The following is a 57,671-nucleotide window of genomic DNA, read 5'->3' on the forward strand; positions in this document are numbered from 1 at the left end:
TTACGTTCCGAAAGCGAGAACAAGACAACCCTCTCTGTGCATTTATGAGGCTGCTGTGAACAGTGTGATTGATTTCGTCACCGACGACGATGTGATCATCAGTATCGAAACGACACCCGTGAGGCGGGACGGCGCCTCGGACGTCTCCCTGCAGGTCGACCCGGCGGAGAAGATTCCGCTGGAGAAACTGGTCCTGCGTATCGAGAAAGTGGCCGAGGCCGTTTCCGGCCAGCTCGCCAAGCTCTCCGCGTCGGGGCTGGGCCCCAGCGAGACGGAGATCGAGTTCGGGGTCAGCGTGAGCACGGAGGCCAACGTGATGGTGGCCAAGGGCAGTGGCCAGGCCACTTTCAAGGTACGGATGGTGTGGAACCGGGACAAGGGCTGAGCGCACACGGCGGTGGCCCGGGTCGCACGCCACGACCCGGGCCACCGTCGGCGGGAGGGGAGCCCTCCGGCTCTTCTAGTCCCAGTCCAGGCCGCCGCCGGTCTGGTACTCGATGACGCGGGTCTCGAAGAAGTTCTTCTCCTTCTGGAGGTCCATCATCTCGCTCATCCACGGGAACGGGTTCTCCGTCTCACCGAAGATGGGCGCCAGGCCGATCTGCTCGGCGCGACGGTCGGTGATGAAGTGCATGTACTTCTCGCACAGCTCGGCGTTGAGGCCGAGCACGCCGCGCGGCATGGTCTCGCGGCCGTAGGCCACCTCCAGCTCGCAGGCCTCGGTGAGCATCTGCCGGACCTCCGCCTGGAACTCCTCGCTCCACAGGTGCGGGTTCTCGATCTTGATCTGGTTGATCACGTCGATGCCGAAGTTCAGGTGGATCGACTCGTCGCGCAGGATGTACTGGTACTGCTCGGCGATGCCGACCATCTTGTTGCGGCGGCCCAGCGACAGGATCTGCGCGAAGCCGGTGTAGAACCACATGCCCTCGAAGATCACGTAGAAGGCCACGAGGTCGCGCAGGAAGGCCTGGTCGGCCTCCGGGGTGCCCGTGCGGAACTCCGGGTCCTCCAGGTTCTGCGTGTACTTGAGCGCCCAGGCGTCCTTGGCGGTGATCGAGGGGACCTCGCGGTACATGTTGAAGAGCTCGCCCTCGTCCAGGCCGAGGCTCTCGCAGATGTACTGGAAGGTGTGGGTGTGCACCGCCTCCTCGAAGGCCTGGCGCAGCAGGTACTGGCGGCACTCGGGGTTGGTGAGCTGCCGGTACACGGCCAGCACGATGTTGTTGGCCACCAGCGACTCGGCGGTGGCGAAGAAGCCGAGGTTGCGCTTGAGCATGAGGCGCTCGTCCTCGGTCAGCCCGTCCCTGGACTTCCACAGCGCGATGTCGGCCTGCATGGCGACCTCAGTGGGCATCCAGTGGTTGTTGCAGCCCGCGAGGTACTTCTCCCACGCCCACGTGTACTTGAGCGGGAGCAGCTGGTTGACGTCGGCGCGGGCGTTGATCATCGCCTTGTCGTCGACGTTGACGCGCTCGGCGTCGCGCTCGATCTCACCGAGGCCGCTGGTGGCGCTCGCGCTGTTCTCGGAAACTGCGGTCATGCTGGGGTTTTTCCGTTCTCCGGACGTACCGGAAGAGTCGTGGCTGGGTGGAGGGGACGGACGCCTGCGCGGCCCGGGGCCCGCCGGAGGGCGGGGGCGGCACGACGCCGCCCCCGCCCTCCGGCCGCCGCACGGGGCGCGCGGCCGCCGGTGCTACTGGCAGGCCTCGCACTCGGGGTCGTCGATCGAGCAGGCTTGGCCGTCGATGATCTCGAACTCGTCCTCGTCGGCCGCGCCGCCGGTGGCGGGACGCGGGCTCGGGGACGGGCTGGGCGCGGGGCTCGGCGTCGGAGCCGGGGCCGGGGCCGCCGGGGCCGGGCTCGGCGCGGGCGAGGCGGCCGGGGCGGCGGGGGTCGCGGCGACCGCGTTGAGGCGGCCGTCGGTGCCCTTGAGCGTGCTCTTCTCCACGTGGGTGGCGCTCTGCGAACGCAGGTAGTAGGTGGTCTTGAGACCGGAGCGCCACGCGCGGCGGTACAGCGAGTCCAGCTTCCTGCCGCTGGGGGCCGCCATGTACAGGTTCAGCGACTGGGCCTGGTCGATCCACTTCTGGCGGCGCGAACCGGCGTCCACCAGCCACTCGGGGTCGACCTCGAACGCGGTGGCGTAGAGGGCCTTGAGGTCGGCCGGGACGCGGTCGATGGCGCCCAGGCTGCCGTCGTGCATCTTCAGCGCGGAGACCATGTCGTCGTCCCACAGGCCGCGGGCCTTGAGGTCGCGCACCAGGTAGGGGTTGACCACGGTGAAGTCGCCGGACATGTTCGACTTGACGTACAGGTTGCGGTAGACCGGCTCGATCGACTGGCTCACGCCGGTGATGTTGGCGATGGTCGCGGTCGGGGCGATGGCCATGACGTTGGAGTTGCGCATGCCCGTGGTCTTGACGCGCTCGCGCAGCGAGTCCCAGTCCAGGGTCTCGCCCCGGTCCATGTCCAGGTCGCCGTCGCGCGACTCGGCCAGCAGGCGCAGCGAGTCGATCGGCAGCACGCCGCGGCTCCACAGGGAGCCCTCGAAGCTCTCGTAGGAGCCGCGCTCGGCGGCCAGCTCCATGGAGGCCTCGATGGCGTAGTAGCTGATCAGCTCCATGCTCTCGTCGGCGAAGGAGACCGCGCCGTCGGAGGCGAACGGGGTGCGCAGCTTGAACAGCGCGTCCTGGAAGCCCATGAGGCCCAGGCCCACGGGGCGGTGGCGCATGTTCGCGCGGCGCGCCTCGGGGATCGTGTAGAAGTTCACGTCGATGACGTTGTCGAGCATGCGCACGGCGGTGCGGACGGTGCGGCGCAGACGCTCGGCGTCCAGGCCGTCCGGGCCCGTGTGCTGGGCCAGGTTGACCGAGCCCAGGTTGCAGACCGCGACCTCGTCGGCGCTGGTGTTCAGCGTGATCTCAGTGCACAGGTTGGAGGAGTGCACCACGCCGACGTGCTGCTGCGGCGAGCGCAGGTTGGACGGGTCCTTGAAGGTGATCCACGGGTGCCCGGTCTCGAACAGCATGGTCAGCATGCGCCGCCACAGGTCGACGGCCGGGATGGTCTTGGAGACCTTGATCCGGCCCGCGGCGGCCTCGGCCTCGTAGTGGGCGTAGGCCTCGGCGAACTCGGGGCCGTACTTGTCGTGCAGGTCGGGGACCTCGTCCGGCGAGAACAGGGTCCAGCTGCCGCCCTGCTCCACGCGCTGCATGAACAGGTCCGGAACCCAGTTCGCGGTGTTCATGTCGTGGGTGCGGCGGCGCTCGTCACCGGTGTTCTTGCGGAGGTCGAGGAACTCCTCGATGTCGATGTGCCAGGTCTCCAGGTAGGCGCACACCGCGCCCTTGCGCTTGCCGCCCTGGTTGACCGCGACGGCGGTGTCGTTGGCGATCTTCAGGAACGGCACGACGCCCTGGCTCTTGCCGTTGGTGCCTCGGATGTGCGAGCCCAGGCCGCGCACCGGGGTCCAGTCGTTGCCGAGGCCGCCGGAGTACTTGGACAGCATCGCGTTGTTGCTGATGCCGTGGAAGATGGCCTGGAGGTCGTCGCCCACGGTGGTGAGGAAGCAGGAGGACAGCTGCGCCCGCACGGTGCCCGAGTTGAACAGGGTGGGTGTGGAGGCCATGAAGTCGAACGAGGACAGCAGCTCGTAGAACTCGATGGCGCGGGCCTCGCGGTCGTCCTCGTTGAGGGCCAGCCCCATGGCCACCCGCATGAAGAACGCCTGCGGCAGCTCGTAGCGCACCTCGTCGCTGTGCAGGAAGTAGCGGTCGTAGAGGGTCTGGATGCCCAGGAAGGTGAACTGCTCGTCGCGCTCGGGGCGCAGCGCGGCGCCCAGGCGGGCCAGGTCGAACTTGGCCAGGGCCGGGTCGAGCTGGCCGAGGTCGATGCCGCGGCCGACGTAGGCGGCGAGGTAGGCGGCGTAGCGCTCGCCCATCTCGGACTGCCCGGCGGCGTCGGGGGCGCCGCTGATGAAGGTGAGGGCCTCGCGGCGCAGCTTGTCCAGCAGCAGGCGGGCGGCCACGTAGGAGTAGTCCGGGTCGACCTCCACGAAGCTGCGGGCGGCCATGACCAGGGCGAGTTCCACCTCGGCGTCGGAGATGCCGGGGTAGAAGCCGCGACGGGCCTCGGTGAGGACCTTCTCCGCCGAAACACCGGTGAGCCGCGCACAGGCCTCGGCTACGACGTGCTCGATCCGGTCGACGGCGGCGGGGGGGTTGCCGTCCTTGCTGGACCGAACGGATGCGGGCACGGCCTCGACGTCAAGGGTCATACAGCGGCTCCAACCTCGATAGAAGAGTCCCGGCGGGGAGGGGACGAGAAGCGAGGGTCGCGCGGCGCTCCCGGCGGACCGGCGCACTGGGTGCGCTCGGTCGTCCGGTCGGCGGGCCGCGGCGGCTCGTTCTCGAAGCCCCGTCGTCGGCACACACTCAGGTGTGCATCACCGGTGGCGGGTGCGCGGGGACCACGGCACCGGGGGTTCCGCGGGGGTTCCCGGTACCTGTGACGGCCTCTTCGTCCGCTCACCGCTGCGGGGACGGCCCGACTCGCACCGGGTCCCCTCTGCCTCACCCCGAGGGGTGAACCACCAGCGGGAGAGATACTACATCTAGGGGATGGTGCGTTGGAACACCGCAAGATGATGGCGTGTCATCGGTTTCTCAGGTTCTTCGACGATTGTCGAACACACCCTGGAGGCGTGGTATGAGGGGCTCTGGGAGGCCCGTCTGCGCGGGGGCTGAGCGCCCCGCCGGGGCGGCCCTGAGGCGGCCCGACACAGCCTAGGTCGTCCCCGGGGCCGTCCGCACCCGGCCCCGCCCGTGCCGCCGCCCCAGTCGGCCCGCAACGCCCGCGCACGGGGGCCGCACGGCTTCGCGGAACCTGGCGTACCCGGTCGTGCGGCCGCGGCCCCGGGGCGCCGCGGAAAAGCGCTCCGGGCGGGGTCGTCCCGGGCGTGTCGCGACCCCCGGGAGGGGAAACGTCGGAAACCTCACTCGCCTCGGCCGGCGCCGGCCGAGGGGGCGGACGGAAGCGGCGCGGCCCTCACCCGGCGTCGAGCCGCCGGTCCAGGTCGTCCTCGTCCAGGCCCAGGTCGACGCGGACGCGGAACCGGATCCGCAGCAGCTCCAGCAGCAGGTCGTGGACGTAGGGCGAGGAGTCCAGCCCGAGGAAGCGGTGTGCGCCGACCGTGGCCCAGCGCTCGGCGCCCTCCAGGTCGTCGTGCGCGTACAGGGCCTCGGCGACGTGGATGTAGGTCTGGAGCCCCGGGGGCTCCTCGTTCTCCAGGCGTTTGAGGTGGGCGTAGGCCGACCCGACCTCGTTCAGCTGCAGCAGCGCACCGGCGCTGAGGGCCCGCGCGTCGATCACCGTGGGGCCGCCGTCGTCGATCGCCCTCTGGTAGGCCGAGCAGGCGCGCTCGAACTCCTGGGCGATCTCCCACTGCTCCCCCGCGCGCACGAACAGCTCCGCGCGGGAGATCTCGCTTCCGGCGTCGACCCGGTTGGCCAGGTCCATGAGCTGGGCGGCGACCCGTCCGTGCTCACCGGACCGGACGGCGTGGAATTCCAAACGGTCGAGTTCTGCCGTCGTCACGTGGGTCAACCGCATCGCCCCCATCACCTACTCGCACTCCCCGTGCAAGGATCTCAGGGCCTGGCACGCTCCAGTGCCTGCCAGAACCCCTGGCGCAGTCCGTCCCGGACCTCGTCACGCAACAGGTGGTCGATCGGCAGCGAGGAACCCTGGAGCAGACGCGCCTCCAGGTCGGAGGGCATCCGGGGCCTGCGGGCGAGGACGGCCTCGACCCACAGGGCGGGCGCCTCGCGGGCGATCGACTCCGCGAAGTCGTTCCCTTCTTTGTGCGCAACATGCACCGCTTCGTCAACGGTATGCGTGGCGGGACGCGTCTGCTGGGGATATCCAGGACTGGGACGCGGTTCCCGGTGGTCGCCGGTGGAGAACCGGCTGTCGTGTTCGGGACCAGTAGGCTGCGGTCCCCCGTAGGAGGGGGCCGCCACACCGCGTTGGGCGGTGTCAGTTTCCGTACTGGTCCCATAGGTAGGGTTTGCGTCGTTCGCACCCCCGAAGCCGGGGTTGTCCCCCGGACCGAACCTGGGGTCCTGGGGCGGCGCGCTCCTCTGCGGTGGCGCGTGCCCCGGTTGGCCGTGTCCCGGCTGGCCGTGCTGGCCCGGTTGGCCGTGCTGGCCCGGTTGCAGGGGCTGCCCCTCCTGGGAGAACGAGCGCTGCGGCCCTGTCCCGCCGGCGAAGGACTGCTGTGGCCCGGTTCCGCTGGCGAAGGACTGCTGCGGCCCCGTCATGTGCTGCTGCGGTGGCGGTGCCTGTCTCGCCGGCAGCCCGTAGCCCCCCTGGTCGGCCCCGCGCAGCGACTGGTGCCCCCCGGTGACGGGGTAGCCCCCCTGGCCGCCCGGCGCCGGGTGCCCCCCGGTCATCGAGGCGCCCGGATAGGCGCCGTTTCCGCCCACGTTCGGCGGGACCTGGCCGCCGGAGGGGAAGCCGTTGGCGTCGATCGGGCCGGACTGCTGGTTGTCCGTGTTCGGACCGGCCAGGTGGTCCCCGCCGCCGCGCTGCTGGGCGAGGGACCTGCGCATGGCGCGCAGCTGGTCCATGGCGCTGCCCTGGGGGACGGGCTGGCCGCCGGTTCCGGCGAACATCGCGTCCAGGCCGACGGCCGACGAGGAGGCCGCCTCCACCCGGCTGCCGCCGGGCTGCGCCGCCGCGACGGGCTGCCTCGGGGTCTCGGGCGCCGAGCGGGCGCGGCCGTTGGAGAACGGCGTGGTGGTCTTGGCCGCGGTCTCCTGGGTGGAGCCGCCGCTGGAGAGCAGGTTGACGTGCGGGCGCAGGTGGCCCGCGCCGATCTCGATGAGGTCGTCGCACTCGCGGCGCAGGGCCCGGGAGATGGTCCAGTTGCCCTCGACGGAGACGTGCACGACGGTGACGCGCACGCCCATGTCCTGTACGTCGGCGACGACCGGCGCCATGTCCTCGTCCCCGCTGACCAGGACGGCGTCACACAGGACGCCGCTACGGGCCAGCGTGGTGAGGTCGCGCTGGACGTAGCTCTCGACGCCCTCGCGGCGGCCGGGCCTTATCCGCGCGCCGCGGAACTTGATACCGGGGATGTCGGCGATGCCGTCCTGCTCCTGGGTCCGCCGGTCGTCGGCGACCGCCTCGTACCAGTAGCAGCGCAGGAGCGGCAGGCCGGTGCGGTCCCGCGCGACCTCGTTGAGGAACTGGACGAGACCGGTGTAGTCCCAGGAGACGGAGTCCCGGTTGCGGGTTCCGTGCACTGCCATCGCGCCGTCCGCGAGGAGGTACCCCGCGTCAACGAACAACGCGCAGCGGTCCACTGGCACCGACCCCCTTCCCTGTTGTCTCTGGGCCATGTCCATGACCGGGCCACAGCCTAGCCAAGTCTGTCTGGTTTTGCGTGCCCCTTCTGAATACACAGAGTTATTGGCCTGCTACGTAGAGGCTGTTTTCCGGAGGGGGTCGGGGCTCCGCAGCGGCCGGACAGGCCCGGACGGGGTGGGTGGAACCCCGTGCCTCAACTACGCATGGGGGCCGTCAGGACCACCGCCCCCACCATCACCGCGTCCTGTTCCGTCAGGATTCGGATGTCCGTTTCCCGGCCAAGTACTGAGTCGAATCGGACCACGTCGGTGCCGAACGCGAGCGGGTCGCCCACCGCGCCGCGGGCGGATCCGGTGAACGCGTTGTCCGCCCGCCCGTGGCCGCCGACCGGCGCCGCCGCCGCGCCGTCCACGGTCACGCGGTCCCCGCCCAGGTCGGGGTCGCCCTCCCACGCCACCACGTCGATCCGGGCGGGCACGGCGGCGGGCAGCAGGCCCGACACCGCGAAGGGGCCGCCCCCGTCGCCGTGGAAGGAGACCCGGGTGTCGTCGAGGACCATCACCTGGTTTCGGGTGCCCACCCGGGGATCCTCCAGCACGACCACGAGGCTCCAGCCCGCGTAGTGGCCGCGGCCTTCCAGCACGGGGGCGTCGCCGACCCACCACTGACCACCGCCCTGGGCCCGCACCAGGTCCGTGACCTCGGCGAACGCCTGGTAGGCGGGGTAGCCGGGCAGCTCGGCGACACGGTTGCCCGTGGCCTCGACGGTGCGGTAGTCCGCCATGCCCGGGCCCCTGACCCGGACGGAGGGGGCGTCGGGCGTCCCGGTCCCGGAGAAGTAGAGCCCCGCCCAGCGCACCACGCCGCCCTCGGGGAGTTCCCAGGTCGCGGAACTGGAGGAGGTGGTGGAGGGGTCGTCGTCGGCGTCCAGCGGGACCATCGTCCAGTGGTCGTTGTCCAGGTGCGGTCCCCGGCGCAGCCTGGCGCGGGCGCAGGGGCCGTCCTGTGCCTCGGGAGCGTCGTGGAACCCGGGGGTGTCGTGGGGTCCGGCGGCGCCGTGGGCCACCGTCGCCGGGCCGCGGGCACCGTGGCCCGCTGCGCCTCCGGGAAACGGGTCGCGCACCGTTTCCATGGGCACATCGTTGTCCGGCGCACCCGCTGTCCCGTCAGGAGCCCCTTCGCCCTCGTGGTGACCAGGGACCACATCCTCCTCCGTGGTCGCCCCGGCTTCCGGCGGCTCCGGGCTCGGGGAGGCGGGGGCGTCCGGAGCGGGGGAGGGCTCCGGGCGCGGCTCGGTCCCGGGGCCCGGCGGGCGCGGGTCGGGGACGTCGGGGGCGTACGGCCAGTCCCACCACGGCCACGGCCAGCGGCCCCTCCGCTCCGGTTCGACGCAGGTCATCAGGGCGTTACCGACGCTCTCGGCGCGTACCCGGCCCGCGGTGGCGTAGCGGGCCGTGACGCCCTGCGCGCTCACGCCCCGCTCCCCCGTCGCCTCGGCGGTCACGCCCTCCGCGGACACCGACACCGCCGCCGGAACCCCGACCTGGGCGTCCGGGGCCACGCGCACGTCGATGAACTGGGTGCCGTCCTCCCCCGCCGCCATCCCCGGGTGGACGCACCGGCCGCCCCCGCTGCCCGCGGAGCAGCTCCAGTCGCCGTGTCCCGCCGCCGTGGGAAGCGCGGTGCCCGCACCGCCGGAGGAGACCATCTCCACGCCCGGCGGCAGGGTGAGCAGGGCGACGACCTCCTCGGCCGCGCCGCCGCCGATGTTGCGGACGTCCAGGACCATGATCCCCTCGCTGCCGGGGAGCAGGGAGCCGACCGGGTCGATCCCCGCGGCGAACAGGGGCCCCGGCTCCCGCGCCACCTCCTCCTCCGGTACGTCGGCGGGGGGCACCGCCGGGACCGGCTCGGCGGGCTCGGGCCGCTCGTCCGCGTCGGGGCGCGGCCGGTCGTTGGCCGGAGGAGAGGGCCGCGGCGCGTCCGGAGCGGGCCCGGGCGCCTCCGGGGCGGGCGGTGCCGGAGGCTCCCACGGGGCCGCCGCCGGGGGCGGCTGCTGTTCGGGAAGCGGTTCCGGCGCGCTGGTCAGGGCCAGGGCGACCGCGACCGCCACACCGGCCGCCGCCGCGCCTCCGGCCGCCGCCTGCTGCTGGCGGCGCGACATCCTCCCCCACCAGGCGCCCCCGGCCGGGGTGGCGGAGAGGTAGCCCGCCGCCCCCGCGCCCGCCACCAGCGGCAGGACGACGCCGCGCAGGCCGACGTTGACGTCGGTCAGCTCGGCGTAGACCGCGCGGCAGTCGGCGCAGCCGTCCATGTGCCGGTCGACCTTGGCCGTGTCGCGCCTGGACAGCCCCTCCCTGACGTGGGCGCCGAGCAGGCCGAGGGTCGGGCGGCAGGCCTCGGCGGCGTTCCCGCCCGCCAGGTGCATCTGGAGGTAGGCCTGCCGCAGGCCCTCCCGCGCCCGGTAGGCGAGGGCGGCGACGCCGTTCGGCTTCATGCCGAGCACGTCCGCGACCTCGGCCGGTTTGGCCCCCTCGATCTCGGTGTGCCAGAGCACCGACTGCCAGCGCTCGGGGAGGGAGAGGAAGGCCCGGGCGATGAGGGAGCGCTCCAGCCCCTCCAGCGCGGGGTCGACGAAGGGCTGGCCGGGGACGAGGCTCTCCATGTCGTCGGTGACGACCTGCCGCCTCTCCCCGCGCCCCCGGTCGTAGGCGGCGTTGCGGACGGCGGTGAGCAGGTAGGGGCGGAAGGAGTCCTGCGGCCCCCCGCCGCGCTGGATGACGCTGAGCACGCGGGTGAACGCCTCGGCGGCGGCGTCCTCCACCTCCGCCTCGCCGCGCAGCAGTTGCCGGGCCAGTCCGCGCGCCGCCGCGGCGTGGCGCTCGTAGAGGGTGGCGTAGGCGCCGGTGTCGCCGTCCCGCACCCACTGAATCAACTCACCGTCACCGACCAGAGTCTCTGTGTGATCGTCGGGGACGTCGTTCACCCGGCGTCCTTTCTGGGGAGTGTGCGCCGCGATCCGGGGAGGAGCCCCGGTCCGGCGCTGGAGGACACGTGCTCGAAAAATATCCCGCATTCGCGTCACAGCCGCCACCGATCTCCGTAATCAGGGGTGAGGGAGGACGGAACGCGCCGAGCGGACGCGGACCCGCCTCCGCGGCAGGACCGACGGACGGGAGCGACGCCATGGGAGATGCCGAGGTGAGGACCGGGACGCGCGACCGTACGGCCCGTGCCCGGGGACTGCGCGCGCCGTGGGGCCGGCGGAGCCGGGAGGCGGGGTGGGACCCGCCCGAGAGCTGGTGGACGCCCGCCGTGGACGCGGTGTGCGGGGCCTTCGCGTCGGGGGACGACCTGGCCGGTCCCTGCGGTCTCCTGGGCGGGGCGCGGGCGCGTTCGGGGGTGGGGATCGGGCAGAGCCTGGACGACCTGTCGGCGTTCACCTCGGTGGCGGGGTGGCGGAGCCCGCCGCCGGTCCTGGTCCGGGCGCTGGCCGAGGGGTGGGCGGACGCGGGACGCGGCTGGGACACCTGCCGGGACCCGCTGACCGGCCTGGCCACCGCGGAGTACCTGCGGACCCGGCTGGGTGAGCTGTACCGGCACACCGGCGCCGGGGCGCCGCCCGCATCGGGGCACCGGTTCGTGGTCGTGGCGCTGGATCCGGGGATCGATCCGTGGCGGCGCACCGCGCGGTTGATCGTGCTCGGCCACGAACTGCGCGGGTTCTTCACGCGCGGGGAGTCGGTGTGCCTGCTGGCCCGGGGGCGGATCGCGGTGGTGGCCCCCGAGTCCGCGGACTTGGACGGCGAACTGGACGCGCTGCGCCGGGGGACCTGCTGGGAGCACGGGGCGGCCGTGTGGACGGTGCCCCTGCCCGCCAGCCACGGGGAGGCGATGGCCCTGATCGGCGGGCTGGAGGAGAGGAGATGACCTGAGGACGCCGTCCCAGCGCCGCGAGGCCCCGGCCTGAGCGGCCCGGCGCGGGACGGCCGAGCCGACCGGACCGGTGCTTCGCCGAGGGGACGGACCCGGACGGTCGGCGCCCGCCGGACCGGGTTGTCCGGGTTCTCTGGCCCGTGGAAGGGCGGCCCGTGAACCGGCCCGGCGGATGGGGGGCGCCGTACGGCGTCTCCGGAGGCGCGTCCGCAAGGGGAGGCGGGCGCGCCTCCCCCCTGCCGTCACCCGACCACGGGTTCATCCGAGGTTGAGGCGTCCTCCGGTCACCGCGAAGACGGCCCGGCGCCAGGGGGAGGCCGGAACGCTCCGCACCGCGGCGATCCTCTGCTCGTATCCGCCCTGCACGGGGGTGCGCGCGTCCCCCACGGCGTCGATCCAGGATTCGATCCCCTGTGCCGGGGAGGGCTGTGCCGGGGAGGACTGTGCCGAGGGGGCCTGTGCCGGGGCCTGCGTTGACGGTGGGTTCGCGGCCGGGGCGTACGGGGTCGGCGGGTCCAGGCGGCCCTCGGTGCGTGGGACGCCCCGACCGGGTTCCGGCTGCCCCGCACCCGCGTAAGGCGCGGCCGGAATGTCCGGGAACCCGGTGGGCTCCGGTGACCGGCCGCCGTAGGTGAAGTACGGAGCGGCCTGCCCCGGCTCCCCGGCTCCGGGAGGGGCGGACCCCCGCCCGGCGCCCGGCGAGGGAGGTCCGGCGGCCTCCGCGGAACCGCCCTCCCGCGGTGCGGGCCCGCTGACGGCGGTGCCCGCCTCGGGGGGCGCGTCGGCGGGCCGGGCGGGGGCGACGGGGCCGGAGTCCTCCGGGAGGGGCTCCCCCGTCCCGGCGTCCGGCACGGAGGCGACGGAGGCGGCCGGGCTGTGGGAGGCGGCTCCTCCGCCGGTGTCGGAGGAGTCGGCCTCCCCGGACCCGCGAGCGCCGTCGGCCTCGGGCCCGGCTGGCCGGATGCCCATGCCCGCGACGGGGGCGGCCGGGTCCGAGGAGTCGGCCGGGTCCACGGTCGGCGGGGCCTGGACGCGCACGGTGTCCGTGTCGGGGCGCACGGGTTCGGGGCCCTCGGCAGAGGGATCGGTTCCCTCCGGGTGGCCGGGCTCCGCGGCCTCCGGCTCGGGTGCGGACGGGGAGGCGCCCCGGTGGAGCGCAGAGCCGTGTTCCTGCGCGGCCTCGGGGGCGACCGGGTCCGGTGAGGTCTCCGAGGCCGTTGAGAACTCCGATGAGCCCGTGTTCTCCCCGGCCCACGGGGTCTCCGGGCCCTCCTCCCGCGTCTTGCGGGCGCGCCGGTCGGCGCCCATGACCAGGAAGACGTCCGTCTCCTCCGCGTCCGGGTCCGGTGAGTCCTCCCCGTCTCCTGGGTTGACGGTCACGGGGTCCGCCGGGCGCGGCGGACCGACCCGCCGGGGCTCGCGGGTCGCGCCGGGAGGTACCGGCGGGCGCGACGCCTCGGAGGAGGAAGAGGTGGTACCGAACCAGGCGCGGGCGGGCGGCAGCTCCTCCCGGGGCCGGGTGCCGGAGGGCGTGCCCCCGTGCGGCGGCGCTTCCTGTCCGCCCGGCGGTCTCCGGCCGCCCGTCCGCTCCTGTTCGCGCGGCGGCTCCGGCCGCGAGGGGGCCGACGGGATCGCGGGAGGTGCCGGAGGCGCGGCCGACGCGCTCCGGTCCGCGGGCACGGCCGGATCCGGCCGCGGCTGCCATGGCGCCTGCTGCCCCGGATGCCGCGGGGGCTGTGGCCGCTGCGACGGCTGCGGCCACGGTGTCCGCTGTTCCGGCGGGCTCTGCGTTGGGCCGGGCCCGTACTGCTGGGGCCCGTGAGGCTGCTGAGGTTGCTCGGGAGGCGCCGGAGGCTGCTGGGTCGGCGGTGCGGGCATGGGCGTCCCCGACAGGAAGGCCTCGGCTATCGAGTCCTGCGCGAAGGTGCGCGGCGTCGCCGTTCCGCCGGGCGGGGTGGGGGGCCGTTGCGGCCCCGAGTGGCCCGCCCAGGGCGCCCGGTTGGGGCCGGTGGGCTCGTGCGGCCTCGGCGGCTCGACGGCGTAGGGCGTCGGAGGAAGCGCTCCCGGTCCCGGATAGCCCGACACACCGCCGGGCGGTGTGCCCTGGCCGTGTCCGGGCGCGTCGGGGAACCAGCCGCCGGACGGGGCCGGCTGGGGGCCGCTGGGCCCGCCCCGCTGGCCGTACGCGTACTGGGGGCCGCTCGGAAGGCCCTGGTCGGCGGCGGGCCGCTGCGGACCGCTCGGCGCGCCCTGCGGACCGTGGGGAGGCTGACCGCCCGCGGAGGGCTGCGGACCGCTGGGCACCGCACCCCCACCCGGCAAACCCCGACCGGCGGCGGACCACTGCGGCCCGCTCGGCGCCGCGCCGCTCCCCTGCTGGCCGTACGGGTGCGCCGTGCCCTGCCCCGGGTACGGCGTGTGCGGAAGGGGCCGCTGGCCGCCGGACGGCGCACCCCTGTCCGGTTCCGGCCACCGCGCGGCCTCCTGGTCGGCGGCGGACCGCTGCGGCCCACTCGGCGCGCCCTGCGGACCGTGGGGAGACTGCCCGCCCGGAGAGGACTGCGGACCGCTCGGCACCGCACCCCCACCCGGGAAACCCCGACCGGCGGCGGACCACTGCGGCCCGCTCGGCGCCGCGCCGCTCCCCCACTGCTGGGCGTCGTGACCGCCGGACGGCGCGGGCTGGCCGTGCACCGGCCCGGCGTACCGTCCCGGTCCGCCCCACTGCGCCTGCTGTCGATCCCCCTGAGCGGGGTCCCCGTGCGCGGGAGCCCCCGGCCGCCAGCCGGTCGGGTTCCCGGCGTCCGGCGGCGCGACCGGGTTCCCCCGGCCGTCGCTCTCGTCCCGGGCCTCCTGCTCCCCGGGAGGAACTCCCTGTTCCGGCTCGGGTCGCTGCTCCACGGCTACTCCCCTCCTTCGACGCGGGCACGGACCGGACCGGCGCCGTCCACCGAACGGTCCAGCGCCTCGGCGGCCACCAACTGAACGGTCCGGTGGGTGGCCTCACGGATGAATCCGGGGCGCACGACCGTGCCCTGGGCCAGGTGCCGGTCGTGCGGCAGGACGATGACGCCCGCGCCGCTCTCCGCGATGATCCCGGTCGTGCGGGCCACGTCGAACCCCCGGTCCTCGCGCCGCCGCTCGTCGAAGACGACCACCACGGTCCGCCGTACCTCGTCCTGTCTACCGTCCGCGACCAGCAGGTCCAGCTCGCGCCCGACCCGGATCGAGGCCTCCCGGGTCGCGCGGACCACACGCACCCGTGCGTGGGCGGCCCCGCCGACGGCCTCCACGAACGCACCGCCCGACTCACCGGCCACGAGGGTCACTCCGAAGAACCGGGAGATCGGCAGCAGCCCGGACATGTAGGCCCCGGCCCCGTCCGGGGCGGCCCGCACCGTCCACAGGCGCTCGTTGGCCTCGCTGAGACTGGCGCGCACCGACTCGAAACCGGTGGGGTCGACCCCGCCCAGGTCGCCGGGCTCGTCCAGGCCCAGCCGCTCGGCCAGCGACGGTGCCCGGCCGGTGGCGTCCACGGCCAGCACCCGGTCGTGGCGGAAGTGCGCCAGCGAGCGGGCGACCAGCGCGGTCACCACCGACGCGTCGGCGCCCGAACCCAGGTCGTCCACGACGATCCGGCGCCCGGTCGAGGTGGGGCGCTGCAACCGCCTCCCCAGCTCGATGGTGTCGGCCACCTCGTCCGCCGCCCGGAACGGGCGCAGCGCCGCCCGACCGACGCGGCGCACCCAGCGGTCGCCGCGCACCGGCCGCGTCCCGGAGGCGGCCGGAGCGGCTCCGGCCGGGGAGGCCCCGCCCGGGGCCCGCGTCTGTGAGGCGTTCATCGTCCCCCGCTCAAAAGGTCGTGAGGAGGCGCTGGAAGGTGCCGAACGCGCCGATCGCCAGGGGCACCAGCACGACGACGGCCACCGCCTCGAACCGGCTGGTGACTCCGCGCAGCCGGGCCCGCACGTGCTCGGGCTGCTCGATCGACAGCACCACCGCGGGAACGGCGGCCACCGCGACCGCGATCCCCAGCGCGGGCCACACCCCCCAGGGCACGGCCTCGGCCCAGGCGAGGAGGAAGGCCACCAGCACCACGAGGCTCGCGGCGATGAGCACCGACTTCTGCGCGACCAGCGGGAACAGCCGGGCCCGGCTGGCCACCACCAGGGCGAGCACCACCGACAGCCCCGCCGTCCACCAGTCGAAGTGGGTGGCCAGGCCGATCCCCGCCGTGGCCGCGGACACCGCCACCGCGATCGTGGCGATCACCAGGCTCCGGTGGGCCCCCGCCACCGAGGTGAGCACGTCGCTGCGGGTCACCGCGTCCCCGGAGCTGCGCCGGTCGTCCAGGACCGCCAGTCCGGAGAACATCAGCGCCAGGCGGAGCAGCAGGCTCAGCAGCACCACGCAGGCCACCGCCATGACGACGGCGATCTGGTAGGCGGGCAGGCCCAGCGCCGCGCCCGCCGACCACACGGCCGCCAGGGCGAGTCCGACACCGCCGCCGGTCAGGCCGCCCCTGCCCAGGCCCGACGTGAGCCCGAGCAGCAGGACCAGGCCCGCGACCAGGGCGGCACCGCCGCCCCAGCGGGCCCACTCGGGCCAGCCGAGCTGGTCGCAGGCCAGCCACAGGGCGAGACCGCCGACCGCGGTGCCGCTGATCGCCAGCGCCGTACCCAGGGGCTCCCGCCAGGTCGGGCCGATCGAAGCGCCCGCCGCCACCAGCACGGCGGCGACCGCGGCCAGTCCGACGAGGCCGCCGTTGCCGGAGAAGTACCCCTGCACGATCCAGGCCGCGCCCACGGAGAGGGCGACCAGTGAGACGGTGGCGGTCCAGCGGGCCGCCACCGGGTTCCAGCGTCCCTGGTGGTCGTCCAGGGCCATCGAGACCGCCTCGGGGACCTCGTGCACCACAGGGGCGGGCACCGGTTCCTCCGCCCGGACCAGCCGCAGCACCGCGCCGTCGGTGATCTGCCGTTCCGCGAGCGTGGTGTCGCCCTCCAGGACGATCCCGGAGGCGGTCACCAGGTGCCGCAGTCTGGCGGGGTTCTCCACCTGGTCGCCGAGGAGGTCGAGCACCTCGGGCATGAGCGCGCCCACGGGCTCGCCCGCGGGCAGGACGGCGTCGACCCTGCGCTCCTCGCCGACGAGGGTCACGCGGCTCCAAGCGGTCATTGCCTTCCCATCCTCGCTCCTGCGTCACCGGTGGCCCTGGCCACCGCTCTCGGGTCCGGGGTACGGGTCCCGGGGTTAGGTCGTGTCCTCCAGCCGGACGGCGGGGGGCTTGCGGCGCCGTGCCTAGCCGGGCACGTCGCTGACGGCGATGCGTTCCAGGTAGCCGTTGCCGATGAGCCAGCGGATCGTCGGAACGGCGGGTACCTCGGTGAACCCGGCCGTGTCGAGGGTGAAGCGGACGCCGCCGCCGGGGTGCTCCACGCTCGCGGGGGCGCTGGTCGCGCTCACCTGGAAGGGGTGGATGACCCGGTAGCGGTGGTAGAGGTCCTCGCCGTCGGGGCCGGTGCGGGCGTGGTCGGGCAGACCGCGCTCCCCGAAGGGGGTGCCGTCGGGGAACAGGTAGCGGCCGCTCTCCTGGCCGAACGCGTCCACGACGTCGCCGACCGCGAGCCCGTGCAGGTAGGAGCCGCCGCTGCGCTCCCGCAGACTCTCGCGCACCGTGGTGACCAGCTCCGCCGTGGCCTCGTCGGTCTGCCGCTCCTCGGCCTGGGTGAGGACGGTCGGCTCGGGCTCGGTGGTGGCCAGTTCCTGGTAGAGCCAGCGGGCCGCCTCGTCCTCGGTGGTGAACTCGGGTCCGGTGCGGCCCTGGTCGAAGTCCATGACGGCGGCGGACAGGTAGCCCTCCGCGTCCTGGCTGAGCAGGTAGTAGCTGTCGAGGGTCCCGGGCTCGGGGCGGGGGTCTCCCGGGAGCACGTACAGGCTCTCGGGGACCCCGGCGGCGTCCAGCTCCTCACGCAGGTCGTCGAGCGTGACCTGCGCGCCGACCCAGTCGCCCGGAATGGGCGGGACGGCGTTGTTGGCCGGTCCCGACGCCTGCTGCTCCTGCTCCACCCGCTGGGTGCTGAGCTGGTTGCTGACGAAGGACCAGCCGACGGTGCCGCCGCAGATGACCGCGGCGAGGCAGGCGCTGATCGCCACCTTGCCGAAGTTCTCGTCCAGGCGGCGCCTGGTGCGCTGGCCGCCGAAGAGCACCGCCTCGCGCAGGCGCTGTCGGCGCACGGCGACGGACTCCAGCAGCTGACTGTCGTAGTCGCGTGCCAACCGTGCTCCTCACTGCCTCTCGTGCGTGTTCCGTGCCCCGGGCGCGGTCAGATGTTCATGACCGCGCTGTTGGCGCGGCTGAGGGTCTCCTGGGCGGTGGAGTCGTTGGTGGACAGCGTCTCGCGCACGAGCCGGATGATCTCGCGGACCTCGTTACCGGCGTTGTGCCACTTGAGCTCCTTGGCGCTGTACTCCTCGGACACGCCGGTGGCCTCGAACTCGGCCATGGCCTGGCTGACGTCGGTGTCGTGCTCGCCGATCAGGGTCTCGAGGCGGTTGGTGATCGACTGGATGTTGCCCTGGACCTCCTGGGAGGCACCGAGGTCGTAGGCGTTGTTGCTCATGGACGCTCCTTACGGGGGGTCAGGGGATCAGCGGAACTTGGCGGCGTCGAAGTTGGCCGAGCCCATGCTCTGGTTCGCGTCGTCGGCCATGGTCTGGTCACCGGTGACGAACGCGGCGTTCATGCCGCCCTGGCCCTCCTGGATGGAGCCGAGGCCCGCGCGCAGGTCCGCGGTGATGCCGTCGGCCCTGAGCTTGAAGGAGTCGAACGCGGCCTTGCCCGCGCCGTCGAACTTGCCGGACAGGGGCTCGGCGGCCTGGACGAGTTGCTGGATGAGGCTGCTCAGCTCGTCACCGGTGGTGCCGGTGCTCTGGGACAGGGTGGTCAGGGTGCTGTCGCCGATCTGCCAACGTGACAACTTTTCACCTGCTTTCCTCGGGGGTCCTCGCGAGGCTGTTCGCCTCCCGTGGGGGAGGACGCACGCGGAGTGCCCGTGGTTCGGAAGAAGATCCGCGACCGGGCAACGGACTGGATCCCCTCATAGGGGAGGATCTGCATCATACAAGTGGCCTCTGACGTAGGCCCAGGGACGATCCCCGCCTGTGGACGGCGGCCGGTGAACGGCGCGGACACCTACGGCGCACCGGCCGGGCCCGCTTGCGCAACGGGTCCTCCGGGACGGACGCCCCGGACGCGGCCGCTCCCCTCCCCGCCCCCGGCGCGTGGCCGTATCCGGCCAATCCGAACGCGGTCCCGGCACCGGCCGAGGCCCCTCCACCGGTACCCGGCCGCGGCTCCGAACGGGGTCTCGGGGCCTGGTGACCGCCCCGCGGCGTGCGCGCGGCCCCGTGCCACGGTGCTCCGCTGCGCGGGGCGCCCCGCAACCGCCCGGGAAACGGGGACCCGGGAGAGAACCCCGCGGGCGCGCCCGGGATCCCACCCTCCCGGTACCGTCCTCCCCCGGAGTGTTGAGGAGATCCCTTGAGCCACGACGCGGTCGCCCTCCTGGCCGGTCCTCCCGACCGGCGCGCCCTGACCAAGGCCCTGGTCGCCGCCGGACCGGACCTTCGGGTCCGGTTCGCGGCCGACGGCGCCGTGGTCGAACTGCTCGACTCCGGGGGCCGCCTGGTCGCGGCCGTGCAGGCGGCCCAGCGCCTTGCCCTGTCCGCCGAGGCCGAACGGCTCCTGGCCGACGGCATGGTCGACGACCTGCCCGCCCAGCCCTACTGGGTGGAGGCGCGCGGCGCCGAACTCGCGGACACCGACACCGCCGGGGCCGTCGGCCGGTTCGTCCGCCACCTCGCGGACAGGCTCGGCGGAGTCGTGTGGGAGCCCGAGCCGCGGCTCTCCCGCGTCGACGCCTTCCTGGACGGCTCCACCGACCACCCCGCCGTCACCGCCCGCACCGACAAGGCCGCGGTGGTGGTGCAGGACCGCCCCCTGGTCCCCATGTCCCCCTGGATCGTGGACACCGTCGCCGCCCACGGGCGCGAGGGCCGGCGGCTACAGGTCGTCACCCCCTCCACCAGCCGCCTCACCCACGCCCTGCACTCGGTGCTGGCCGGCCCCACCGCCCGCTGGGTGGTCCAGGCCCCCGACGGCGCCTACTACGACGGGTTCTCCGGGGTGCCCCTGGTCTGGGACGAACGGGAGGCCTTCGTCCTGGACCGGAGCGCCCGGGCCGAGGACGGGCCGCACGAGGCGTTCCGCGCCCGGGCGGCGGAGGCGGAGGGGGCCGGCTCCCACCTGCTCGTCGAACTGAAGGCGGAGCACCCCGCGGACAACGGCCTGGTCCTGGGCGAGGCCGCCGAACTGCTCGCCGAGCGCCTGGGCGGCCGCGCCCCCGCGCTCTGGGGCACCAGCGAACCCCTCCCCCAGGAGTGGAACCGGGCGGCGCTGACCCGGCTGTGCCGCGAACGCGCGCCCGGACAGACCTGGTTCGTGTTCACCGGCCCTCCCGAGGGCGTGCGCGAGGAGGGCGTGCTCCCCTTCAGCGGCACCCAGCGGGTGGCGCGCACCGCGCACGGGGTGCGGGAGAGCGTCTCGTTCGCGGTGGCCCGGCCCGCGGGCGAGGAGCACGACCTGGACGCCCTGTCGTCGGTGGTCCGTACACTCACCGAACGCGACGTGCTGCGGACCATGACGGTGCGGCGCGCCGCCGGGCGGCCGGACCTGACCCACCAGCCGCGCTGGTACGGTCTCCCCCTGCCGGTCGGCCTGGCCGTCGGGGTGGAGGGCGTCTCCTCGATCGGCACCGACCGGGCGCTGTCCGCTCCCGTGCGAGGGGTGCCGTTCGGCCCGCCGCTCACGCCCTCGGTCTGGTACCGGGTCGGGGACGGCACCGAGCCGGACGGCTGGCAGCGCTTCCGCGAGCTCATGGACCACCTGCACCCCGACGGCGTCCGCGCGGGCTGACCCGCGGACCCGGCCGTGCGCGCGACCGAACACCAGCAGGGGTCGTCCACAGGCGAGAAGCCCCTCCGACACCGTCTTCGATAGGATTTTTCCGCCCCCGCGCAGCCCCGCGCCCTCGTCTCCCCGCCCCTGCGCCGAGAGGAAAGCCGATGAGCCTTCGCGTCGTGCACCGGCCGACACGAACCGTGCATCCCACTCCGGTGCAGGAACCGCACGAGGTGGAGGCCCCGCCGACCCTGCCCGACGGCAACGCCCAGGGCAACCCGCTGATGACCATCCTGCCGATGGTCGGCATGCTGGCGTCGATGACCATCATGATGGTCATGCGCAACCCGGCCTTCATCGCGCTGGGCGGCGTCCTCCTCGTGGTCGCCCTCCTCGCCGCCGTGGTCATGCTCTTCTCCCGGCGCGGCCAGGTCGCCCGGCAGCGCCGCAACCAGCGCGAGCTGTACCTGCAGTACCTGGAGGAACTGCGCGAGGAGCTCACCGCCTGGGAGCAGGGCACCCGCGCCCACGCCCGGCTGCTCGACCCGCCGCCCGAGGCCCTGTACGACGTCATCCGCGACCCCACCCGGCTCTGGGAGCGCCGCCGCAGGCACCGCGACTTCCTGCGAGTGCGGGTGGGCACCGGCCTGACCGAGGGCCGCCCCCTCCGGCTCGCCGAGCAGGGCACGGCCCTCATGCCCACCGACCCGTTCATGCTCTCCGAGGCGCAGGCCGCCATCCGGCGGTTCGCCTCGGTCCCCGAGATGCCGCTGACCCTGCCCCTGGACATGGCCGGGAACGTCAGCGTGATCGGCGAGCGCGAGGACGTGATGCGCGTGGTGCGCGCCCTCGCCGCCCAGTTCGGCGCCTTCCACGCCCCCGAGGACGCCGGGTTGGCGGTGTCCTACCCCGCGGACAGGGCCGAGGACTGGTCCTGGCTGCCGTGGCTGCCCCAGGTCCTGGACCCGCAGCGCCGCGAGGGCGGCGCGGCCGTCCGCCTGATCGCCCCCGACCCGGTCAAGCTGGGCGGCCTGCTCGCGGACGAGCTGCGCTCGCGCACCGACTTCGCCTCCGAGGTCCGCCGGGGCATGGGCAAGCGCGAGGCGTACCGGATGCTGCGCCGGCTCCTGGTCGTCCACGACACCCACGGCGACGTGGCCGCCGAGCTGGTCCGGCCCGACCACGCCGTGGACCCCGTCGACCTGGGCGTCACCGTGCTGCACCTGGTGTCCCGCCAGATCGACGAGCCCAGCGACGTGAACGTGCGCGTCACGGTCACCGGCGACCAGGTACGCGTCGAGGAGCTGCGGGGCGCCGACCCCGTGGTCACCACCGGCACCGTGGACGACGTCTCCGACGCCACCCTCACCGGTCTGGCCCGCATGCTGGCCCCGCTGCGCCTGTCCCCGGAGTCGGTCGAGGAGACGGCCCAGGAGGGCGGCAGCGTCGACTTCCCCGCGATGATGGGCGTCCACGACCCCGGTTCCATGGACGTGCCGCGCCTGTGGGCGCCGCGCAGCGAGCGGGCGTTCCTGCGCGTGCCCATCGGCGTGGACGACATGGGCCAGCCCGTGGTGCTGGACCTCAAGGAGTCCGCGCAGCTGGGCATGGGGCCGCACGGCCTGTGCGTGGGCGCCACCGGTTCGGGCAAGAGCGAGATGCTGCGCACCCTCGTGCTGGCGCTGGCCGCCTCGCACCCGCCCGAGCGGGTGAGCATGGTCCTGGTCGACTACAAGGGCGGCGCCACGTTCGCCCCGTTCGAGGACATGCCGCACGTGGCCGGGGTGATCACCAACCTGGAGGACGACGCCGCGCTGATCGAGCGCGTGTACGCGAGCCTGTCGGGCGAGGTGCAGCGCCGTCAGCAGGTGCTGCGCGACGCCGGGAACGTGTCCAACATCGGCGACTACACCTACAAGCGCGAGCACGACCCCGGCCTGCCGCCGCTGCCGCACCTGCTGGTGATCATCGACGAGTTCGGCGAGCTGCTCACCGCGCGCCCCGACTTCATCGAGCTGTTCCTGTCCATCGGCCGCATCGGGCGCAGCATCGGCGTGCACCTGCTGCTGTCCAGCCAGCGCATCGAGGGCGGCAAGCTGCGCGGCCTGGACACCTACCTGTCCTACCGGCTGGGCCTGCGCACCTTCTCCGAGGAGGAGAGCCGCACGGTCCTCAACACCCCCGACGCCTTCCACCTGCCCTCCCTGCCCGGGTTCGGCTACCTGAAGGTGGACACCAGCGTCTACCAGCGCTTCAAGGCGGGGTACGTCTCCGGCGCCTACCGCGGCCCGGTGGCCGAGGAGGAGCCCACCGAGGGCGCCCCGTCGGTGCGCCGCTACACCGCCTACAACGCCGACGCCGCGCCGGCGGAGGCCGCCGCCTCGGGGTCCTCCGGCGAGGACGTGCCCATGCCCTCCCGCACGGTGGGCCCGACCCTGCTGGACGTGATGGTCGGCCAGTTCGGCAGGCACGGCGAGCGGACCCGGGAGATCTGGCTGCCGCCCCTGCCGTCCGCGACCACGCTGGACGCGGTGGCGGGCGAGCCGGAGGAGAGCGACCGCGGGCTGCGGCTGCCCGGCGAGCACGAGGCGATGCGCGTGCCGCTCGGCCTGCTGGACGACGCCGCCAAGCAGTGGCAGGGCGTGTGGAAGCTCGACCTGACCGCGTCCGGCGGCCACGCCGCGGTCATCGGCGGCCCGCAGAGCGGCAAGACCACCCTGCTGCGCACGCTGGTGCTGTCACTGGCGCTCACGCACACCCCCGCCCAGGCGGCCGTGTACTGCCTGGACCTCATGGGCGGCGGCATGCAGTCCCTGGCGGCGCTGCCGCACGTGGGCGGCGTGGCGGTGCGCACCGACGCCGAGCGGGTGCGCCGCACGGTGGAGGAGGTCCAGGGCATGCTCGAACACCGCCAGACGGTGTTCCGCGAGCGCGGGATCGACTCGGTCGCCCAGCTGCGCCGGATGCACGCGCGCGGCGAGGTCCCCGAGCTGGCCAGCGCCGACGTGGTGTTCGTCGTGGACGGCTTCGGCGCGCTGCGCAAGGACTTCGAGGACATCGACCCGATCGTGACCGAGCTGCTCCAGCGCGGCGGCGGGTTCGGCGTCCACGTGGTGGCCGGGATGCTGCGCTGGAACGACGTGCGCATCGCCGCCCAGTCCAACTTCGGGCAGAAGGTGGAGCTGCACCTCAACGACGCGTCGGACTCCACGATCGACCGCAAGCTCTCCGAGACGATCAGCGCCCGGACCCCGGGCCGGGTGCTCACCGACGCCGAGCTGTTCGGCCAGGCGGCGCTGCCCCGGTTCGACGGGGTGGCCGACAACGACAACCTGGGCGAGGTCGTGGAGAAGGCCGTGCGCGCGGTGGACCGGGCCTGGCGGGGCACGCGTGCGCCCCAGGTGCGGATCCTGCCGCACCGGCTGTCCGCCCGGACCCTGCCCACGGCGGAGTCCGAGCCCAAGGCGGTGCCGATCGGCGTGGACGAGCGCGCCCTGGAACCGGTGCTGCTCGACCTGTTCGAGCGGGACCAGAACCTGCTCGTCATGGGCGACGGGGAGTGCGGCAAGACCAACCTGCTGCGGCTGGTCGCCGAGGGCCTCGTGGCGCGCTACTCCTCCGACGAGGTGGTCTTCGCGGTGATGGACCCGCGCCGGACCCTGCGGGGCGTGGTGCCCGAGGAGTACATGGGCGGGTACGCGAGCAACCCCCGCGTGTGCGCGGGGCTGGCGGGCGGCGTGGCCAAGGAGGTCGAGGGCCGCCTTCCCGAGGACGGGGACGTGGACTCCCTGGAGCCCGGTTCCTTCAAGGGCCCGCGCATCGTGGTGCTCGCCGACGACTACGACGTGCTCACCACGGCGGGGCAGAAGCCGCTGGCGCCGTTCGTCCCGTTCGTGCCCAACGGCCGCGACATCGGCCTGCACTTCGTGGTGGCGCGCCGGGTGGCCGGTGCGGGGCGCGGGATGTACGACCCGCTGGTGCAGGCCATGCGCGAGATCGGCACGAGCGCCCTGGTGATGTCCGGCGACCGGAGCGAGGGCCAGATCCTGCCCCGGGTCTACGCTGCCAGCCAGCCCCCCGGACGCGGCAAGTGGGTGACCCGCGGCGGTTCGTCGCGGCTGGTGCAGACCGCGCTGCGCGAGCCGTACGAGGAGCGGCCGTGACGGCACCGTCCGCTGTCGGTGGACGGGAGTAGAGTGCGGGTGCGCTTCGGGGGATCGCCGACAGCCGGTGTCCGCCCGAACCGCGCCCGTGTCCACGGCATCGGACGGATCACGCGCCACGGTCCCGCGCTCCGTGGCGCCCCGACACCATCACCCACCGAAAGCACCTGACGACGTTCGGCAGGAGAGCCATGCAGCCCCCGCACCAGCCCGCCGGTGGACAGCCGGAGCACGGTTCCCCGTACGCGGGGTACGACGTCCAGCCCGCCTACCAGGCCCCCTACGCCCCGTCCGGCGGGCAGGCGCCCGCCCACCCCGCGCCGTCCGGGTACCAGACCCCGCCCGTGCCCGCGTATGCGACGCCGCCGCAGGCCCCCATGTACCCCCCGCCCCACCAGACCCCTTACGCGTACGGGCATCAGGGCTACTACCCGCCGCCGCAGAGCTGGCTTCCGCCGGCGCTCACCGACCCGGGGCACTGGAGCCCGCACAACCCCGAGATCGGCCGCGCCGAGATGGGTGTGCGCTTCTTGGCCCGGATGGTCGACACGATCGTCTTCGGTTTCCTCTGGTTCGCCATGATGCTGCTGGGGACCTTCGTCAGCGCGGCCCTAGGAGGCGGCGAGATCGACGGTGGCCCTGGTGAAACCACTTTCATGGTGGTCTACATCTTCAATTTCTTCCTGTTGCCCATCGTGTTGGAGTGGCTCCAAGTCCGCCTGTGGGGGCGGTCGGTCGGCAAGATGCTCCTGGGCCTGTGGGTGGTGCGCTCCGACGGCAGCGGAAGGGTCAGGGCCGGTCGCGCGTTCGTGCGGGCGCTGCTCTACGCGCCCGGGCACACCAACCTGGTCAACTGGCTCCTGCCGTGGTCGATCACCAACGTCCTGTGGCCCCTGCGCGACAAGAGGACCCGCAAGTGCCTCCACGACAAGGCGGCGGGCACGGTGGTCGTCCAGGTCCGCCGCTAGCGGTTCCGTCCCGGCCGTACGCTCACGCGGGGCCGGAGCGGGTCCGGGCCGCGGGGCCGACGCCCCCGCGGCCGGTGCTACTCCGTCCCGGCCCCGTCCAGCCCGAAGAACGGCAGGCACGGCTCCAGCCCCGCCACGGTGACCGGGACGGTGCGGTGCGCCGCCCAGTCCGACCTGGTCAGCCGGTAGTGGTTCCTCACCACCCGTCTTCCCCTGACCTCGATCAGGTCGAACCCGTTCCCGCGGTACCCCAGGCGTTCGCAGACCCGCTCCGAGGCGGTGTTGCCCTCGAACACCGACGACACCGCGGCCACGGCGCCCAGCCCCTCGAAGGCCAGGTGCAGCACGGCGGCGCGCATCTCGGTGCCGATCCCCCTGCCCTGGTGGGCTCTTCCCAGCCACGATCCGGTGCCCACCTGGCGCGTGACCGCGAAGTCGCGCGCCCGCATGTCCTGGATGCCCACCACGGCGCCCTCGTGGACCACGACGAGGTTGAGGCCCCAGTCCCGCGGCTTCCACGAGGCGAGGACCCCGAGGTTGTGCTGCACCACCCCGAGGGCGAGCTCGTCCGGCGGCCGGTCGGTCCAGGGTTCGGTGAAGGGCATCGTGTCCGGGTCGTGGACGCCCCCGATCGCGACCTCGGCCAGTCGCCCGAGGTCGTCGAGGGACGGGAGCCGCAGTTCGAGGCGCGGTGTGGTCAGCCGCAGGCCCAGGGGCGGGAAGTGGTCGGTGATCATGCGCCGATTCTCCGGAGCCCGCCCGGCGGTGTCATCCGGTTTTCCCGCCGCCCCGGCTCCGCGGTCCGTAACCGCGCACCCCGCCCGCGGCACCGCCGGGGAGCACCGACCGGCCTGGAGGGCTCGGCACCGGCCCCGGGCGGCGTCTCAGGAGCCGCCGCGCAGCTCCACCAGCAGCGCGGCCAGGGCCTCGGACGCCTCCTCCGGGGCCGCCTCGCGCACGCTCCAGCCGCGCAGACGCGCCAGACGGGCCGCATGGCGCAGGCCCGGGTCGGTGAGCAGGTAGCCGCACGGCGCGTCCGGCCAGTCGGAGACCATCGGCAGCGGCTCGGTCCGGTAGCCGGCGGGCTCCCCGGGAGGAACCGCCGTGTCCGGGGCCGCGTCCTCGGGGCTCTGCGTCCTCGCGACGTCCGCGCGGGTGGGGCTGCCCGGCTGGGGCAGGAACGCGTCCACCAGCACGTAGCCGAACACCGGCCGGTGCGCCGCCCGCTGGGCCGCGCCCACGGCGCCCAGCAGCGGTCCGGCACCGCCCTCGGCCACGAGCGCGGTCGGCGCGTCCGGCGCGACCAGGCGGTTGACCTCCAGGCTGGCGCGGGCGACGTAGCGGGCCGCGTGCGGCGGGTGTTCGTCGCCGCCCACCTCGGGGCGGACGGCGGTGATGCCGTACCCGGACAGCCGGTCGGCCAGGCCGGGCAGCCGCGTGGGTTCGCCGAGGGTCGGGGGGAGCAGGACGGCGATCACGCGGAGGTGCCTCCCCGGGTCTCGTCGCGCACCCACTCCAGGTAGGCGGGGTTGCCACCGGTGACGGGCACGGCGACGACCTCGGGAACGTCGTAGGGGTGGGCCTCGCCGAGGTGCGCGGTCAGCTCGTCCAGCCGGTCGGCGGCGGTCTTGAGCACCACCGTCCACTCCTCGTCGGCCCGGACCCGGCCCTCCCAGCGGTAGAAGCTGGTGATGGGCCCGCTCACCTGCGCGCAGGCCGCCAGCCGGTGCTCGACCACCGACCGCGCCAGCCGTTCCGCGCCGTCCCTGCTGTCGACGGTGGTCTCCACCCGGACCGTGTCCCCGGACTGCGGCATGGCCGTCCCTCCCACCGGGGGCGACGCGGTGCGCCCGCGTCCCGTCCGGTGTTCTAGGCTCACTGATCATGAGCGAACGTGATGAACTCCTGCGTCAGATCAACGATAAGGCGGTCGTGCGCGGCAAGGTGACCCTGTCCTCGGGCATGGAGGCCGACTACTACGTCGACCTGCGCCGGGTCACCCTGGACGGGAAGGCCGCGCCGCTGGTCGGCTCGGTCATGTTGGACAACGTCGCGGACCTGGAGTTCGACGCGGTCGGCGGCCTGACGCTGGGCGCGGACCCGGTGGCCACCGCCATGCTGCACGCCGCGCACGCGCGCGGGCGCACGCTGGACGCCTTCGTGGTGCGCAAGGCGGGCAAGGCGCACGGCCTCCAGAAGCGGATCGAGGGGGCCGACGTGCGCGGGCGGCGCGTGCTCGCCCTGGAGGACACCTCCACCACCGGCGGCTCGGTGCTGACGGCCGTGGAGGCGCTGCGCGAGGCGGGCGCCGAGGTGGTGGCGGTCGCACTGATCCTGGACCGGGGCGCGCGCGAGCGGGTCACCGAGGAGGGCCTGGAGTACCGGGCGGTGTACGGGGTCTCCGACCTGGACGTCTAGCGCGCGGGCCGCGGGGCGCCACGGGGCGTTCCGGCGGCCCTTCTCCGTGGGACGGGTGCCGCCGAGGGGTCCGCGCCCCGGGCGGCCTCAGCCGTCCTGCGGGTCGATCGTGAAGCTGAAGCCGGGTTCGCGGTCGGAGATGTCGCGCTCGTCGCCGTCGACGAAGACCTCGACGGCGGCGGGGTCGCCGATGGTGACCTCCAGACCCTCGTCGGCGGTCGCGTAGTTGACCGACTGGCCCTGGCTCATGTTCTGGTCCATCAGCACGTCGCCGCCGGGGATGCGGACGAAGACGTCGCTGGACTCGCCGACGACGCGGACGTACAGGACGCCCATGCTGCTCGGCTCCGCGCTCTCGGCCGCCGTCTCCGAGGCGTTGGCGCTCACGCTGGTGCCGGGGAGGGAGCGGTAGAGGAAGAAACCGCCCAGGGCCAGGAGCGTCACCAGGAGCACGACGGCCCCGACGATGGCCATCACCTGGCCAACGCCGCGAGGATCATTCCTATGCCTTCCCACGGCGTTGAATGTAGCGCGTATCACGGCAAAAAGCGACAGCAGTCGCCTGGAAGCCCCACGCCTCCCGCAATTCCGTCACAACGGGGATGAAGGGGTCACTCTCCGTCGAACCGGGCGCGCGGAGCCCGGGCGCCGACCCCCGCCAGCTGCGCCTACACCGACAACCCCGGGCAATTTGGTCTAGACCTTTTCAACGGCTCCGGGTATTCGGGATACTTGGGTGACACCTGGTGGACACACCCGGACGCACGGCCCGAGGGCCGCCTCCCCCCGACGTCCGTCTCCACCGGGGCAACGCACGTGGGGTGCCGTCGGCGTGATACCGGCGGCCGCTCGCTCCAGGCCGAATCCAGGGAGAGTCAAGCATGCCCATCGCCAGCCCCGAGGTCTACACCGAGATGCTGAGCCGCGCGAAGTCCGAGGGCTTCGCCTACCCGGCCATCAACGTGACCTCCAGCCAGACGCTGCACGCCGCCCTGCGCGGCTTCGCCGAGGCCGAAAGCGACGGCATCGTCCAGGTTTCCACCGGCGGCGCGGAGTTCCTGTCCGGCGCCACGGTCAAGGACATGGTCACCGGCTCGGTCGCCTTCGCCGAGTTCGCCCGCGTCGTGGCCGAGAAGTACTCGGTGAACATCGCCCTCCACACCGACCACTGCCCCAAGAACAAGCTCGACGGCTTCGTCCGCCCGCTGCTGGAGATCTCCAAGGAGCGCGTGGCCAAGGGCCAGGAGCCGCTGTTCCAGTCCCACATGTGGGACGGCTCGGCGGTCGAGCTGGAGGAGAACCTCCAGATCGCCGAGGAGCTGCTGGCCGCCTCCAAGGCCGCCCGGACGATCCTGGAGATCGAGGTGGGCGTCGTCGGCGGCGAGGAGGACGGCATCGTCGGCGAGATCAACGAGAAGCTCTACACCACGCCCAACGACGCGCTGCGCACCGCCGAGGTGCTGGGCCTGGGCGAGAAGGGCTACTACCTGACGGCCCTGACCTTCGGCAACGTGCACGGCTCCTACAAGCCGGGCTTCGTCAAGCTGCGCCCGGAGGTGCTCAAGAAGGCCCAGGAGGCCGTCGCCGAGAAGTACGGCCGGGCCAAGGCGTTCGACTTCGTCTTCCACGGCGGCTCCGGCTCCACCATGGAGGAGATCCACGAGGCCATCGAGTACGGCGTGGTGAAGATGAACGTCGACACCGACACGCAGTACGCCTACACCCGCCCCGTGGTCGACCACATCATGAAGAACTACGACGGCGTGCTGAAGATCGACGGCGAGATCGGCAACAAGAAGGCCTACGACCCCCGCGCCTACGGCAAGGCGGCCGAGGCCGGCATGGCCGCCCGTGTGGTGGAGGCCGCCCAGCACCTGAAGTCCGCGGGCAACAAGATGAAGTAGTCGCGGCCCGCCACCGGTTCGGCGGTCCGCGAACGGTGCCCGGCGGCCTCGGCCGCCGGGCACCGCGTTTTCCTGGGACCGTGGCGGCTCAGCGCCTCCCCGCTTTCCGTGCGCGGATCCGGCGGGAGGGGGAGCGCCTGGCCGAGTGGCGCGGAGCCCTCCGGCGGACCGGGCCGCCCGGTGGCAGGATGGGAACCATGAACCTGCACCAGAACCTGCTCAACGAGCCGCCCGAGACGCGCCTGGCCGACAACCCCGAGGCCCGCGAGGCCCTCGCCTCCGCCGACGACCCCACGCCGGTCGCCGGGCGCTTCCCCGAGTACTCGGCCGCGTGGGCGCGGCTGGCCGAGCTGGCCCTGGCCGACGGCCAGCCGGTGGCCGCCTACGCCTACGCCCGGACCGGCTACCACCGCGGCCTGGACCAGCTGCGCCGTTCGGGATGGAAGGGCCACGGCCCGATCCCCTGGGAGCACGAGCCCAACCGGGGCTTCCTGCGCGCGCTGCACGCCCTGGGCAGGGCTTCGGCGGAGATCGGCGACAACGACGAGGCCGAGCGCTGCGCCACCTTCCTGCGCGAGTCCAGCGCCGAGGCCGACAAGGCGCTCAACGGCTGACGCGCCCGCCCGCCGGTCGTCGGGTCGTCCGGGATCGGTACGGGTTCCGGACGGCCCGTCCACGCCTCGCGGTCCCCGGTTCTGGTGGGGCCCGTGTGTCGCACGTGCCCCGGTGCCCCACTTAACCCGGATGCCCTGGTCGTGTACCCTCAATACGCAACGGCCCCTGTCGCAGCCTTGCGCCAGGGGTTTTCCGTGTTCGGGGCCGGAAAGCCCCGGGTCAGGTGTCGAGCGAAGAGGTAGAGACCAATGCCGGCGATCACGCTCGTGGGTGCCCAGTGGGGCGACGAGGGTAAGGGCAAGGCGACCGACCTTGTCGGCGACCGCGTGGACTACGTGGTGCGCTACCAGGGCGGGAACAACGCCGGGCACACCGTGGTCATCGGCGACCAGAAGTACGCACTGCACCTGCTGCCCTCGGGCATCCTGTCCCCGAACGTGGTGCCGGTCATCGCCAACGGCGTCGTCATCGACCCGGGCGTGCTGCTGGAGGAGCTGCGCGGCCTCAACGAGCGCGGCGTGGACACGTCCCGCCTGCTCATCTCGGCGAACGCGCACCTGATCATGCCCTACCACCGGGCGCTGGACAAGGTCAGCGAGCGCTTCCTCGGCAAGGGCAAGATCGGCACCACCGGGCGCGGCATCGGCCCGACCTACGCCGACAAGGTCTCCCGCCAGGGCGTGCGCGTCCAGGACATGTTCGACCCCAAGATCCTGCGCAAGAAGATCGAGCTGGCCCTGCACGACAAGAACCAGCTGCTCACCAAGGTGTACAACCGGCGCGGCCTGGAGGCCGAGCCGATCATCGAGGAGTACCTGGGCTACGCCGAGCAGCTGCGCCCCTACGTCGCCGACACCTCCCTGATCCTGAACAAGGCGCTCGACGAGGGCAAGACGGTGTACCTGGAGGGTTCGCAGGGCACCCTGCTGGACATCGACCACGGCACCTACCCGTTCGTGACCTCCTCCTCCCCCACCTCGGGCGGCGCGGCGGCCGGGTCCGGCATCGGCCCCACCCGCATCACCAAGGTCGTGGGCATCCTCAAGGCCTACACCACCCGCGTGGGCTCGGGCCCCTTCCCCACCGAGCTGCTCGACGAGCAGGGCGAGTGGCTGCGCACCCAGGGCGGCGAGTACGGCGTCACCACCGGCCGCAACCGCCGCTGCGGCTGGTTCGACGCGCCCATCGCGCGCTACGCCACGCGGATCAACGGCGTCACCGACTTCTTCCTCACCAAGCTCGACGTGCTCACCGGCCTGGAGCGCATCCCCGTGTGCGTGGCCTACGAGGTCGACGGCGTCCGCCACGACGAGATCCCGATGACCCAGACCGACTTCCACCACGCGAAGCCCGTCTACGAGTACCTCGACGGCTGGTCCGAGGACATCACCGGCGTCCGGACGTTCGACGAACTCCCCAAGAACGCGCAGGCCTACGTGCGTACCCTTGAGGAGATGGCGGGGGCCCCGATCTCCGCCATCGGCGTCGGACCCGGCCGCGACGAGACGCTCCAGCTCCGCTCCCTGGTCTGACCCCCCGTCTGTCCGCCTTCAACACGAAGAGGCCCCCAGTAGTGAAAGCCCTCGTTCTCGGCGGCGGAGGCCGCGAGCACGCTCTGGTCCGCGCCCTGTCCCTGGACCCGGGTGTCACCAGCATCCACAGCGCCCCGGGCAACCCCGGCATCTCGGAGCTGGCCGAGAACCACGTGCTCAACGTGACCGACGGCCTGGCCGTCACCGAGCTGGCCGCGCGCATCCGCGCCGAGCTGGTCGTCATCGGACCGGAGGCCCCGCTGGTCTCCGGTGTGGCGGACGCCCTGCGCGACCGGGGCATCCCGGTGTTCGGCCCCGACCAGGAGGCCGCCCGCCTGGAGGGCTCCAAGGCCTTCGCCAAGGAGGTCATGGAGGCCGCCGGGGTGCCCACCGCCAAGGCGCGGGTGTGCAGGACCGCCAGCCAGGTGTCCGAGGCGCTCGACGAGTTCGGCACGCCCTACGTGGTCAAGAACGACGGCCTGGCCGCGGGCAAGGGCGTCGTGGTGACCGAGGACCGCGCCCTCGCCGAGCAGCACGCCCGCGAGTGCGGCCGCGTGGTCATCGAGGAGTTCCTCGACGGCCCCGAGGTGTCCCTCTTCGTGCTGAGCGACGGGCTGCACGCCCTGCCGCTGCTGCCCGCGCAGGACTTCAAGCGCGCCTACGACGGCGACCAGGGCCCCAACACGGGCGGCATGGGCGCGTACGCGCCGCTGCCGTGGGCTCCGGCCGGTCTGGTGGACGAGGTCATGGAGTCGGTCGTGCGGCCGACCCTGGTGGAGATGAACCGGCGCGGCAAGCGCTACCAGGGCCTGCTGTACGTGGGTCTGGCGCTCACGTCGCGGGGTCCGCGCGTGGTGGAGTTCAACGCCCGGTTCGGCGACCCGGAGACCCAGGTGGTCCTGGACCGTCTGGCCACCCCGATCGGCGCCGTCCTCCAGGCCACCGACACCGGAGGCCTGGGGAGCATCGGCTCCCTCCAGTGGAAGTCGGGCGCCGCGGTCACCGTGGTGGTCGCCGCCGAGAACTACCCCGGCGACCCGGTCAAGGGCGACGTCATCGGCGGCCTGGACCAGGCCAACGCGCTGGAGGGCGCGTACGTGCTGCACGCGGGCACCGACTGGGAGGGCTCGGGCGGCGTCAAGGCGAGCGGAGGCCGGGTGCTCAACGTCGTCGGCACCGGGATCGACCTGCGCCAGGCGCGCGAGCGGGCCTACGAGGCCGTGGCGCGCATCGAGCTGCGCGGCTCGTTCCACCGCACCGACATCGCCGAGCGCGCCGCGGCCGAGCTGTAAGCGGGGTGCGGGCACGCCTGAGGGCGGGCGTGCCCAGGGCACCCCGATGGGGAGGGGGTTCGAGGCCCCCTTTCCAAGTCCATCACGGACCGGGGCACGTTCCACAGCCCCTTCCCGAACCTGTGGACAACCCGCCCGGCGCCGCCCGGCGGCCGGTGCGTAGGAGAGGGGAAGCCATGAGCGGTTTCGTCGTCAGGCCCGAGCCCGTCCGGGTCGAAGGGCTCACCCACCTGCACACCGGCAAGGTGCGCGAGCTGTACGCCGCGGCCGACGGGTCGCTGGTGATGGTCGCCAGCGACCGCGTGTCGGCCTACGACTGGGTGCTGCCCACCGAGATCCCCGGCAAGGGGCGGCTGCTCACCCAGCTGTCCCTGTGGTGGTTCGAGCGGTTGGGCGGCCTGGTGCCCAACCACGTCGTGTCCGACGTCCTCCCGGAGGGCGCCCCCGCCGACTGGGCGGGCAGGACCCTGGTGTGCCGCAGGCTGGACATGGTGCCGGTGGAGTGCGTGGCGCGCGGCTACCTGACCGGTTCCGGCCTGGAGGAGTACCGGGCGGACGGCACCGTGTGCGGGATCGCGCTGCCCGACGGTCTGGTCGACGGCTCCGAGCTGCCCGAGCCGATCTTCACCCCGGCGACCAAGGCCGAGGTGGGCGACCACGACGAGAACGTCTCCTTCGGGGCCGTCGCCGCCGCGCACGGGGACGAACTGGCCGCCGAGCTGCGCGACCTCACCCTGCGCGTGTACGGACGCGGCCGGGAGCTGGCGCGCGAGCGCGGCATCATCCTCGCCGACACCAAGTTCGAGTACGGGCGCGACGCTTCGGGGAACCTGGTGCTGGCCGACGAGGTGTTCACCCCCGACTCCTCCCGCTACTGGCCCGCCGACACGTGGGCGCCGGGCGGGCCGCAGACCTCCTTCGACAAGCAGGTCCTGCGGGACTGGCTGCGCTCGCCGGAGTCCGGGTGGGACCGTGCCTCGGAGACGCCGCCGCCGGAGCTGCCCAAACACGTGGTACAGCGCACTCTTGACCGTTACGTGGAGATCTACGAGCTTCTGACCGGGACGAAGCCCGCTCTGTGAGGCACCGCGCGGGGGTGATTCGACGCACGCGACCGCCGATTCGCGTCCAAGAGCACGTATGGTGGTGACGTTGTGCGGGTCACCGGAGGCCGGCGGACAACCATACGCACGGCATCCCCGGTCTTTCCCGTTGGCGGAATACCTCTTTGGCCGTTTGGCGGGACTCCATCCCCCGATCTGCGGGTATACCACGTCCTGGACCGGTACATGCGAACGGGTGCTATAGAGTTCTCGCGAACACCGGTTCACTGGCCGCGCAGGTCACACGCATGATGTCGCAACGTTCCAGGGGAAACCCGCGTCTCATACGCACACAGGCGAAGCCCGACGAGGGTGACCTTTTTTCCACATCTGCCTCACAAAGGAGCACATGAGCATGGGCCAGGAGGTTCGTTACCGCGTCCGCGGCGGACGCCCCCTCAGTGGAACGGCGTTCATCCAAGGCGCGAAGAACGCCGTCCTGCCGATGATCGGGGCCGCCCTCCTCGCGGCCAGGGGCCGTACGGTGCTGCGGAACGTCCCGGTCATCGAGGACGTCTACCGAGCTCTGGAACTCGCCGAGCACGTGGGTGCCAAGGTCGAGTTCCACGAGGCCGAGCGCACCGTCGTCATCGACGCGTCCAAGCTCAACGACCCCGAGCGGGCCGTCCTGCCCGCCGAGATCGCGGCCCGTTTCCGCGGCTCCGTGCTCTTCGTCCCGGCGCTGATGCACCGCACCGGCCGCGCCCGCATCGAGGGCGTCGGCGGATGCAACCTGGGCAGCCGGAACCTGGACTTCCACTACCGGGGCTTCGCGCGCCTGGGCGCCGAGGTCACCGAGGACCCCGAGCGCAACCACATCAACGTCGAGGCCAGCAACCTCCGCGGCGGCCGCCTGTACCTGGACACTCCGTCCCACACGGGCACCGAGAACCTCATCATGGCCGCGGTGCTGGCGCCCGGCACCACGGTGATCGAGCACGCGGCCCTGGAGCCCGAGGTCATCGACGTCATCAACTTCCTGAGCGCCATGGGCGCCAAGATCAGCGGCGGCGGCACCGGCTTCATCACCGTCGAGGGTGTCAAGGAACTCACCGCGGTCGAGCACACCATCATGTCCGACCGCATCGACGCGGGCGTGTTCGCGATGACCGTCGCCGCCACCGGCGGTGACGTCAGCCTCGTGGGCGCCCAGCTGGACCACCTGGGCGTGGCCCGCTGGAAGCTGGAGCAGATGGGCGTGGGCTTCTCCCAGGAGGGCGCCGTCCTGCACGTCCACCGGGATCCGTCGGTGCCGCTGCGGCCGATCAACGCCGTGACCTCGCCCTTCCCGGGCTTCGCCACCGACCTCCAGTCGCCGCTGATGGCCCTGGCCACCCTGGCCGAGGGTGAGAGCTACATCCACGAGGCCATCTACGACGGCCGGTTCGCCCTGGCCGACGAGCTCACCAAGATGGGCGCCAAGATCGAGGTCGAGGGCACCCGCGCGATCGTGCACGGCACCACCAACCTGCGCGGCACCGAGGTCATCGCCCACGACCTGCGCACCGGCGCGGCCCTGGTCCTCGCCGGACTGGTCGCCGAAGGTGAGACAATCGTGGCGCCCGGCTATCTGGTGGACCGCGGTCACGCTCAGTTCGCGACCCGGCTCGCTGCGCTAGGCGCTGACGTGGAGCGCGTCGTCGTCTCGTAGGGAGCCGAAAGCGCAGTTCAAGCCGGGGTGGGAGCCCGCCTCCCACCCGGGCTTTCGGCGTTGATATGGAAAACGATCTTCTTTGGCCCCGCACAATGGGTACGATCTCGGCAATCATGCCGTGACAGAGATCGGGTCGGGAAACCAGTGGGCGCACATAGTGAAGAGCGTGGAATGGTAGCGGGGAGCAACCCGAGGTGAGTGCCCAGCGTACTGGCGATTTGACGATCGGCGTCATAGGACCCCATGAGGTGGTCGAACGGGTCATGCTCATGGGTCCGGGGTCCACGGGGCCCCTCAACGCCAGACTCATCGCCGCCGCGTACCGAGATGAGCAAGAGGCGACGGACAAGGTCGTCAGGCTGGGTTCGGCGATCGACGCGTACCTGTTCGCCAGCCCTGTCCCCTACGAGTTCGCGCGCAAGGCCGGTGTGCTGACGATGCCCGCCACCTTCGTGCCTCTCGGCGGGGCGAGCCTGCACGAGGCCCTGCTCCGAGCGACCCTGGACGAGCGCTACGACCCGACCAGAGCCAGTCTGGACGTGCTCAGCCGCGCCGACGTGGTGGAGGCCTACTCCGAGGTCGACCTGCCCGTGGACGGGATCCACGTGCACGAGGAGCTCACCAACACCGCGCAGCTCACGTCCTTCCACGAGGGGCTGTGGCGCCGCAAGGCCACCAGGATGGCCATCACCTGCGTGCGCGGGGTCGCCGAGCGCCTGGAGGCCATCGGCGTGCCGGTGGTCCGGCTGCGGCCCACCAACGCGGGTGTGCGCAGCGCCCTGCAGACCGCGGGTCTGCTGGGGGCGCACCACCGCCTGGAGGAGGCCCAGCTGGGCGTGGTGGTGGTGGACGTGCCCACCCTGCGGGACTCGACGCGGCGTTCGACGCCCCGGTACTGGCGGGAGGAGCTGCGGCTGTCCCTGCACCGGCTGCTGCTCCAGGAGGCCCACCGGATCAACGCCACGGCGCACCGGCTGGACGACCATTCGTTCATGGTGACGGCGACTCGCGGGTCGCTGGTGACCGCGACCGAGGGTTTCCGGCAGCCGCCGTTCGTGGAGCGGATCAAGGCGGAGCTGGGGATCGCGATCGAGGTCGGCATCGGCATGGGGCGGACCACCCAGGACGCCGAGGCCCACGCCCGGGCCGCGCTGAACCGCGCCCAGGCGTCTCGGCAGAGCTTCGCGGTGGACCGCGAGGGCCGTTCCCTGGTGCCCGCCCAGCGCGCGCCCGCACGGCAGTCCTCCGAACCGCTGCGGACCAAGGGACGCGAGACGCTGATTCGGCTTTCGGAGAAGATCGCCGAGGAGGACGGGCCGCTGGTGGTCGACGCGGAGAACGCCGGGCGGATGCTCGGTGTCACCTCCCGGACCGCGCGCCGGCTGCTGCGGACCCTGGTGGAGGAGGGGCTGGCGTGGCCGCTGCCGCCCAACCGGACCCTTCAGCCGGGCCGCCCCCGCCAGCTGTACCGGCTGATCGTGGAGAAGCTCGACAAGGACGCCGCGGGTAAGTAGCCGCGATGTCCGTGGACCGGGGTTGGGCTTCTCGCCCTCCCCCGGTCCCCGTACGTCCGGCCCGTCGAACGCGGGCCGCAGGGTCATCGAACGGGGAGTGCGGTGCTCACACGGCTGGAGGTCGACGGGTTCAAGAACCTGCTGAACCTCGAGGTGGACTTCGGCCCGTTCACGTGTATCGCCGGCGAGAACGGCACGGGCAAGTCGAACGTGTTCGACGCGATCCAGTTCCTCAGTCTGCTGTCCAGCCGTTCGCTGATCGAGGCCGCGTCCGAAGTGCGGGGCACTGACCGTGAACGCTCGGGCGACCCCCGTGAGCTGTTCTGGAACGGTTTCGGCTCCCATGACCGGCGCATGCACTTCGCAGCGGAGATGCTCGTCCCCGAGCGCGTCGAAGACGACTTCGGCCGTGAGGCCAGCGCGACGAGCACCTACCTGCGCTACGAACTGGAACTGGGGTTCCTGCCTCCGTCCGGGGCCGACAAGGTCGGGCGTCTGACCCTCCTCGGAGAGCGGTTGAAGCACATCAACCTCACCGAGGCGCCCCGTCGCCTGCGTTTCCCCCACAGCAAAAAGGACTTTCGGGACTCCGTCCTCAAGAACAAGCGCAGCGGCCAAGCCTTCATCTCCACGACATACCAGGACGACCAGCCCATCATCAGTATTCATCAGGATGGCGGGAGCCGAGGTCAGCCCAAGCCCGCTGCGGCGTCCAGGGCACCGGCGACAGTGGTGAGCACGGTGACGAGTAGCGACGATCCCACGATCCTCGCGGCGCGCAGGGAGATGCAGTCCTGGAAGCGCCTGGCGTTGGAACCGACCGCCTTGCGTACCGCGGACAGGTACACGGACCCACAGACGATGGGGGCGAACGGGCTCCACCTGCCGGGAACGCTCTTTCGCATCTCGCAGCAGGAGTCGCACGGCGATGCCGACCGCGTTTTCGCACGGGTGTCCGGCAGGTTGGCCGACCTCGTAGGGGTCTCCGTGGACGAGCTGCGCGTTGTCGAGGACGAGGTGCGTCAGCTCCTGGCCGTCGAGTTGCAGGAGGCCAACGGTCTGCGAATCCCCGCACGCAGCCTCTCCGAGGGAACCCTGCGGTTTCTGGCGCTGTGTGTCCTCCTGGAGGACCCCTCCGTACAAGGGCTGCTGTGCATGGAGGAACCGGAGAACGGTATCCATCCCGGCAATCTGCCCGCGATGGTTGACCTCGTCAGGGATCTCGCTGTCGACCCCTTCCAGGAACCGGGCGAGGACAACCCCTTCAGACAGGTGCTCGTCAACACGCACTCGCCCGGAGTCGTCCAAGTCGTCGACCCCGCCGACCTCCTCTTCGCCGACAGCGTCCGGCGCAAGCGCGCCGACGGGCAGATGACCCACGCCCTCAGACTGCGTCCCATCACGGGAAGCTGGCGAGCCAGGACTCCGGGCAACGTGTCCGTCACACGACCGGATATCCTCCCCTACCTCACTGCCCCGCCCGGTGCCCAGTTGACTCTGGAGGGGATGTGACCATCCGTATCCTCTTCCTGGGCGAGGGGTCCAGCGATGACGGCATAGCTGATCACATCGAGACCATTGCTGCCGATCGCGGTGTAGAGGTGAGCATCACCAATCCGGAGCTGGACCGGCTGGGAGATGTGGGTCATGCGCTACCGGACAAGCTCGGTGCGGTCAGGGCTCTCGGTGGCGAGTACGAACTCGTCGCTGTTCATCGCGACGCGGACGGTACGGGCCGTCAGGCCCGTATGAGCGAAATCGAGACCGCGGTGCGTGAGCACATGCCGCAGGTCGTCCACGTACCCATCATCCCGGTGCGCATGACGGAGGCGTGGCTTCTGGTGGACGAAAGCGCGATCCGCAGGGTTGCCGGGAACCCCAACGGACGTTGCAGGCTCGGGTTGCCGCCCTTGAAGCGGATGGAGTCGGTCAACGATCCGAAGGCCGAACTGAAGCGGGCGCTGGCCACGGCCTCGGAGCTGACGGGAAGAAAACTCGAACGGTTCAACCGCCGGTTCTCGGAGAACCGGCGGCAACTCCTCCAGCGTCTGGACTCGGATGGTCCCATCACGACGCTTCCATCCTGGCGAGCGTTCGTCCGGGATGTGGAAGCTGGTCTTCAGTCCCTCGGATGCTGAGACCATCGATCCCTCGGTGCCGTCAGCACCTTCCCCAGGTTGTCGACAGCCCTGTTGCTTCCCCGCGCGTGTACGTGGCTGTCAGCCGCGCGAGTGGATGAAGGCACCGGGACCGGCGAAGCTCGCCCTCAGAACGCCTGTGAGACGCGTGAAAGCGTCGTACGGGGGCGACCCCGACCGGGGGGCGCCCCGTCCGTGTGCACGGCTGTGGAGCCGTGTGAGCGGTGTGTGAGCGTGCTCGGGGCGGCGGTTCGGCGTGCGCGGGGGCGGCCGGTTCGGCGTGAGCAGGGCGGGCGGTGGAGACGGCCGGGAGGTGGCGCACGGCCGTCCACAGGCTGTGGAAGCCGGTTGCCCGCCGGACGGGCTCGTTGGGACCCTGGAACACGGGGGCGCCGCACGGCGGCCACGGCGGACCGCAGCGCCCCCGGATCGAGGCTAACCCCGCCCCGCCCGTCCCCACCAGCCACCGTCCACAGGCTGTGGACAATTCAGGTGACCCGCGACCGCCCGCCTGTCAGGCTTGCGCGCATGAACGACCACGAGGACCACGACGGCGGCGGCAGCGCTCCGGGCAACGGAAGCGGCGGCACCGGAACCGGGCGCCGACGCCTCCTCCTCATCGGCGGCGGCTCGGGCACCGGCAAGACCACGGTCGGCTGGGAGGTCTCCGTCATCCTCCAGCGGCACGGAATCGCCCACTGCGTCCTGGAGGGCGACTACATGGACCAGGTGCACCCGGCCCCGCCCGGCGACCCCCACCGGGGCGGGATCACCGAACGCAACGTCGCGGCGGTCTGGGCCAACTACGCGGCGCTCGGCCACCGCCGCCTCGTCTACACCAACACCGTCAGCGTGCTGGAGGAGGACATGCTCCGCCGCGCCATGGGCGGCGGGGACATCGGGGTGACCCGGATCCTGCTCACCGCGGGCGAGGCCACCGTGCGCGCACGCCTGGCGGTGCGCGAGACCGGCTCACAGCTGCTCCCCCACGTCGAACGCAGCCTGAGGGCGGCAGCCCGCCTGGACGCCGAGGCGCCGGCGGGAACCGTGCGCGTGGCCACGGACGGCCGCACCGTCGAGGAGGTCGCCGCCCGGGTCGTGGCCGCCGCCGACTGGTGAACCCCGGCCCGCCGCGGTCGGCCCCACGGGTCACCGGCGCCCTCCGGCCGGACGCCGCGCGGCTCCCGGGCCGCCCGCGGGCCGAGCGCCTGGAGGAAGCCGCCGCCTGCCCCCTGGGCCTCTGCCGGGAAGGTGCGCGGCCTCGTCCACAGCCTGTGGACAACCTTCGGCCGTGCGCAGACACAGAAGCACGGACGCACGGCCCCGAGGGCCTACAACGGGGCCTCCGGGGTCCCCGCGCCGGACCGTTCCGCGCACCACCGCGCGGTGTCCCGCAGGGATGGGCGGTCCCGCGCCGTGTCGAGCAGCCGGACGGCCTCGGCGAGCCGCCGCTCACAGCGCACCGACGCCACGCTCCCCAGACCGGGCAGCACGTCGCGCACCAGCACGGTCTCCGCCTCCTCCCACGACCGGGCTCGGGCCAGCGCCCACAGCCGGCTCACCGCGGCGTGGAACGGGAACCGTCCGCTCCCGCCCGTCCCCGCGGCCCGTCCGCCCGCCCCGATCAGCTCCGCCACCCGGTCGAAGGCCTCGACGGCCGCACCCCACGCCCCGGCGTCGGCGCCGACCATGCCCCGGTGCCAGGCGATCTCCGCCTCGGTCAGCCACCACGTCCACGCCGGATCGCCCCGGCGCGGCCCCTCCAGGTAGCGGCTGAGGGTCTCCCCGATCAGCTTCCGCGCCCGGGTTCGCTCGCCCTCCTGGGCCGCGGCACGCGCCAGTCTCAGGGTGAACAGGGTGCGCACGCTTCCCGCCGGTCCCGCCGCCAACGCCGCCTCGCACACCCGCCGGGCCTCGGTCGGCCGCCACAGGTGGACGTCCTGCATCGCCAGCTGGCTGAGCGCGAAGTACTCCATGGAGCGGTCGCCCGCCCCGCCCGCGGCGTCCAGCGCCGCCAGGGTCATCCGCCGGGACAGGCGCTGGCGTTCGGCGTCGAAGGCCACCCAGCCGGTGACCTGGTGCAGTTCGGCGGTCGCGGCGAGCACGTCCGCAGAGTCGGGAAAACGCGTGCGGACCGCGCCCCGGGCACGGGCGGCGGCGCGCGCCGCGGCGTCCACGGTGTCGCGGGCGCCGCCCCGGGTGTCCAGGGCGATGACGCGCGCGCTGACCGAGCGGACGGCCTCGGCGACCCGCTCCGGCGGCGCACGGAGTATCAGCGCCTCCGAAAGCCCGAACGCCTCAGGAGCCACAGGGTTCACCAGCCGGTTCCCCGCCCTGTGAACGGCGCGGGGAACCGGCACGGCGGGGCTAACGGCGCTTGCCGTAGGAGGTGGCCACCGCCAGGAACGCGTCGTTCTCCTCGGGGGTGCCCAGGCTCACCCGGGCGCCCTCCCCCGCGAACGGGCGCACGGAGACGCCCTCCCGCGCGCACGCCTCGGCGAAGTCGAGCGTGTCCTCGTCCACCCGCAGCCACACGAAGTTGGCCTCGGTCGGCGGAACCGTCCACCCGGAGGCGATGAGCGCGTCGCGCACCCGCCCGCGCTCCTCGACGGTGGCCGCCACGCGCTCCAGCAGCTCCCCCTCGGCGGCCAGGGAGGCGATCCCGGCGGCCTGGGCGAGGTGGTTCACCGCGAACGGGACGAGGGTCTTGCGGACCGCCGCGGTCACCGGGGGGTGACCCACGAGGAAGCCCAGGCGCACGGCGGCGAGCCCGTAGGCCTTGGAGAAGGTGCGCAGCACGGCGACGTTGGGCCGGTCGCGGTACAGGGAGACGCCGTCGGGCACCCGCGGGTCGCGCACGTACTCGCGGTAGGCCTCGTCCAGGACCACCAGGACGCTCTCGGGGATCCGGTCCAGGAAGGCGACCAGTTCCTCCTCGCGCACGGTGGTGCCGGTGGGGTTGTTGGGGTTGCACACGAGCACCATGCGGGTGTTCTCGGTGACCGCGTCGGCGATCGTGTCGAGGTCGTGCGCCTCGTCCCGGAGCGGGACCCGCACCGAGGTGACCCCCGCCAGCTCGGCGAGCAGCGGGTAGGCCTCGAAGGAGCGCCAGGCGTAGACGACCTCGGCGCCGGGCTCGCCGACGGCTTCGAGCAGCTGCTGGAGCAGGCCCACCGAACCGGCCCCCAGGGCCAGGTGCTCCTCGGGAACGCCGAGGCGGCGGGCGAGTGCGGAGGTGAGCTCGGCGGCGCCCGGGTCCGGGTAGCGGTTGAGTTCGGCCGCGGCCGCGGAGATGGCCTCACGCACCGACGGGAGCGGCCCGTAGGGGCTCTCGTTGGAGGACAGCTTGACCGAACGCCCGTCGGGACCGACGACCTTCTTGCCCGGCTTGTAGGGCGGGATGCTCTCCAGCACCGACCGCAGATATGGCGATTTCGACTCCGACACCGTTGTCCTTCCTCAATACTTTGTGCTAACCCCGCGACACGCTCAGCGACATCGCGTCCGGGTCGGTCACCGCTCCCAGCGGAAATATCGCACAAACGAGGAGATATCACCATGCACTTGCGTCCTTGCCCCACGAACTCGGCACGGAACGACGCTGGTCAGCTCCCCGGGCCGCGCGAGAGGCGAGGACTCGTCCGGTCATGGGCCCTTCCTGTGGCCGTGCCCGTCGCGGTCCTGCTGAGCGCGTGCGGCGGCGGCGCCGCCGAGCAGGCCGCCGACCCCGGCGCCGAGGCCGCGGAGGCACTGCACGAGGCACAGCCCCTGCACGTCCGCGACGCCACCTTCGTGGCCGAGAGCAGCGAGCGCGGCACCTACTCCGAGCTTGCCACAGTGCGCTACAGCGAACAGGTGCGGGCCTCCGCCGAACTCGACAAGCCCGAGTGCCTGGACGCCGCCAACCAGTGGGCCGCCCTGGACGGGGTGCGCGACTCCCCCGCCTCCGTGGCTGCCTACGAGTGGCCCGAGGGCGCGGTCACGCACATGCTGGTGCGTCTGGACGAGGCCACGGCCGCGGAGGCGCTGTCCAGCACGCCGCCGCGGAGCTGCGACGAGTACACCGCCGCCCACGAGGACGGAACCTCGACCGAGTACAGCGTCAGAGGCCTGGAGGACGTGCCGCGGATCGGTGACGAGTCGCGGGCCTTCGCCGTCGAGGTGGAGTCCGGGGACGACAGGAGCCGCATGGTCAGCCTCATGTACCGCAACGGCGACCTCGTCGGCAGCACGTCCGTCCTCGGAGACGGTGAGCCGGAGGACTACGAGACGATGCTCGTGGAGTTCAGCGAGGCCGCCGTGGAGCGGCAGCGGCAGATGCTCGGGCCGGAAGCCGACCGCTGACCACCGGAGCAGTTCCCGGGCCGGGGCCGGGCCGGACCAGGGGCCGGGCCAAGGGCCGGGGCCGGGGTCACGTCCGGACCGGGTGCGCGGCGGCACCGCCGACGGGCCCCGGAGACCGGAGCCCGTCGGCGCGCCCTCATCCGGCCGGGGTCGGTTCGCGCCCGCCCCGGTCCGTTCCGCCGGTGTCCCGCTCAGCGGAGCCCTGCTGCACCGCGTCCCGGCCGCCCTCCTCGCGTCCGCTCGGACCGCGCTGCCCCGGAACGCGTTCGCCCCGGCCCCCGCTCTCCCGAACGCCTTCGTCCCGGGCGCTCCCGTCGGGACCGTCCGCGACGAGGTCCCACACGGCGGAGCGCTCCCGGGCGGTCCGAAGGCTCAGCTCGGCCCTGGCCTCGTCGTGCCGCCACGCGTCCCGCCTGGCGGCCTCCCCCGGGTGGAGGAGCTTGCGCGGCGGGCCGGTCAGCTCGATGCGGGTGACCGCGCCGAAGGAGGCCACCACCGCTCCGCTCTCGCGGTCCACCAGGGCCGCGCGCACCGCGGTGCCGCGCCTGCCCCCGGCTCTGACGGCGTACACCACGTCGACCCGGCGGCCGTGCCGCACGCCGTCGTAGCGCAGGAACCTCCAGCAGCCCTGGCGCCACACGTCCTCGGGTTCGGACCCGAGCATCACCGGTTCGTTGACGCGCCACACGTCACTGCCGTGCAGGGTCCGCACGGTACGGCGCAGCGGTACCTCGCGCAGCGCGCAGGGCTCCTCGTGCAGGGTGCGTGCGGCCGCGGTGCGCAGTTCGGGGCTCAGCAGCGCCAGGACCAGCAGTTCGGCGCCCAGGACTCCCGCGTGCAGCGGGGTCGGCGAGGCGACCACCTCCCAGCCCGCGGGTTCCAGGCCGAGCGTGGCCGGGGCGGCGGCCGACAGCAGCCCGGCCCGGGTCAGCGTCCGCCAGCCGATCGGCGCCTGGCTCAGCCCGCCGAAGCAGCCGCAGCCCGCCTCGGGGTCGCGCCTGCGGATCACCACCAGGACCACGACCGAGACGGCGAACACGGCCGCGGTCAGCGCCCGCACCGTCTCGCCCAGCAGGCCGGTCAGCCCGAGCAGGCCGAGCGCCAGCGCGGCCTCCAGCAGGCCGGTGCCGACCGTGGACGCCCGGCGCAGCCGCTCGGGCGCGAGGACGGCCAGGCCCGTGGCGGCCGCCCGCCTGGTGGTCTTGGCGACGGCTCCGGCCAGGAGCAGCACCGCCAGGAGCGGTAGCTGCACCTCGCGGGCCGCCTCGACGATCTCCGGCAGCATCGGTCATCCCTCCCCGTCGTGGACGGTGACGGTCGCGTTGAAGCAGCCGTCCTCCAGCCGCCCGCCGAGGGCGACGAAGCCGGTCATGGTGAGGGAGGCCAGCCGTCCCGCGCTCTGGCCTCCGCAGGAGGAGCACAGGTCGCACAGCCAGCTGTCTGCCGCGGCGCAGTCGACCACGGGAAGCGCCGCGGACTCGTGCGTGCAGTCGTTGCGCAGGCTCAGGGTCGCCCCGGTGGACAGCAGCGGCAGCGGAACGCAGGAGGTGCGCCGGTCGCAGGGCCCGTCGTGGCCGACGGGGTCGAGCGCCGGGTAGGCGATCCCGTCGACGTGGGCGCGCGGGTCCGCGTGGGAGGAGCGGCCCCACGCCGGGTCGTACCAGGTGGCGACGCCGCTCAGAGTGGTGGCGCGCCGGCGCGTGGGCGGCCGGTGCGGTGTGGCGCCCAGCGGATAGGGCGGCTGGGTCGTGGCGGGGCGCACGGCCAGTACGGCCCCCTCCTCCCAGACGCCGACGGCGTCGAAGACGTAGCCGGGTTCCAGCCGCGGGTGGCGGACGGAGATCCGGCCCGAGGTGCGGTAGGGCAGGACGACGGTCTGGCGCGGACGCCCGTGCCCGGGGTCGATCTCCAGGGTGTCGCCGTCGCGGCTGACGATGACGCCGGTGGCGCGGGCGGCCTGGGCCCACACGCGTGCGGCGATGGGGTGGCCGCCGGGTACGCGCAGCACCACGGCGTCGTCACCGGCGCGGAGTTCGCCCGGTCCTACTTCCCCGCCCCGCCAGAACACGGTGGAGCGGTCGTACATGAAGTGCTCCTCGCCGCCAGGCACGGCCAGGCAGAGGATGCGCGCGTTGGCGCTGACGACCACGCCGCGCGCGACGCGGTGTCCGAGCGGTGTGGGTTCGGGTGCGCTCGCGGCGCCGAGCACCGCGGCTGTGAACCTTCTGCGGTCCCGTCCGATCTCGGTGGTCACTGACATCTCGACTGAGCCCCCTCACCAGTACGACTCGTCGCTTCGTCCCCGTTGTCCAGACATGTTCTCGGTGCCGCGGCCCCCACGACACGTGGGGCACCCCATGGAACCAGAGAGCGGATTCCGCGCACACCGGGCTTCGCACATCGGGCGACTCGGGATCGCCCCACCACAGCCTGTCGTTACAAAGCTACGCATAGAACCCATAAATCTAGAAAGATTCATAAACACCCACAAGATCCCCCAAACCACAGGGGTTCCCGTTCGTTCACCCCGGCTCCCCTCCACCGGCGGTACCGGTCCCCGAGGCGAGGCCCGGCGAACGGCACCGGCCCGTGCCACGGGCTTGTCGGCCGCCAGTGCCGCGACTCGCCGGGGGCGGCGCGCGGACACGACGGAAGGCCGGACGCCCGCGGTTCTCCGGCGGGCCGTTTGTCGGCGCGTGGGACACACGTGCCCGGATGTTTGCGTCGGCTGTGTGAGAGTTGGAAGGGAGGAACACGACGAAAGCCCACGCAGCGCCCGTGAAGGTCGGTGGTCGGCGTGACAGGGACGACCCGGACGCCCCGGTACGACGAGTTCAGCCACTACGTGGCCGAGCGCGGACCGGCCCTGCTCCGGATGGCCCGGTCGCTGACGGGCAGCCACGCCGACGCCGAGGACCTGCTCCAGGCGGCCCTGGTCAAGACCTTCCTCGCCTGGGACCGGATCGCCAACCCGAAGGCGCGCGACGGCTACGTGCGCAGGGCCATGGTGAACACGCAGATCTCCGAGTGGCGGCGCAACCGGCTGGACGTCTACCCGACCGACGAGATCCCCGAGCAGCGTGTGGACGATCCCACCTGGCGCAGCGACCTGGCCGACGTGGTGGAGCGCGCCATCGACCGCCTGCCCTCCCGGCAGCGGACCACGGTGGTGCTGCGCTACTACGACGACCTCACCGAGGCGCAGATCGCCGAGCGGATGGGGGTGACGCTCGGCACGGTGAAGAGCACGCTGTCCCGCGCCGTGGACAAGCTGCGCCTGGACGCCGACCTCATCATCGAGCGCACCATCGGCTGACCCGCTCAGGCCGGTCCCCAACCGCATCAGCGGGCGGCGCCCTTCCCGGCCCCGCCCGCACCGGCCGCGGGGCGTGGCGGGGGCATTCGTTTTGCGCAACCGTCCGTGGTGTCTGTAGGCTTGTCCCAGCCAGGAGGATTCGCCTAGTCAGGTCTATGGCGCCGCACTGCTAATGCGGTTAGGGGGCAACCCCTTCCGGGGTTCAAATCCCCGATCCTCCGCAGGTCAGAAGGGGGCTCACCCATCGGGTGGGGCCCCTTCGTCGTTCCATTCCAGGCCGTGTGAGGCCAAACGGTTGGCCACGACCTCACACCGCGCCCAACCGTGGCCGACGGGGAATGATCGCCGTGGTCGCCTCCGCAGCCGCCGCCGCGGCCTCCGACACCACCGGCGTGTACGTGTCCGCGGTGGAGCTGTGCCGGGAACGGCCCAGCGTCGCCGACACCACCTTGGTGCGCCGCTACCTGCTCCCCGAGCTGGCCAAGCACCACGCCATCGACGTGTACGAGATCGAGACCGCCCACAACCCCATCCGAGCCGGCCGAGTGGACGGCGTGGAGATCGACCCGCTGGCCGCGAACAACGAGGTGGAGTTCACTCCGCTGTGGGTCTACGTGCCGTTCCCCGAGGTGCCGCGGGTCGCACAGGAGGAACACGGCCGTGGACGACATCCAGGCCACCGCCGCCGCAACGCACCCGTGACCTTCGGGAACCCACTGGAGAATCCCAGAGTATGATCCCAGGCCGGGGAATGGGGCGCCGATCCGCGCGGGTTCTCCCGGTGTTACGTTCGTGGCCGCGTAGCGGCGACAGGAGGTAGAGGAAGGAGTCGCGTATGCCGTTGGACCCGAACATGTCCGACTCCTCACGCGACGCCATCAAAGTCCTCACCGGCATCAAGGTCCCCCGCGCCGGCCTCTACCAACTCGGCCACGCCTCCGAGATCTACAACAGCCTCACCCAACGCCTCAAACACCTCGAAGAACTCCTCGCCCTCAGCCGCTCCCACGCCCGCCGCCACTTCGACGGCAAAACCGCCGACAACTACGAACGCTCCCTGGACCAGTTCACCAAGGGCGAGAACAACTACGTCGGCTCCGCCCAGGACAACTCCACCGTCATGTCCACCGAACTCTTCAAGGCCCGCGCCAACGTCGAGTACATGCACATGATGGTCATCGGCCAGTTCATCCAACTCCTGGTCGAGATCGCCTGGGCCATCGCCACCGCCAAGTTCACCTTCGGCGCCTCGCTGAAGTGGATCCCCGTCTTCAAGGCCATCCGCAGCCTGGCCATGCGGCGCATCCTGACCTGGCTCGCCTTCACCGTGCCCAGCCACCAGATCCTCAGCCAGATCTTCGCCAGCATGGACAGCATCATCCAACGCATCCAGATCGGTAAGGGCACCCGCCACAACAAGGACCGCGAACTCACCAAAAGCTCCCACCTGGGCGCCATCGGCGAAGGCCTCATCTCCGCCTTCGCCGCCCTGGGCCTGGACACACTCTTCGGCAACAACCTCGTCAACCTTCTCAAGACCGGCCTCAAAGACCTCAACGGCCTCCCCGACCCACCACCCCTGACCCGCACCGGCCCCGACGGCGGACCCCCACCCCCCGGCCCCCTCAACAACACCCCCGACACACCCCCCGGACCACCCAACGGGGGCCCCGACGGCCCCCCCACCGGCCCCGTCAAGGACGACCCACCCACCGGACCGGTCAAAGACGACCCACCCGCCACCAACCCCGACCGGGGACCCGACACACCCACACCCAAGGACGACCCGACCAGCGGGCCACCGGCGTCCCCGTCCCTGAACCAGGACCTGGCCACCCTCTTCACCCGCCACAACGAAGAACTCCTGGCCCCCTACCACCCCGGCAGCCCCATCGGCGCAGGCGCCTTCGACAACGCCGCCAAAGCCGCCGCCGCCCGCGAGGAGTTCGCCGACCTCTTCGCCCGCCACTTCGGCGACCACCTCGGCGAGAGTGCCGCACGCAACCTGGGCCGCGACTACGCCAACACCCTCACCCGCAACTGGAACAACCCCGCCCTGGGACAACAGCTACGCCAGACCATCGGTGACCGCCTACCCCCCCACATGCGCGACCACCTGGCCGACGTACCCGTCAACCTCAACCGGCCCCTGGCCGAGTACTTCTCCACCACCGGCGCCTACGCCCAGCAGACCGGCGGCACCATCGGCTCCGGAGCCCTGGAGGGCTACCTCGGCGAAGGCCTGGGCAGCGTCATGGACGGACGCGGCTGGGAAGCCTCGGTGTGGTCGGCCACCGCGGGCGCCTCCCAAGCAGGCATCCAACAAGGCGCCACCGACAGCGCCCTGCACGGCCTGGACCTGTTCAGCCACAGAGACCACACCCCACTCCCACCACCCCAAACCGAAAGCAACAGCTCTGCCGGGAGAGGGTCCGGAGCTCCCGGCAACGGGAACGGCTCACCCCTCTTCGAAAGCGGATCCGAACGGTGGGACGACGGGTCCAGCGGAGAGAACCGGGGCGGGGCGGACCGGGAGGACCGCGGAGGCGGACGCGAGGGCAACAGCGGTCCCGACCGCGACAGCGACGAACCCCCTGCCCCTGAGTCCGGCGGCGGGCCCCAACGGGGAGACGAACACGACGACGGTCCCGCCCCGTCCCGTCAGGGCGACGAGTCGTCCCCGTACGGCCGCAACGAATCCCCCGAGGTCGACGACGTTCCCGACCTGGTCAGCGACACCGACAGCGAACCGGGCGACCCCGACGACCTCGGCCCGAACGACAACGCCCGCGTACGCGAGGACGAGGACACCCGCGCCCCACTCCCCGGTTCCCTCACCACCCCCGACCCCGCCAAGGACCCCCTCGGTACCACCGACACCAAACACCCCGGCCCGGACAACGACCTCTTCCACCCCGGGATGAACAACGGCCCCCTCGCCGTCAACTTCCTCAACGCCATCACCCCCGACAACCCGGGGATGAACACGCCCCCCGGCGTCGAGCAGACCACACCCGACCCGGGCAACAACGGCGGCACGAACACAGCCGACCGCTCCACCCCCACACCAGAGCAGCAGCACACCCCCGCCCCCGTCACCGTGGCACCGCCAGCCGGCCACACCACCCCGCCACCCGCAAGCGCACCGCAGAACCCGCCCTCCGACAGCGGCGGACGCTCGCCCCAGCGCACCGGCGACACCCGCACACCGGACCCGTCCGCGCAGCAGTCGACCGGCGACGACGCGCGTAGCACCGCCGAGAGCACGTCACAGCCGGACACCGCACCCGCACCCGCACCCGCACCCGCACCCGAGCAGCGGACCGCATCGGAGGACGTCCCGCCGTCTACGCCGCCCGTCGCCGAAACCGGCAACGGCCAGCACGACACCGACCTCAGGACGGAGAGCGCGCCGCCCCAGCCGCCCGTCACCGAGAGCGGGGGCGACCAACACGACACCGGTCCCAAGTCCGAGAGCGGACCCCCTCAGCAAACAGAGGACACCGGGCACACCACTCCCGAGCGCGACGCCGAACAGTCCGCCGAGCGCGACGAGGACGACGGCGCCGAGTCCGTACACGGGGAGGACCCCGCCGAAGAGAAGGACGACCAGGAGCAGGACGGCCAGGAGAGCCGCAAGGACGCCCCGCCCGCCACCGAGGCCACGACGCCCGACACGACCGAGGGCACGCCGGTCCCCACGCGGAGCACGGCCACGGACGCGCCTCCGGCACCGCCCGCCGCCGGACCCGACCGCGCGGCGGACAGCGGACCCGACACCCCCGGCAAGGCGCCCACCGACCCCACCGCTTCCGGGATCGACCCGCGCGCCGACGCCCGCGCCGCGTCGGTCCTGGACCGCCTGCCCGAACTCACCCGGGCCCTCGCGGACAACGACATCCCCGGAGCCCGGGCGCTGGGCGCCGAGTTCTGGAGGCAGCTGCGACCCGTCGAAGGTCCGGACCCGGAGAACCGCTCCATCCACGAGGCGCGCACGCTCGCGCAGGCACTGGTGTACACCGTCTCCGACCCCTCCGACAGGCGCGTCCCGCTGAGCGGCGAGTCCATCCCTGCCGAACGCGTCCGGGACGCCGAGGTCCTGGCCCGCGGCATCGGCCGCCACCTCCAGGACCGCCACGACCCGGTCCGCGCCCGGCTCTGGCAGCCCGGCGGGCGGCTCACGACGGACTACGTCCAGTACGCGATGCAGGACCCCGCGGACCGGGGACCCTCCCCCTACGGCGCACCGGACACGGTCAAGACCGTCAACACGGCGCTGGTCGACGGCGACGAAGACTCACCGGCCCCGGAAGGACGGTCCGAGGAGCCGCCGACACCGCCCCGGACAGAGACCGACACACCGCCGGCGCAGCCGCCCCGTCCCGCGAGCGGCGCACCCCCGAGCGACCGGATGGAGCCGGAGCCGGGGGAGCGCCCCGCGGACGCCTCGCTCCTGGACACGTTCCACAGCGCCCTCAACGAGCAGCCCCCGCCCGTCCGGAGCGGACCGGTGACCGGGGAGGAGTCCTCCGACCCGGGGGACGGACCGCCCCCGCAGCCGGTTTCAGCCCGATCGGCGCCCGAGCCGAACACGGACGACGAGATCACCGTGTTCCTGATGGAGACGACGGACCAGGACCCGGCCGAGGAGGACGGACACCTCCCCGAACCCGGGGCGACGCGCGAGCGGGAAGACGGGATGACCGACCTCCTGGGGCTGGAGGACCCGGCCGCCCGCGCCGCGGAGCTCGATGACCCGGGCACCAACCCGCACACCTTCGACGCGCTGCCCCGGGACCAGCGCGAGACCGTCGTCGCGCAGGCGGCCACAGACTGGCTCTCGTCCCTCACCTGGCTCCCCTCGCTCGACACCGCCTCCGTCCGGAACAGGCTGGAGGATCTGACGTACGACGCGGGCGACAACGCCAGCAGTGAAGACCTCAACGGCTGGCCTCTCTACGAGAAGAACGGGAGGCGGTGGCCGACGCTCGCCGAGATCCGGGAGCTCAACTCCCAAGGCGGGAACACCCGCACCCTCATCCGGCTCATCGACGACGTCTTCAAGGCGCCGGACCCCCGCCAACGACTGCGCCACTGGTACGACAACGCGGACGAGGCCGGGGCCCTGGCCAGGGCCGCCGACGGCACCTACCCGACGGCCGACCAGGTCCTGGACACCCTGCGTACCCTGGACGCCGCGACCGACCGTCCGCTTCCCGGCCCCGTGGAGGTGACCTTCGCGCTGAGCGGGGACGAGGGCCTCCACGGGCTCGACGGGTACGTCGAGGGCGACCCCTCCTCGCTGGTGGGCACCGAGCAGCGGGAGGCGGGGTATCTGCGCACCTCCCTGGACCGCTCACCGGCTACCGGAGGCGACGGCGACGGTAAGGTCCTGGTCCACCTGAGCGTGCCCGAGGACGGGCGCGGCCTGTGGATCGGCGACAGGGCGGGCACATCCGACCCGTACACGCTCCTCCTCCCCCGCGGCACCGGCTACCGCGTCACCGACGTCACGGAGTCGGACGGGATCGTGGAGATCACCGCCGTGGCCCTGCCCGCGGAACCGCGACCGGTGGCCGCGCCCCCGACAGAGCCCGCCGCCGTCCACGACGATGCGGACCACGAGGGCGACGAGACCGACGACGGCGCGGAATCGGACGACTCGGACGCAGAATCGGACGACTCGGACGACTCGGACGCAGAATCGAACGACTCGGACGACTCGGACACGGACACCGACGACAGGGGCACCCTCGACGAGAATGGCATCCGCCGCTTCGACTCGCCCGGGGAGATCGACAGGCAGGACCGGTGGCTCCAGGACCCGGCGAACAACCCCCACGCCTTCGACACCCTCACCCCCGATCAGCGCGGGATGGTCGACGCCTACACCAGGTCCGCCTGGATCACCCGTGTCGCCCGCATCCGGCCCTTCCTGCCCCAGAACGTCGTGCGACAACTGATGGAGTGGCGCTCGCAGTCCCGGGCCGAGGCGGCCGACCCCGACATGGCGCAGATGGCCCACGGCTGGGACCTGTACGAGGCCAACGGTCTGGCCTGGCCGTCCGTGGAGCGGCTGCGCCAGATCGCGGCCTCCCCCCAGCCGCTGCCCCCGCGGACCCGGGGGCTCATCCGGTACATCCTCGACGCCCCCGACCCCCGTGCCGAACTCGACCACTGGTTCCACAACGCGGGATACGCGGGGGTCATCGCCCGGCTCAACGGGGGCGTCTACCCCGACGCCAACGCGGTCCGGCGGCTGTTCCGCCTCATGGACGGCGCGGTCGACCGCCCGCTGCCCGAGGGCATGGCCGTGTCCCGCGGCATGCAGTCGATCAACCACCTCCTGCGCACGACCGGGGGCACGGACCCCCGCGCGCTGGTGGGCACCGTCCACACCGAGCCCGGCTACATGTCCACCACCCTGGGCGACTCCCCTTTCAAGACGGACGCGGACGGATTCCCCTTCCTGCTGCGCCTGGACGTGCCCCAGGGGATCCGCGGCCTCTGGATCGGTACACGCAGCCACGATCCGGAGCAGATGGAGCTCACCCTCGGCCGCGGCACCACGTACCGCATCACCGGCGTCGAGGAGAGGATCGACCCCGAATCCGGCGGCCCGCAGTTCGTGATCACCGCGACCGTGGTCCCCCTGCCGCGGGCGGTGCCCGACCTCTTCTCGGAGGGGAGCACAGGCGAGGACGGCGTCCGCAGATTCTGGAACGCGGAGGAGGCCCACTGGTACGGCCACCGCCTCCACGACCCGGCGCACAACCCGCACGCCGTCAACGCGCTCCCCCGGGCACGGCACGACCTCGCCCGCGCCCTCAGCGCGCTCGCGGGCGGGTTCGACCACACCAGGACGGACCCGGACGGTGCCCGGCAACTGCTGGACTCCCTGCGCGCGGCGAGCCATGTCACCCCGGCCTCCACCCCGGCGGAGCAGCAGCGGCTCCTCGGGTGGGAGCTGTACGAGGCGAACGGCCTCACCTGGCCCTCCCCCCAACGGCTGCTCCAGCTCCTGCCCGCGGAGCGGGTGCGCAACCCCGCGCGGGCGCAATTCATCACCGGCATCCTCAGGCACGGCCCCCAGGAGGCGGCCCGCAGGCTGAACGGGCTGTACAACGCGGCCGGGCCCGCCGGGGTCCTGGCCCGCGCGAACGGGGGCACCTACCCCTCGCCCGAGAGGCTGCTGGACATGCTGGCCTCCTATGAGGACGCCGTCCGCCGTCCGCTGCCCGACGCGGTCGAGAGCACCTGGTACCTGGACCAGGCGACTGCGCGGCGGTTGCACGGATTCGACCCGCGCGACCCCTCCGCGCTGGTCGGGACCGAGCAGACCACCCGGGGGTACACCGCGGTCGCGCTCAACCCGCGTCCGGTCGGCCCGGGCGAGGGGCCGGCAGCGGTCGTCCGCCTCGTCCTGCCGCCGGGGGCGCACGGCCTCTGGCTGGGCGGCGCGGGCCCCCGCCCCCAGAACCAGGAGATCGTCCTACCGCCGGGGACCGGGTTCCGGATCGACTCCGTGGACACGTCCGGAGGCCGTCCCGTGATCACCGCGCGGGTGCACGCGCCGACGGACGACACCGCCGCGCCCGAGGCGGTGAGCGCGCCGCCCACAGCAGAGGCAGCACACGAGGCGGTGAGCGCCCCGCCCACCGCAGAGGCCGCGCCCGACGGGGCGAACGACGCCGTCACAGGACCGGACACGGCCCGCAGCGGTCAGGAACCCGGCGACGGACGGGGCCACGTCGACGGGAACGGGATCCGGAGGTTCCGCACCGAGGAGGAACTCGACGCCTACGACCTGTGGCTCCACGACCCCGCCAACAACCCGCACGCCTTCGCGGCTCTGAGCCCTGAGCACCGGAACAGGATCACGGGCTACACCATCGACGGCTGGCTCAACACCGTGGCCCGCAATTCCATGGACGCGGAACGGGTGGGGATCGTTCTGGACCTGATGCGCCAGGACACCGTCGCGTCGTTCGAGACCAACCCCATGGGCTCGCGCGGCTGGGAACTGTACGAGATGAACGACCTCGCGTGGCCGACCCTGGACCGGCTGCGGGAACTCCTGGAGCAGGGGCGCGTTCCGGAGAGGGCCGAGGGCTTCGTCAGGTACATCCTCGACGCGCCGGACCCGCAGGAGGAACTCGACAACTGGCACGTGCGCGCCGGTGAGGCCGGGGAGGTCGCCAGGTCGAGCGACGACGCGTTCCCGCCCCCGGAACGCACGCTCGAACACCTCCGGACCCTGACGGAGGCCATCGACAGGCCCATGCCCGAGGGGATCGAGGTGATCCGCGGGCTGGAGGAACTGGACCACCTCGAAGGCTTCGACGGCAAGGACCCCTACTCCCTCGTGGGCACCGTCCACACCGAGCGCGGGTTCATGTCCACGTCGCTGGGGCACGAGCTCGCCGGGGTCACGTCCAATTACGCGCACGCGTTGCACCTGACCCTCCCCCGCGGCTCCCGGGGCGTCTGGATCGGTTCGGAGAGCAGGCACCCCGAGGAGCGCGAGATGATCCTCCCCCCGGGTACGACCTACCGGATCACCCGGGCGGGCTGGGGCGGCTCCCGCGGACTGGAGGGCCTGTACATCGAGGCCGAGGTGATCGTGCCGGAGCGTCCGGTTCCCGAACCGGACCAGGCGGGGACCGAGGAGTCCGCCGACCTGCACGTGTTCACGGCGGAGACCGACACGGACGCCACCGTCACCGGCCCCGACGAGCCCGGACTCGGTGCGGACGCGGAGGCCGGAATGGCCGCGCTCCTGGGACTGGAGGACTCCGGGCACGAGAGCGACGGAGACGACGCGTACGACGACCGGCCCCTCCTCGACCGCGACGACTCCGACGACGAAGCGCCGACGGGCCCGGCCGGGCGCACCGACCGGGCCCCGCTCGACCGCACGGACGACGGTGGCAGCACGGTCGCGGCCCCCGAAACGCGCGGCGGAGAGGACCGCGGGTTCCGCACCCGGGAGGAGCTGGACGCCTACGCGGAGCGGATGGAGGACCGGGACGGTGAACCGCACACCTACGGCGCTCTCCCGCCGGAGCTGCGCGCCCTCATCGGCGAGCACACCGCGTACCCGTGGCTCAGCAATCTCGCCCGGCTCGGAACCTCCGACCCGGCGGTCATCCAGGACAGGCTCGACTTCTGGAGCAGGACCAGCCTCGACAACGCCTCCGACCCCGACGACCCCAACGGGTGGGTGCTCTACGAGGCGAACGACCTGTCGTGGCCCTCGCTCAGCCGGGTGCGGGAACTGTACGCCGGGGGAGGCCGCTCCCCTGCGTTCAAGGCGATCGCGGCGGACATCTTCGGTTCCTCCGATCCGCAGCTGCGGCTGGACCACTGGTACGAGAACGCGGACGACGCGGGGGAGGTCGCCCGGGCCAACGGCGGTGTCTACCCCACCGGGGACCGTGCCCTGGAGATCATCCGGGACATGGACGCTGCCGTGGACCAGCCCCTGCCCGGCCCGATCGCGGTGTCCTTCGTGCTGGATGTCGGCCGGGACCTCCCCGGACTCCACGGATACGACTCGGACGACTCGGACGACCCGACCGCCATGGTGGGCAGGGACCAGCGCGAGCAGGGGTACACCACCGTCTCCCTGGGCGACTCGCCCTTCACCACCGCGCCGAACGGCACCGTGGCGGTCGTCCGCATGGTCCTCCCCGAAGACGCCCGGGGCCTGTGGATCGGTGACCAGGGCGCGACGGGCGACCGGTACGCGCTGGTCCTGCCCCGGGACTTCGGCTACCGCATCACCGATGTCCGGATCACCGACGGCGGAATGGAGATCGACGCCGAGCCGGTCTCCGCGGACATGTCGGCGCGGGAGCCGTCCGCGGAGGACGGGGACGACGACTCGGACGCCTCCACAGTCGCCGACGAGGAGTCGCGCCCTCCAGCGGGCGACGGCCGCGGGCACATCGGCGACGACGGATACCGGCGCTTCCGCGCCCTGGGGGAACTGGACGCCTACGACCAATGGCTCCAGGACCCGACCAACAACCCCCACGCCTTCGACACCCTCACCCCCGACCAGCGCGGGATGGTCGACGCCTACACCAGGTCCGCCTGGATCACCCGGCTGGCCCGGGTCCGGCCCCTGTCCCCGACCGGTGTGGCGCGCCAACTGGCACTGGTACGGGGCGAAACCCAACAGGAGGCCGAGCAGCCGGCGACCGTGACGACCGCCCACGGCTGGGACCTGTACGAGGCCAACGAACTCACCTGGCCCACCCTCGACCGGCTGCGCGAGATCCGGGCCAACCCGGAGGGCCTCCCCCCGCGCACCGTCGGACTCATCGACTACGTCCTCACCGCCCGCGACCCCGCCGCGGAGCTGCGCCACTGGTTCCACAACGCCGGGTACGCCGGGGTCATCGCCCGCCACAACGGCGGGACCTACCCC

Annotated in this window: 39 protein-coding genes and 1 tRNA gene (1 of these 40 only partly in view); 21 read left to right on the top strand and 19 right to left on the bottom strand. The window is 72.8% G+C overall.

The features are described from left to right. Positions 1–55: 55 nt before the first annotated feature. Positions 56–385: a CU044_2847 family protein gene (locus AC0VX6_RS27395; protein WP_475466792.1), complete on the top strand. Its 330-nt coding sequence runs from the start codon at positions 56–58 to the stop codon at positions 383–385. A gap of 75 nt (positions 386–460) precedes the next feature. Here AC0VX6_RS27395 and AC0VX6_RS27400 read toward each other — a convergent pair whose 3' ends face one another. From AC0VX6_RS27400 to AC0VX6_RS27420, 5 genes are all read right to left on the bottom strand, one after another. Continuing rightward, the gene (locus tag AC0VX6_RS27400) at positions 461–1,543 is read right to left on the bottom strand and encodes a ribonucleotide-diphosphate reductase subunit beta (RefSeq protein ID WP_274975355.1); all 1,083 of its coding nucleotides are present in this window, start codon (positions 1,541–1,543) and stop codon (positions 461–463) included. A 153-nt stretch (positions 1,544–1,696) separates the two neighbouring features. After that, positions 1,697–4,279, bottom strand: a complete 2,583-nt coding sequence (locus AC0VX6_RS27405) for a ribonucleoside-diphosphate reductase subunit alpha (RefSeq protein WP_475466794.1) — start codon at positions 4,277–4,279, stop codon at positions 1,697–1,699. 770 nt (positions 4,280–5,049) lie between these two features. Continuing rightward, positions 5,050–5,622, bottom strand: coding sequence for a tetratricopeptide repeat protein (locus AC0VX6_RS27410; RefSeq protein WP_274978277.1), 573 nt, complete (start codon positions 5,620–5,622; stop codon positions 5,050–5,052). Between the two features lie 29 nt (positions 5,623–5,651). Then, complete coding sequence (locus tag AC0VX6_RS27415) at positions 5,652–7,373, bottom strand: NYN domain-containing protein (RefSeq protein ID WP_274978278.1); 1,722 nt, start codon at positions 7,371–7,373, stop codon at positions 5,652–5,654. Between the two features lie 197 nt (positions 7,374–7,570). Further along, positions 7,571–10,363 (bottom strand): sigma-70 family RNA polymerase sigma factor, encoded by a 2,793-nt coding sequence (locus tag AC0VX6_RS27420; RefSeq protein ID WP_274975357.1) that lies wholly within the window; start codon positions 10,361–10,363, stop codon positions 7,571–7,573. Positions 10,364–10,563: 200 nt separating this feature from the next. Between AC0VX6_RS27420 and AC0VX6_RS27425 the strand changes: the two genes are divergently transcribed. Continuing rightward, positions 10,564–11,307 carry a hypothetical protein gene (locus AC0VX6_RS27425; RefSeq protein ID WP_274975358.1) on the top strand — a complete coding sequence of 248 codons (744 nt, stop codon included), beginning with the start codon at positions 10,564–10,566 and terminating at the stop codon, positions 11,305–11,307. A gap of 264 nt (positions 11,308–11,571) precedes the next feature. Here AC0VX6_RS27425 and AC0VX6_RS27430 read toward each other — a convergent pair whose 3' ends face one another. From AC0VX6_RS27430 to AC0VX6_RS27455, 6 genes are all read right to left on the bottom strand, one after another. Continuing rightward, positions 11,572–12,693: a hypothetical protein gene (locus tag AC0VX6_RS27430; protein ID WP_475466797.1), complete on the bottom strand. Its 1,122-nt coding sequence runs from the start codon at positions 12,691–12,693 to the stop codon at positions 11,572–11,574. Between the two features lie 1,523 nt (positions 12,694–14,216). Continuing rightward, positions 14,217–15,155, bottom strand: coding sequence for an ATPase (locus AC0VX6_RS27435; protein WP_274975360.1), 939 nt, complete (start codon positions 15,153–15,155; stop codon positions 14,217–14,219). 10 nt (positions 15,156–15,165) lie between these two features. Beyond that, positions 15,166–16,491, bottom strand: a complete 1,326-nt coding sequence (gene eccD, locus AC0VX6_RS27440; RefSeq protein WP_274975361.1) for a type VII secretion integral membrane protein EccD — start codon at positions 16,489–16,491, stop codon at positions 15,166–15,168. Between the two features lie 123 nt (positions 16,492–16,614). Then, positions 16,615–17,592 (bottom strand): TNT domain-containing protein, encoded by a 978-nt coding sequence (locus AC0VX6_RS27445; RefSeq protein ID WP_274975362.1) that lies wholly within the window; start codon positions 17,590–17,592, stop codon positions 16,615–16,617. 47 nt (positions 17,593–17,639) lie between these two features. Then, entirely contained in the window at positions 17,640–17,936 is a 297-nt protein-coding gene (locus tag AC0VX6_RS27450; RefSeq protein ID WP_013155612.1) for a pore-forming ESAT-6 family protein, read from the bottom strand. Positions 17,937–17,963: 27 nt separating this feature from the next. Further along, positions 17,964–18,293: a hypothetical protein gene (locus AC0VX6_RS27455; protein WP_212642265.1), complete on the bottom strand. Its 330-nt coding sequence runs from the start codon at positions 18,291–18,293 to the stop codon at positions 17,964–17,966. 563 nt (positions 18,294–18,856) lie between these two features. On the opposite strand from AC0VX6_RS27455, the gene AC0VX6_RS27460 reads away from it, so the two are divergent. The 3 genes from AC0VX6_RS27460 to AC0VX6_RS27470 all read left to right on the top strand — a co-directional run bounded on the left by AC0VX6_RS27460 (position 18,857) and on the right by AC0VX6_RS27470 (position 25,406). Next, positions 18,857–20,290 carry a DUF6177 family protein gene (locus AC0VX6_RS27460; protein ID WP_475466800.1) on the top strand — a complete coding sequence of 478 codons (1,434 nt, stop codon included), beginning with the start codon at positions 18,857–18,859 and terminating at the stop codon, positions 20,288–20,290. Between the two features lie 149 nt (positions 20,291–20,439). Beyond that, positions 20,440–24,438 carry a type VII secretion protein EccCa gene (eccCa, locus tag AC0VX6_RS27465; RefSeq protein ID WP_274975364.1) on the top strand — a complete coding sequence of 1,333 codons (3,999 nt, stop codon included), beginning with the start codon at positions 20,440–20,442 and terminating at the stop codon, positions 24,436–24,438. Between the two features lie 191 nt (positions 24,439–24,629). Continuing rightward, positions 24,630–25,406, top strand: a complete 777-nt coding sequence (locus AC0VX6_RS27470) for an RDD family protein (protein ID WP_274975365.1) — start codon at positions 24,630–24,632, stop codon at positions 25,404–25,406. A gap of 77 nt (positions 25,407–25,483) precedes the next feature. Here the strand turns inward: AC0VX6_RS27470 and AC0VX6_RS27475 are convergent, their stop codons facing one another. The 3 genes from AC0VX6_RS27475 to cutA all read right to left on the bottom strand — a co-directional run bounded on the left by AC0VX6_RS27475 (position 25,484) and on the right by cutA (position 27,222). Beyond that, complete coding sequence (locus AC0VX6_RS27475) at positions 25,484–26,143, bottom strand: GNAT family N-acetyltransferase (RefSeq protein WP_475466802.1); 660 nt, start codon at positions 26,141–26,143, stop codon at positions 25,484–25,486. A 147-nt stretch (positions 26,144–26,290) separates the two neighbouring features. After that, positions 26,291–26,884, bottom strand: a complete 594-nt coding sequence (locus AC0VX6_RS27480) for a hypothetical protein (protein ID WP_274975367.1) — start codon at positions 26,882–26,884, stop codon at positions 26,291–26,293. Next, the gene (gene cutA / locus AC0VX6_RS27485) at positions 26,881–27,222 is read right to left on the bottom strand and encodes a divalent-cation tolerance protein CutA (RefSeq protein WP_274975368.1); all 342 of its coding nucleotides are present in this window, start codon (positions 27,220–27,222) and stop codon (positions 26,881–26,883) included. Before cutA ends, AC0VX6_RS27480 begins: the two co-directional genes overlap by 4 nt. A gap of 68 nt (positions 27,223–27,290) precedes the next feature. Here cutA and pyrE point away from each other — a divergent pair, with 68 nt between their 5' ends. Continuing rightward, positions 27,291–27,824: an orotate phosphoribosyltransferase gene (gene pyrE, locus AC0VX6_RS27490; RefSeq protein WP_013155624.1), complete on the top strand. Its 534-nt coding sequence runs from the start codon at positions 27,291–27,293 to the stop codon at positions 27,822–27,824. Between the two features lie 87 nt (positions 27,825–27,911). On the opposite strand, the gene AC0VX6_RS27495 is transcribed toward pyrE, so the two are convergent. Continuing rightward, positions 27,912–28,298 carry a RodZ domain-containing protein gene (locus tag AC0VX6_RS27495; RefSeq protein WP_274978279.1) on the bottom strand — a complete coding sequence of 129 codons (387 nt, stop codon included), beginning with the start codon at positions 28,296–28,298 and terminating at the stop codon, positions 27,912–27,914. Positions 28,299–28,705: 407 nt separating this feature from the next. Here AC0VX6_RS27495 and fbaA point away from each other — a divergent pair, with 407 nt between their 5' ends. From fbaA to AC0VX6_RS27545, 10 genes are all read left to right on the top strand, one after another. Continuing rightward, on the top strand, positions 28,706–29,728 hold the full coding sequence (fbaA, locus tag AC0VX6_RS27500; protein ID WP_274975369.1) for a class II fructose-bisphosphate aldolase: 1,023 nt from the start codon (positions 28,706–28,708) through the stop codon (positions 29,726–29,728). Positions 29,729–29,925: 197 nt separating this feature from the next. Continuing rightward, the gene (locus tag AC0VX6_RS27505; RefSeq protein WP_274975370.1) at positions 29,926–30,342 is read left to right on the top strand and encodes a DUF3151 domain-containing protein; all 417 of its coding nucleotides are present in this window, start codon (positions 29,926–29,928) and stop codon (positions 30,340–30,342) included. A gap of 249 nt (positions 30,343–30,591) precedes the next feature. Further along, positions 30,592–31,875, top strand: coding sequence for an adenylosuccinate synthase (locus tag AC0VX6_RS27510; protein ID WP_013155628.1), 1,284 nt, complete (start codon positions 30,592–30,594; stop codon positions 31,873–31,875). 41 nt (positions 31,876–31,916) lie between these two features. Next, a complete protein-coding gene (purD, locus tag AC0VX6_RS27515) occupies positions 31,917–33,167 on the top strand; it encodes a phosphoribosylamine--glycine ligase (RefSeq protein ID WP_274975371.1) in 1,251 nt (416 codons plus the stop codon). A 176-nt stretch (positions 33,168–33,343) separates the two neighbouring features. Next, positions 33,344–34,249: a phosphoribosylaminoimidazolesuccinocarboxamide synthase gene (locus tag AC0VX6_RS27520; RefSeq protein WP_475466805.1), complete on the top strand. Its 906-nt coding sequence runs from the start codon at positions 33,344–33,346 to the stop codon at positions 34,247–34,249. Between the two features lie 376 nt (positions 34,250–34,625). After that, on the top strand, positions 34,626–35,921 hold the full coding sequence (gene murA, locus AC0VX6_RS27525) for a UDP-N-acetylglucosamine 1-carboxyvinyltransferase (RefSeq protein ID WP_274978280.1): 1,296 nt from the start codon (positions 34,626–34,628) through the stop codon (positions 35,919–35,921). A gap of 251 nt (positions 35,922–36,172) precedes the next feature. After that, on the top strand, positions 36,173–37,438 hold the full coding sequence (locus tag AC0VX6_RS27530) for a transcriptional regulator (protein ID WP_274975373.1): 1,266 nt from the start codon (positions 36,173–36,175) through the stop codon (positions 37,436–37,438). 102 nt (positions 37,439–37,540) lie between these two features. Beyond that, a complete protein-coding gene (locus tag AC0VX6_RS27535; RefSeq protein ID WP_475466807.1) occupies positions 37,541–38,950 on the top strand; it encodes an AAA family ATPase in 1,410 nt (469 codons plus the stop codon). Further along, complete coding sequence (locus AC0VX6_RS27540) at positions 38,947–39,576, top strand: hypothetical protein (protein ID WP_274975375.1); 630 nt, start codon at positions 38,947–38,949, stop codon at positions 39,574–39,576. The genes AC0VX6_RS27535 and AC0VX6_RS27540 overlap by 4 nt, the downstream gene beginning before the upstream one ends. A gap of 528 nt (positions 39,577–40,104) precedes the next feature. Beyond that, positions 40,105–40,695 (top strand): hypothetical protein, encoded by a 591-nt coding sequence (locus tag AC0VX6_RS27545; protein WP_274975376.1) that lies wholly within the window; start codon positions 40,105–40,107, stop codon positions 40,693–40,695. A 212-nt stretch (positions 40,696–40,907) separates the two neighbouring features. Here AC0VX6_RS27545 and AC0VX6_RS27550 read toward each other — a convergent pair whose 3' ends face one another. Both AC0VX6_RS27550 and hisC read right to left on the bottom strand, forming a co-directional pair. After that, positions 40,908–41,894 (bottom strand): DNA-binding protein, encoded by a 987-nt coding sequence (locus AC0VX6_RS27550; RefSeq protein ID WP_475466808.1) that lies wholly within the window; start codon positions 41,892–41,894, stop codon positions 40,908–40,910. Between the two features lie 49 nt (positions 41,895–41,943). Next, the gene (gene hisC, locus AC0VX6_RS27555; protein ID WP_475466810.1) at positions 41,944–43,023 is read right to left on the bottom strand and encodes a histidinol-phosphate transaminase; all 1,080 of its coding nucleotides are present in this window, start codon (positions 43,021–43,023) and stop codon (positions 41,944–41,946) included. A 213-nt stretch (positions 43,024–43,236) separates the two neighbouring features. Here hisC and AC0VX6_RS27560 point away from each other — a divergent pair, with 213 nt between their 5' ends. After that, positions 43,237–43,920, top strand: coding sequence for a hypothetical protein (locus AC0VX6_RS27560; RefSeq protein ID WP_274975379.1), 684 nt, complete (start codon positions 43,237–43,239; stop codon positions 43,918–43,920). A gap of 136 nt (positions 43,921–44,056) precedes the next feature. Here the strand turns inward: AC0VX6_RS27560 and AC0VX6_RS27565 are convergent, their stop codons facing one another. Next, positions 44,057–45,205 carry a MauE/DoxX family redox-associated membrane protein gene (locus AC0VX6_RS27565; RefSeq protein WP_475466812.1) on the bottom strand — a complete coding sequence of 383 codons (1,149 nt, stop codon included), beginning with the start codon at positions 45,203–45,205 and terminating at the stop codon, positions 44,057–44,059. A 3-nt stretch (positions 45,206–45,208) separates the two neighbouring features. Then, positions 45,209–46,180: a hypothetical protein gene (locus AC0VX6_RS27570; RefSeq protein ID WP_274975381.1), complete on the bottom strand. Its 972-nt coding sequence runs from the start codon at positions 46,178–46,180 to the stop codon at positions 45,209–45,211. A gap of 528 nt (positions 46,181–46,708) precedes the next feature. Here AC0VX6_RS27570 and AC0VX6_RS27575 point away from each other — a divergent pair. The 4 genes from AC0VX6_RS27575 to AC0VX6_RS27590 all read left to right on the top strand — a co-directional run. Then, positions 46,709–47,236, top strand: coding sequence for a SigE family RNA polymerase sigma factor (locus AC0VX6_RS27575; RefSeq protein WP_274975382.1), 528 nt, complete (start codon positions 46,709–46,711; stop codon positions 47,234–47,236). Positions 47,237–47,368: 132 nt separating this feature from the next. Further along, positions 47,369–47,457: transfer RNA gene (locus AC0VX6_RS27580), tRNA-Ser, on the top strand. Positions 47,458–47,583: 126 nt separating this feature from the next. After that, positions 47,584–47,973, top strand: coding sequence for a hypothetical protein (locus AC0VX6_RS27585; RefSeq protein ID WP_475466814.1), 390 nt, complete (start codon positions 47,584–47,586; stop codon positions 47,971–47,973). Positions 47,974–48,071: 98 nt separating this feature from the next. Then, on the top strand, positions 48,072–57,671 hold the 5' portion of the coding sequence (locus tag AC0VX6_RS27590) for an ADP-ribosyltransferase (protein WP_475466816.1). The gene runs 3,381 nt beyond the window's last position; only the first 9,600 of its 12,981 coding nucleotides appear in the window; its start codon is at positions 48,072–48,074; its stop codon lies off the right edge, out of view.

Source organism: Nocardiopsis sp. iso_25 (assembly GCF_056173305.1).

Coding starts and splice junctions, on each gene's coding strand:
- AC0VX6_RS27400 (WP_274975355.1), bottom strand. CDS start 1,543: ATGACCGCAGTTTCCGAGAACAGCGCGAGCGCCACCAGCGGCCTCGGT.
- AC0VX6_RS27405 (WP_475466794.1), bottom strand. CDS start 4,279: ATGACCCTTGACGTCGAGGCCGTGCCCGCATCCGTTCGGTCCAGCAAG.
- AC0VX6_RS27410 (WP_274978277.1), bottom strand. CDS start 5,622: ATGGGGGCGATGCGGTTGACCCACGTGACGACGGCAGAACTCGACCGT.
- AC0VX6_RS27425 (WP_274975358.1), top strand. CDS start 10,564: ATGGGAGATGCCGAGGTGAGGACCGGGACGCGCGACCGTACGGCCCGT.
- AC0VX6_RS27435 (WP_274975360.1), bottom strand. CDS start 15,155: ATGAACGCCTCACAGACGCGGGCCCCGGGCGGGGCCTCCCCGGCCGGA.
- eccD (WP_274975361.1), bottom strand. CDS start 16,491: ATGACCGCTTGGAGCCGCGTGACCCTCGTCGGCGAGGAGCGCAGGGTC.
- AC0VX6_RS27450 (WP_013155612.1), bottom strand. CDS start 17,936: ATGAGCAACAACGCCTACGACCTCGGTGCCTCCCAGGAGGTCCAGGGC.
- eccCa (WP_274975364.1), top strand. CDS start 20,440: ATGAGCCTTCGCGTCGTGCACCGGCCGACACGAACCGTGCATCCCACT.
- AC0VX6_RS27470 (WP_274975365.1), top strand. CDS start 24,630: ATGCAGCCCCCGCACCAGCCCGCCGGTGGACAGCCGGAGCACGGTTCC.
- AC0VX6_RS27475 (WP_475466802.1), bottom strand. CDS start 26,143: ATGATCACCGACCACTTCCCGCCCCTGGGCCTGCGGCTGACCACACCG.
- cutA (WP_274975368.1), bottom strand. CDS start 27,222: ATGCCGCAGTCCGGGGACACGGTCCGGGTGGAGACCACCGTCGACAGC.
- pyrE (WP_013155624.1), top strand. CDS start 27,291: ATGAGCGAACGTGATGAACTCCTGCGTCAGATCAACGATAAGGCGGTC.
- AC0VX6_RS27495 (WP_274978279.1), bottom strand. CDS start 28,298: ATGGCCATCGTCGGGGCCGTCGTGCTCCTGGTGACGCTCCTGGCCCTG.
- fbaA (WP_274975369.1), top strand. CDS start 28,706: ATGCCCATCGCCAGCCCCGAGGTCTACACCGAGATGCTGAGCCGCGCG.
- AC0VX6_RS27505 (WP_274975370.1), top strand. CDS start 29,926: ATGAACCTGCACCAGAACCTGCTCAACGAGCCGCCCGAGACGCGCCTG.
- AC0VX6_RS27510 (WP_013155628.1), top strand. CDS start 30,592: ATGCCGGCGATCACGCTCGTGGGTGCCCAGTGGGGCGACGAGGGTAAG.
- AC0VX6_RS27520 (WP_475466805.1), top strand. CDS start 33,344: ATGAGCGGTTTCGTCGTCAGGCCCGAGCCCGTCCGGGTCGAAGGGCTC.
- murA (WP_274978280.1), top strand. CDS start 34,626: ATGGGCCAGGAGGTTCGTTACCGCGTCCGCGGCGGACGCCCCCTCAGT.
- AC0VX6_RS27545 (WP_274975376.1), top strand. CDS start 40,105: ATGAACGACCACGAGGACCACGACGGCGGCGGCAGCGCTCCGGGCAAC.
- AC0VX6_RS27565 (WP_475466812.1), bottom strand. CDS start 45,205: ATGCTGCCGGAGATCGTCGAGGCGGCCCGCGAGGTGCAGCTACCGCTC.
- AC0VX6_RS27570 (WP_274975381.1), bottom strand. CDS start 46,180: ATGTCAGTGACCACCGAGATCGGACGGGACCGCAGAAGGTTCACAGCC.